The sequence below is a fragment of the Arthrobacter sp. UKPF54-2 genome (assembly GCF_007858535.1).
In the GTDB taxonomy this organism is placed as follows: Bacteria; Actinomycetota; Actinomycetes; order Actinomycetales; family Micrococcaceae; genus Arthrobacter.
Map to the genome: position 1 here is coordinate 909,993 of NZ_CP040174.1, position 56,050 is coordinate 966,042.

Genomic DNA, 56,050 nt, shown 5'->3' on the forward strand with positions numbered 1-56,050 from the left:
GCGGCGTCCGGACATAGCCCGGGTTGATGCAGTTGGACGTGACACCGTGCGCGCCGCCCTCCAGCGCCGTCACCTTGCTCAGCCCTTCCAGGCCGTGCTTGGCAGCGACATAGGCGCTCTTGAACGGCGAAGCCCGCAGCCCGTGGACCGAGGACAGGTTGATGATCCGGCCGAACCCGTTCGCGTACATGTGCGGCAGAGCGGCCCGGACCAGCAGGAACGGCGCCTCCAGCATCAGGGTGATGATGCGGCGGAAGTCGGCCGGATCGAAGTCCTCGATCGGGCTGATGCGCTGGATCCCGGCGTTGTTGACCAGGATGTCGCAATCCAGGCTGAGCGTCTGCAGCGTTTCGACGTCGAGCAGGTTCACCGCCCAGGCGGTTCCCCCGACCTCGTCGGCGAGGGCGGTCGCGGCGGCCTCATCAACATCCGCGACCACCACCTTCGCACCCCTGGCAGCGAGGGCACGGACGCTGGCTGCGCCGATCCCGCCCGCGCCGCCGGTGACCAGTGCCTTGCGGCCATTGAGCGTATTTTCCATTACCCAGCCTTCCAGTTCAGAGATTCACGGTCATCAGAGTCACACAGTTCAGCGGTTGGCCGCCACGGCCAGGCCTTCGCGTTCGGCGTCGGCCCGGTCCACCTCCTCGAGGGCGATGCCCTTGGTTTCCTTCAGGCTAAGCACTGCGACCGTCGTAATGGCGCAGGCCACCACAAGGTAGACGGCGGTGGGCAGCCAGGAGCCGGTGTCCTTGAGCCATGCGGTGGCCAGCAGCGGCGCCAGCGACCCGGCGAAGATCGAGGTGACCTGCGAACCCAGCGAAACGCCCGCGTAGCGCATCCGGGTGGGGAACAGCTCGGACATGAGGGCCGGCTGGCCGGCGTACATAAACGCGTGCAGGCACAGGCCGATCGTCACGGCGAGCACAATGATCACCGGGTTGCGGGTGTCGAACATCGGGAAGGCGAAGAACGGCCAGGTGGCCCCGGTGATCGCGCCGACCAGGTAGACCGGCTTGCGGCCCCAGCTGTCCACGAGCCGGCCGACCTGCGGGATGACCAGGAAGTGGATGACGTGGGCAATCAGCAGGGCGAGCAGCAGCGAGGACGTGTCGTACTTGTGCACGCTCTTGAGGTAGACAATCGCGAAGCTCACCACGAGGTAGTACATGATGTTTTCCGCGAACCGGAGGCCCATGGCCTGCAGGATGCCCTTCGGGTACTTGCGGATCACTTCGCGGACGCCATAGCTGACAGCCTGTTCCTGCTCCAGCTGCGCCTTGGCCTCGAGGAAGATCGGGGCCTCGGAGACGTGGGTGCGGATGTAGTAACCGACGAACACGATCACGGCGGAGAGCCAGAACGCCACACGCCAGCCCCAGCCGAGGAAGTCGGCGGCGCTCAGGACGTTGGACATAATGAACAGGACCAGGGTGGCCAGCAGGTTGCCCACCGGGACAGCGGCCTGGGGCCAGCTGGACCAGAAACCGCGGGACTCGTTGGGGCTGTGCTCGGCCACCAGCAGCACGGCGCCGCCCCATTCGCCGCCGAGGGCGAAGCCCTGGATGAAGCGCAGGAAGACCAGCAGGGCCGGGGCGAGGTAGCCGATGTCGGCGAAGCCCGGGAGGCAGCCCATCAGGAAGGTGGACACGCCGATAATCACGATGGTCAGCTGCAGGGTGGGCTTGCGGCCCAGCTTGTCGCCGATCTGGCCGAAGACGATGCCGCCGAGCGGACGGGCAACGAAGCCGACGGCGTAGGTCAGGAACGCCTGGATGATGCCGTCCAGCTCGTTGCCGGTGGCGGGGAAAAAGTACTTGCCGAACACCAGGGTGGCGGCGGTGGCGTAGAGGAAGAATTCGTACCATTCCACGACGGTTCCGACCATCGATGCGGCAACGATTTTCTTCAGGCCTGCACCCTTGGAGGCTGCGGCAGGGGGTGTAGCGGAGCGTTGTTCTACGCTCATTTGGTTCTCCTTAGTGTCCACGGTGACACGCGCTGTGATTCACGGCACGGAAAATGGGCTTCATCGAGTATTGCCGCACATTACCCGCGGTTCAATGGCCAAACGGGCACGATATGTGTGCAGAATTGCAGATATGAAGGCAAATCCCGACGACCTCCTGGTCCTGCTGGCCGTCTCGCGTTCGGCCAAATTCACGACGGCGGCGCAGGCGCTGGGCCTGAACCACACCACGGTCTCGCGCCGGATCGCCGCCCTGGAAAAGGCCCTCGGCGGCCGGGTGCTCTCCCGGGCCTCGGGAGGCTGGGAACTGACGGACCTCGGCGCCGCGGCGGTGGCCGTCGCGGAGCAGGTGGAAGGCGCCGTGCGCTCGCTCGAGCAGCCGGGCACGACGCCGGACCCGGTCACCGGCGTCGTGCGGATGACGGCCACGGACGGTTTCAGCGCCTACATCGCCGCGCCCGCGGTAGCGCGGCTCCGGCGCCACCACCCCGGCCTCAGCGTGGAGATCGTCACGGTGACCCGCCGGGCGCTGCAGCAGCGCTCCGGGCTGGACATCGAGGTGGTGGTCGGCGAGCCGCAGGTGCACCGGGCGGAGGCGGCCCGGCTGGGCGAGTACATGCTGGGCATGTACGCCTCGCGCAGCTACCTGGCCGAGTACGGGACGCCGGCGTCGGTGGACGAACTGAAGGAACATCCGCTGGTGTATTTCGTCGACTCGATGCTCCAGGTGGACGACCTCGACGCCCCGCGGCGGCTGGTGCCGGCCATGCGGGACGGGCTGAGCTCCACCAACGTTTTTGTCCATGTGGAGGCGACGCGGGCCGGGGCCGGGATCGGCTTCCTGCCCTGCTTCGCCGCCGACCTGCATCCGGACCTGGTCAGGCTGCTGCCGGAGCAGTTCGCGGAACTGCTCCCCTACTGGATGGTCCTGCGGCCGGATTCGATGCGGCGGCCCGCTGTGGCCGCCGTCGTGCAGGCGCTCCGGGAGCAGACCGACGCGCACCGTGAGGCGCTGATGGGCCGCGGCGGCTACGCAGCGGCTGCTCCGTAGGCGCCCTTTTCGGGCCGGATAACGGCGGTTACGGAGCAGTCGACGACGACGATGACGGTTCAGGCGCGGTCAGTTCAGGCGACGACGGTTCAGGCGCCGTCGGGTCGTGGCGGACGGCGGCGCCGGCGGCGAAGGCACGCACCTTGGCGTCGTCCCAGCTGTGGGCAGGTACCGCGCCGCCGAGCAGGCGCCGGGCGAGGCCGGGGTCGTCGTCGAACGGCTCATCGCTGCCGGCGATGATCATGTTGCCGTAGCGCCGGCCCTTGAGCATGGCCGGATCGGCGATGATCATGGTGTGTTTGAAGGCCGCCGCGATGGTGGCGGCGTCCTCGCGCGCGTTGGCCAGGGCGGGGGCGTCGCCGGAATTCACCAGGTAGATTCCGCCGGGCGCCAGCACCCGCTTGGCGTGTTCGGTAAACTCCGCGGTGGTGAGGGGCCGCGGGGTCACGGCGCCGGCGAACACGTCGCGGATGATGAGGTCCCTGGTCTGCGGCGTGAGGCTCTCCGTCACTTCCCGGGCCTCCCCCACTCGCAGTCGCAGCAGCGGGGCCTTGGGCAGGTCGAACCAGCCGCGGACGTACTCGGCCAGCTTGCCGTCCAGTTCCACCACCACCTGGCGGGCGTCCGGATAGGCGGCGTGGAAGTAGCGCGCCAGTGAGCATGCGCCGCCGCCGAGGTGCAGGGCCCGCAGCTTGGGCCGCGCCGCCAGCGGCCAGCGCGATTCCACCAGCGCGGCGATCCAGCGCATATATTCGAAGTCGAGGAACAGCGGGTCCGCCAGGTCGATGTGGGAGCTCATGACGCCGTTGATCCGGAGCAGCCAGCCGGTCGAATTGTCCTGGTCCGGGGTGAGCTCACAGTCGCCGGTGTCGATGTAGTAGACGCCCGCGGCGGGCCCGTCAGGGCGCGCGCCCTTCGGCACCTCCACCACCCCCGGCGTCGTGGTTCCGGCGTTCCGGCCGGCCGCCCGGCCCCGCTTTGCCATCAGCCGTCCGCCGTTTTGCTCATGCTTCAACCCTAGCGGGCGCCCGCACCACCAATGTCCGGCTCCCCCTTGTCATCGAATGCGAAGCGTGCTTACTATCGGATAGTAATCATGCTTACTATTCGAGTTCGGCGCTGCTGGTTTGCTACCCGGCAGCAGATCTACAAGGAAAGAGAGCGACGATGACAGAGAACCAATGGCCCCAGGACGGCGGCTACGGCACCCCGACAGTGACGCAGGGTTCTGAGCCCGAACTCCGGCAGAGCTCGACGTTCCCGCCGGCTGCGGCCGGAACGGCAACGACCGGAGCAGCAGCCCCCGGCACGGCGTCGAAGACTGATACCGCCAAGGACGAGGCCGCCGAAGTGACCCGCCAGGCCGCAGACGCGGCCCAGAACGTGACCGAAACGGCGAAGGCCGAGGCTGCGCACGTCGCCGGCGAAGTGAAGAGCAACGCCAAGGACCTCCTGACCCAGGCCCGGACCGATCTCACCGCCCAGGCCGGCGCGCAGCAACAGAAAGCAGCGCAGGGCCTTCGCTCCATCTCCAGCGAACTCCACACCATGGCGGCAGCGTCGGGCCAGCCCGGCGTCGCCACAGATCTGGTCCGCCAGGCCGCCGAGCGCTCCTCGTCCGTGGCCGCCTGGCTCGACAACCGCGACCCCGGGTCGCTGCTCAACGAGGTGAAGTCCTTCGCCCGCCAGCGCCCCGGCACCTTCCTGCTGGCCGCCGCCGGCGCCGGCATCCTGGCCGGCCGGCTCAGCCGCAGCCTCAGCGCGGGCGCCCCGGAAACGACGCCGACTGCGCACTCCACGGGCACCGCGCCGCAGCCCGGCACCCCGGTTACCCGGGTCCCGGACGCCGGCGTCGCGGTCCCCCCGCCGCCGGTGGGCTACCCGGAGACGACGACGGCCGGCATGGCCGGAACGTACCCGGAGCCGACCGCGGACGGCACCTACCAGGAGCCGGCGGCGTCCGACGCCGACACCTACCCGCCGAGCCCGCTCGAGGGCTCCGGCACCCGGAACGACCCGTGGGCGGACGATCCGCTGGCCGCCGACCCCTACCGCATTGATCCGGCCCTCGACCCCGACCGTAAGGATCCGTTCGACGGAGGCCGCCGATGAGCAGCGAGATGCCCACGGGCACCCCGATGCCTCCCACGGAGGCCCAGCTTAAGGCCGAGACGAGTTCCCTGGGCGACCTGCTTGGTGACGTCACGCGGGACATGTCCACCCTGATGCGCCAGGAAGTGGAGCTCGCCAAGGCAGAGCTGAAGCAGACCGCCGGCCGTGCCGGCAAGGGCGGCGGCATGTTTGCCGGCGCCGGCGTCGCAGGCCACTTTGTCCTGCTGTTCCTTTCGCTCGCCGTGTGGTGGGGGCTGGGAACCCTGATGGGGCTGGGATGGTCCGGCGTCGTCGTCGCGATCATCTGGGGCATCATCGGCGCCGTCCTGGCCTCGATGGGCCGCAAGGAACTCAAGGCGATCAAGGGTATCCCCCAGACCGCGGAGACCCTCCAGGAAATTCCCCCGACCCTCAAGCCCAGCCACTAGAGCGAGGAACACACCATGAGTGAAAACCCGGATGCCATCCGCGCAGACATTGAAGCAACCCGTGCCCGGCTCGGAACCAACGTTGACGCCGTGGCCGACAAGGTCACCCCGTCCCACATCGTCCAGCGCCAGACCGACCGCGTCAAAGACGCAGTGTTCGGAGTGAAGGAGAAAGTCATGGGAGCTGCCGACCACAGCGCCGGCCACGTGCAGTCCGCCGGCGGCAGCGCCGCCTCGCACCTGAACGACGCCGGTTCCGCCGTCGCCGGCGCACCGCACCAGGCCAAGGTCAAGACCCAGGGCAACCCGCTCGCTGCGGGCCTCATCGCGTTCGGCGCCGGTTTGCTGGTGTCCTCGCTGATCCCGGCGAGCACCAAGGAGCGGGAGGCGGCCGATGCCTTGAAGACGGCCGCCGAGCCGCTCACCACCGAGCTGACCGAGGCCGCGAAGCACGTGGCCGAGGGCCTGAAGGAACCTGCCCAGAACGCCATGGAGAACGTCAAAGCCACCGCCGCTGACGCCGCCCAGAACGTCAAGGGCGAGGGCCAGCTGGCCGTCGCCGACGTCAAGGACCGTGCGGTCGACGCCAAGGACAACGTCCAGCAGGCCTAGCCCGACCCGGAAGACGGCCGGTTGCCCTCGCTGACGCGCTGGGCAGCCGGCCGCTGCGCTTAACCACGAAAGAAGTTTCCAATGGCCAAGAACCCCACCCCGGCGCAAACTGACTCCATGGACGACGCCGAGACCGCCGAGAGCAGCACCGCCAAGGCGCGCATTGCGCCCGCCCCGGACGACGCGCGCAAGCCGAGCAGCCCCGCCGAGGTCACCAAGCCCTCCTGGAAGTACATCGTCAAGAAAACCCTGCGGGAATTCACCAAGGACCAGTGCCCCGACCTCGCGGCGTCGCTGACCTACTACTCGGTGCTCTCAATTTTCCCGGCCTTGCTGGCGCTCGTATCACTGCTCGGTCTGTTCGGAGACGCCCAAAAGACCACGTCGGCGCTGCTGGACATCGTCCAGGGCATCGCGCCCGGCCAGACCGTGGACACGATCCGCCCGGTCGTCGAAGAACTGGCCAGCTCCTCGGCCGCGGGCCTGACGTTCATCGTGGGCCTGCTCACCGCCCTCTGGTCCGCCTCCGGCTACGTCGGGGCGTTCGGGCGGGCCATGAACCGGGTGTATGAGACGGACGAGGGCCGGCCGTTCCTCAAGCTGCGCGGCACCATGCTCGCCGTCACGGTCGTGAACCTGCTGATCGTCGTCGTGCTGGCCGCGATGCTGGTGCTCAGCGGACCGGTGGCCGAGTCCGTCGGGAACATCATCGGCCTGGGCGGCGCCTTCCTGGCCGTCTGGAACATTGCCAAGTGGCCGGTGATGCTGGTGCTGGTGATCGTGGCCATTGCCATCCTCTACTACGCCACCCCCAACGTGAAGCAGCCCAAATTCCGCTGGATGAGCATGGGATCGGCCATCGCCCTGGTGGTCTTCCTGCTGGCATCGCTGGCGTTCGGCTTCTACGTGGCCTACTCCAACAGCTACAACAAAACCTACGGCGCCATCGGCGGCGTGATCATCGCGCTGCTCTGGCTGTGGATCCTGAACATGTCGCTGCTTTTCGGCGCCGAGTTCGACGCCGAAACCGAGCGCGGCCGCCAGCTCCAGGCTGGCATCGAGGCGGAGGAGACCATCCAGCTGCCGCCGCGGGACACCAAGCAGAGCGACAAGCTGCAGGCCAGGGAGGAAGAGGACATCCGGCGAGGACGGGAGCTGCGGGAGGAGCACAGCCGCAACGAGCGGGCGGGGGACCAAAGCCCCTAGGCGCTCCGCACCCGCACGGGCTGTACTGGGGGGACGCACCGCTGGGGGGTGCCCCCGCCCGTTGCCACCGTCCGCCTACCGGGAGGATACATGCCGGCACCTGCAGCAGCTTCCCGGCCGGTCGCCGTCGGCTACGACGGTTCCGAAACCTCGCAGCTTGCCGTCCGCTGGGCCGCCGGCCATGCCGTGACCCGCCGCCTGCCCTTGAAGGTGGTGCACGCCTGGGTCTGGCCGATGTTCACCAAGGACCTGGGGCCGGTCAAGGGCGTCGCCGGCAGCGGGCTCCGGCATTCCGCCGAGGCCATCCTCGCCGAGGGCCTCGCGCTGGCCCGCGAGGCCGCCCCGGGGCTCGACGTCGACGGCGTGATGGAAGCCGGCCTGCCCGCGCAGGTGCTGCGGCAGGCGTCCGACGGCGCCGCCCTCCTGGTTGTCGGGAGCCGCGGCATGGGCGGGGTGCTGGGACATCTGGCCGGGTCGGTGTGCCTGGAACTGGCCAGCTCCGCGCCGTGCCCGCTGATGGTGGTCCGCCGCCCGCACCTGCCCGGCCGGCCCGTGGTGGTGGGCGTCGATGCCGCCGCCCGGAGTTCGGCCGTCCTCGCCGACGCCGCCCGGCTCGCGGCCGCGATCGGGGCCGGACTGCAGCTGGTCCACGTCGAGACGGGCCGGGGCGGGACTCGCAAGGATCACGGCCGGCACACCCCGCTGCACGGCTCCGAGCTGCTGGAGCACGCCGTCGCCGAGGCCGGACGGCTGGTCCCCGGGGTTGCCGCCTTCGGCACCCTCAAAGACGGCCACACGGCCGCCAAAGAACTGGTGGAGGCGGCGGCGGACGCGGACGTGCTGGTGCTCGGCACCCACAACCGCGTGGGGGGACTGGGCAACACCGTTTCCGCTGTGCTGCACAAGGCCCCCTGCAATGTCATGATTACGCGCTGAGTTTCAGGGCCCGGGAACTCCGCCTCCGGAGCCCCCGATTCAGGAAGAGGCGTTAGGGAGAGGGAGGCTCTGTGCGAGCCTGGTGGGTTGCGCAGCCGGGCCCGATTGCCGCCGGGCCGCTGGTGTCCGGCGAGCGCCCGGACCCCGTGCCCGGCCGCGGGGAAGTCCTGTTGCGCGTGCGCGTCTGCGGGGTGTGCCGCACTGACCTGCACCTGGCCGAGGGCGAGCTGGCGCCGCGGCGGCCCGGCGTCGTCCCGGGGCACGAAGTGGTGGGCGAGGTGCTCGACGCCGGCCCCGGAGCGGCCCGGTTCCGCCGCGGCGAGCGGGTGGGGGTGGCGTGGCTGGGCGGCACCTGCCGTTCCTGCCGGTTCTGCCTTCGCGGGCAGGAAAACCTGTGCCTGTCCCCCACGTTCACCGGCTGGGACCGCGACGGCGGCTACGCCGAGCTGATCACCGTTGCCGAGGATTTTGCCTACCGGATTCCGGACATTTTCGCCGATGAGCAAGCGGCTCCGCTGCTGTGCGCCGGCATCATCGGCTACCGCGCCCTGCTCCGCGCGGAACTGCCCGTCGGCGGCCGCTTGGGTATCTACGGCTTCGGCGCCTCCGCCCACCTCGCCGCCCAGCTGGCGCTGTACCAGGGGGCCAGGGTCTATGTGATGACGCGGTCGCGGGAGGCCCGCCGCCTCGCACTGGACCTCGGCGCCACCTTCGCCGGCGGAGCCGACGAAGAGCCGCCGGACCCGCTCGATTCCGCGATCCTCTTTGCCCCGGCCGGCGCCCTGGTGCCGCCGGCGCTGCGGGCCCTCGACCGCGGCGGGACCCTCGCCGTCGCCGGCATCCACCTCAGCGACATCCCGTCCCTGCACTACGCCGCCGAGCTGTTCCAGGAGCGGCAGCTGCGCAGCGTCACGGCCAACACCCGGGCCGACGGCGAGGAGTTCTTCCGCCTCGCCGCGGAGATTCCGCTGCGCCCCACCACGGTGGCCTACCCCTTTGACGCCGCGGACCGGGCGCTGCAGGACCTCGCCGCGGACCGCGTCACCGGCGCCGCCGTCATCCGCGTGGCACCCTAGCCTCCTAGCCGTCCCCTAGCCGGCGCGGCGGAACTCGTGCTTCTCGCCGGCCCGGATTAGCACCTGCCGGGCGCCCACCCGCACCAGGACCGGGGCGGCGTCCCCCGGGGCCGCGGAGACGAGCAGCCGGTCTGTCTCCAGGTGCACGGCCAGCAGCTGGTCGCGGTAGCGGACCTGGAAGTCCACCCCGCGGAGTTCGGCAGGCAGCCGGGGCGCGAAGTCGAGGGCGTCCCGGGTGATCCGCAGCCCGGCGAAGCTGCGCTGGACGACGTCGATCGTCCCGGCCATGGCGCCGAGGTGGATGCCGGAGCTGGTGGTGCCGCCCTGGGTGTCGTCCAGGTCCGCGTCCAGGGCCTCGCGGAACGTGGCCCAGGCCTGCTCCGGGTCGCGCTGGGCGAGGACCGAGGCGTGCGCCACCCGGCTGAGCGTGGAGCCGTGCGCCGTCCGTGCCAGGTAGAAGTCCACGGTCGCGGCCAGCTGTGCCGGGGTGACCGTGTAGCCCAGCCGGCCGAGGAAGCCCAGGAGCTGGTCCTCGCCCAGGACGTAGAGCAGCATCAGGACGTCGGCCTGTTTGGCGAGCCGGTAGTGGTTGGTGCTGTCGCCTTCGGCCTCCAGGATGAGGTCCAGCCGCTCGATATTGCGGTAGCTGCGGCGGTAGTGGTTCCAGTCCAGTTCCTGGAGGGCACCGTAGCCCGCGAACTGGCTGATGATGCCGTCCCCGTGGAAGGGGACGAACATGCGCCGGCTCAGCCGCGCCCACGCCGCGATTTCCGCCGCCGTTACACCAAGCCGGGCCCGGAGGTCCTCCATGTCGAAGCCCCGGACGGACCGCATGATCCACTCGGCCTGGTCGAACACCCAAGCCGCCATGATGTTGGTGTAGGCGTTGTCGTCCAGGCCTCCGCCCGGGTCGCCCGGATTTCCGGTGTGGTACTCGTCCGGGCCCATCACTCCGCGGAGGTGGAACCGGTCGTCGATGGGGTCATGCTCGGCCATCGACGCGAACAGGCGGGCGACCTCGACAATGAGTTCCGCGCCGTGCTGCGTCAGCCAGCCCCGGTCCTGGGTGGCCTCGAAGTACTGCCAGGCGTTGTACGCGACGGCCAGCCCCACATGCCGCTGGAGGTGGGAATAGTCCGGGACCCAATGCCCGGAAAGCTTGTTGTAGAGCAGCTTGGGGGTCTGCTCCGTGCCGTCACTGCCGCTTTGCCAGGGGAACAGCGCGCCGCGCAGCCCGGCCGCCCTCGCGGCGTCGCGGGCCGTGCCGAGCCTCCGCCAGCGGTAGTCGATCAGCTCGCGGGCCAGCGAGGGCAGCCGGGAGTTCAGCACCGGAAGGACAAACAGCTCGTCCCAGAAGACGTGCCCGCGGTAGCCCTCCCCGTGCAGCCCCCGGGCGGGCACGCCCGCGTCCAGCTCGGCGGTGTGCGTCGTGAGGGTCTGCAGCAGGTGGAAGACGTGCAGGTTCAGGATCAGCTGCGCCTGGGAGGGTGCATCAGACTCGATGATGAACGGGGCCAGCAGCAGGGCCCAGGCCCGCTCATGCTCCGCCAGCAGCGCCTCGAAACCGCCCGACCGCGCCAGCACCGCCTCCGCACCCGCCAGCGGAGAAGAGACCGCGTGGTCCCGGGAACTGGCGACCCCCACCGTCTTGGTCGCCGTCACCGCACTCCCGTCCGCGACCGGCACCTCGAAGCGGTGCGCGTACAGCCCGCCAAGCTGCTCGAGAACTGAATTGGCCGGGCCGGACAGCTCGGTCCGCAGCGCCAGGGCGATGCCGATCCTGCTCTGGCTGGTCTGCACCTGCACCCTCAGTCCGACGGCGGACTGCCCGCCGGCGGATTCCGCCACCTGCACCTCCGTCAGGTGCCGCGTGGACAGCTGCGCGTCCTCCGGGACGTTCGAGTTGGTCACCCCGGTGTCGCAGCCGCTGCGGATGCTGACGCGCCCGCTCCAGCCGTCCGCCGTAAGCCGGGTCTCCAGCGCGGCGAGGTGCGGCTCCGCCATCGAGACGAAGCGGCGCTGCACCAGCTGCAGCCGCCGCCCGGCGTCGTCCTCCAGCAGCGCTTCCCGGGTGAGCAGGGCCCGCTTGAGGTCCAGCGTCCGGCGCTCCCGGCGCAGCGTCAGGCCTCCCTCGGACCACCAGGCGCCGTCTTCGATCCGCAGGTCAAGGTACAGCCAGTTCGGGATGTTCACCATGTGCTCGTCCACGGTCCGCTGGCCCTGTACCGTGCTGGCCAGCCGGTTGTAGACGCCCGCCAGGTAGCTGCCGGGGTAGTGGATCCCGACGCCGCGGTGTTCGGGGGCCGCGCCGCGGGTGGCCAGGTAGCCGTTGCCCAGGGTGGTCAGGGCCTCCCGGTGCCCCTCATGCGCCGGATCGAAGCCCTCATAGACCAGCAGCCACGGGTGGGTGATGACGAGGCCGATGTCGAGTTCGCTGACGTCTTCGACCACGATGTCCGCGCCGGCCGCTTCCAGTTCGGCCCGTCGGCCGGAGCGGTCGATGGCCACGACCAGCCCGAAGCCGCCCGCGCGTCCCGCTTCCACCCCGGCGACGGCCGCTTCGATGACCATGGCCCGGCCGGGCGGAATGTCCAGCCGGCGGACCGCTTCCAGGGCCAGCGCCGGGGACGGCTTTCCGGCGACGGCGCGCCGCGCGGCCGCCTGCCCGTCGGCAATGTGGTCGAAGGACCCGTCGAGGCCGACGGCGGCGAGGAGCTCTGCCGCATTGGTGGCCGAGGTGGCGAGCAGCACCGGGATCCGGCCCGCCCTGAGCCGTTCCAGCAGGGCCACGGTGCCGGGGAAGGCCCGCGGCGGCTGGCCGCGCAACAGCTGCCCGAACAGCTCGTCCTGACGTTTCCCGAGTCCGAACGCCGTCCAGTCCTCCGGACCGTCCGCGGGCGAGCCCGCCGGCAGCCGGACCCCGCGCGAGGCCAGGAAGGCCGCGGCCCCGTCGGCAGGGGTCCTGCCCTCGATGAACGCGGCGTAGTCGGCGTCCGTGAGGGGCCCGCGCCGGGCTCCCGACGGCAGCCGGGGATCCCCGAAAGCCTCCGCGGCGAGCCGCTGCCAGGCCGCGGCGCGCAGTTCCGCGGTATCCAGGACCACGCCGTCCAGCTCGAAGACCACCGCGTCGACCGGCGCCAGTGCGGCGGCGACTGTGGGCGAGTCCGTCATGCGCTATTCGTACCAGTCATCGGTGGGACGCAACAGTGGCGGCAGGCCCGGTGCCCGGCTTAGCCAAGGAGTGCATCGAGCGTCGTGAAGCCGTAGCCGGCCTGGCGGATCCGGGTGATGAGCTGCGGCAGGGCGTCGGCGTCCAGGGTGCTGGCGTCGTCGGGGTTGGAGCCGATGTGCATCAGGACGATTTCCCCCGGCTGCAGCGCGGCGAGCGCCCGGTCGGCGACGGTTTGGGCTGTGATACCGCCGCTGGTCCCCTTCCAGCCCAGGGTGTCGACGCTCCAGCGGACCGGCAGGTAGCCCAGCGCATTTACCGCCGCGATGGTCCGCGCGTCCCGCTCGCCGAAGGGGAAGCGGAACAGCGGGCGGGCCTCGGCGCCGGCGGCCGCGATCGCAGCCTCCGCTCCGGCCAGTTGCTGGGCAATCTGCGCGTCGCTGAGGGAGGTAAAGCCCGGGTGCGTCATCGAGTGGTTGCCCACCCGGTGCCCGGCGGCCACTATCGAGGCCACGCCGGCCGGGTTGGCACTGGCCCAGTTGCCGGTGAGGAAGAAGGTTGCCCGGACCCCGGTGGTCGCCAGGGTCTGCAGGATACTCGGCAGGCCCGCCGAATTGGCGCCGGCGTCGAAGGTCAGCGCGACCACGGGCCCCGCGTTCGGGATGAGCCCGACGTCGGCGCCCCGGAGCGCCGCCGGGAACGGGTCCGCGGGTGGCGGCGGTGGAGGAGGCTCGGCGGGCGGAGGTTCGGCGGGCGGAGGCGGCGCCTCGGTGGCGGGGGCCTCGGTCACCGTAGGGCTCGACGGCGGGCCGGTTGTCGTGCCCGACGGCGGGGCCGGCGTCGCGCTCGGCGTCCCGCTCGGTGTCGCGGCAGCGGACGGGGAGCCCGAGGCCGGGGGTGCACCACGGGGCCGCCCGGCGAGGAACAGCGCCGTCACCACCGCGGCGGCGAGGAGCAGCACCGCGGCCGCCAGCGCAACCATCCGGCGGCGGTTCCCGGCCAGGATCGACCACATGCTTCACCATGGCACCACCGGCCCCAGCGGGGTAGGGCTGAAAGACCCGCGCCGTGGGGAGGGGGCGGCTGCGCAGTAGGATGCAGGTAGGCGCAGGCGAGGGGTTCTACGCGAAGAACGAGGCGGGTAGACCGTGAAAATTGTGCTCCGGTATCCGCTGGTTGCGGGCACGGTTGCCGTTCTCCTGGCGGTGATATTGCTGCTGGTGTCGGGCCAGGACGGCATCGCGAGGATCGCCGCGAGCATCTATGCCCTCGCCGTGGCGGCCTACCTCGCCGTTGGTATGGTCCGCCGCCTGGTCGGCGGCCAGTGGGGCATCGACATCCTCGCCGTCACGGCCATCGTCAGCACCGTGCTGGTGGGCGAAATCGTCGCCTCCATGATCATCGTGCTCATGATGGCCGGCGGCACCGCCCTCGAAGACTACGCCGCGGGCCGGGCCAAGAAGGAACTGACGTCCCTGCTGGAGCGCGTCCCGCAGACCGCCCACCGGGAACGCGCCGCCGCGCCCGGCACCAACGCCGCGAACACCACCGACACCAACACCGACGGCCAGCATGAGGACGTGGCGGCCACGGACGTCGCGGTCGGCGACATCCTGCTGGTCCGGCCCGGCGAAGTGGTCCCGCTGGACGGCGTGCTGCTCTCCGAGGCCGGGACGTTCGACGAGTCCTCGCTCACCGGGGAAAGCCTGCCGGTGGAACGGGCGGCCGGCGAGCCCCTGATGAGCGGGTCGCTGAACGGCGAGGCCGCCATCCGGATGCGGGTCACGGCGCTGATGGAGGACTCGCAGTACAGCCGGATCGTCGCCCTCGTGAAGGAGGCGGCCGAGAGCAAGGCGCCCATGGTGCGGCTGGCGGACCGCTACGCCGTCCCGTTCACCGCCTTCGCCTACCTGCTGGGTGCCGTCGGCTGGATCATCAGCGGCAGCCCGGCCCGTTTCGCCGAGGTCCTGGTGGTCGCCACGCCGTGCCCGCTCCTGATCGCCGCGCCGGTGGCTTTCCTGGGCGGCATGAGCCGGGCCGCGCGCGGCGGCATCATCGTCAAGTACGCCGGGGTGCTGGAGCTCCTGGGCCGGATCCGCACCGCCGCCTTCGACAAGACCGGAACGCTCACCTACGGCAGGCCGGCCCTGGTGGAGGTCCGGACCACCGGGACCCTGCCGGAGGACGAGGTGCTGCGGCTGGCCGCCTCCGCCGAGCAGTACTCCTCCCACGTGCTCGCGGCCTCGGTGATGGACGCCGCCCGCTCCCGCGTGCTGGCCTTCGAACGCGCTTCCGAGGCCACCGAATACGCCACGCACGGCGTCCGCGCCCGCTTCGACGGCCGGGACGTGGTGGTGGGCAAGCCCAACTTCGTGGCCGAGTCGGCCGCCGGCGTGACCGAGACGGAACTCGCCAGCGGCCAGCTCGCCATCTATGTGGGGGTGGGCCGCGAATTCGCCGGCTGCCTCGTGATGAGCGACCCGATCCGCGCCGAGGCCCGCCGCACCCTGGCCGAACTCCTTGACTTGGGCGTCACCGAGACCGTGATGCTCACCGGCGACGCCCTGGCCACCGCCGAGCACATCGCCGCGGCCGCCGGACTCACCGATGTCCGGGCCGAATGCCTGCCGCCGGACAAGGTGGAAGCTGTGCGGTCGCTGCCGCTGCGCCCGGTCATGATGGTGGGCGACGGCGTCAACGACGCCCCCGTCCTCGCGGTCGCCGACGTCGGGATCGCGATGGGTGCGCGGGGCTCGACGGCGGCCGGCGAGTCCGCCGACGTCGTGATTATCCTCGACGACCTGTCCAAGGTGGCCTCGGCCGTGCGGATCGGCCAGCGGACCGTGAAGGTGGCGCTGCAGAGCATCTGGATCGGAATCGCGCTGAGCGTGGCGCTGATGGTGGCGGCCGCCGCGGGCTATGTCCCCGCCGTCGCCGGGGCGCTGTCCCAGGAAGTGGTGGACCTCGCCACCATCCTGAACGCGCTGCGGGCGCTCAGCTCCGGGCAGCCCGCGGGCAGCGTCGCCGGACGGCCTAGCCCCCGGACACCAGCTTCTCGGCTTCCGCGATCCGCGGGACGGTCCTGAGGTAGCTGTCCGGGTTCAGCGAGATCGAGTCGATGCCCTCGCTGACCAGGAAGGCCGCGAATTCCGGGTGGTTGCTGGGGCCCTGCCCGCAGATCCCGATCTTGATCCCGGCGGCGTGCGCCTTGCGGATCGCCTCGCTGATCATCGCCATCACGGCCTCGTCGCGCTCGTCGAACAGTGCGGCGAGCTGCGCCGAGTCGCGGTCCACGCCCAGGACCAGCTGGGTGAGGTCGTTGGAGCCGATCGAGAACCCGTCGAAGCGGGTGGCGAACCGCTCGGCCAGGACCACGTTGGAGGGGATTTCGCACATCATGTAGACCTGCAGGCCGTGCTCGCCGCGGACCAGGCCGTTCTCCGCCATCACAGCCAGCACCTTGTCCGCTTCCTGCGGCGTCCGGCAGAACGGGACCATCACGATGATGTTGGCGAAGCCGAGCCGCTCCCGGACCCGCTTCAGCGCCCGGCATTCGAGCGCGAAGCCCTCCCGGTACCGCTCGTCGTAGTACCGGGAGGCGCCGCGGAACCCCAGCATCGGGTTCTCCTCGGCCTCCTCGAAGGCGGCTCCGCCGATCAGGTGAGCGTATTCGTTGGTCTTGAAGTCGCTGAGCCGCACAATCACCGGGTTCGGGTGGTAGGGCGCGGCGATCTTCGCGATGCCCAGGGCCAGGGTGTCCACAAAGTAGTCGCTCGGATCGGCGTAGCCGCGCGTCAGGTCCCGGATCTGCGCGGCCTCCTGCGGGTCCGTGACCCGTTCCGGATGGACCAGCGCCATCGGATGGACCCGGATCAGGGCGCTGATGATGAACTCCATCCGGGCCAGCCCGACGCCGTCCGCGGGCAGCCGCCACCACTGGAAGGCGGCCGCGGGGCTGGCGATGTTGACCATCACCTTGGTGCGCGTCGCCGGCAGTTCGCCCAGGTCCACCTCCTCGGTTTCGAACGCGAGCGTGCCGGCGTAGACGCGGCCCTGGTCCCCCTCGGCGCAGGACAGGGTCACCGCCAGACCCTCGGCCAGCACCCCGGTGGCGTTGCCGGTCCCGACGACGGCGGGGACCCCAAGTTCCCGGCTGACGATCGCCGCGTGGCTGGTGGGGCCGCCGTGGTCGGTGACGATCCCGGCGGCGCGTTTCATGATGGGGACCCAGTCCGGGTCGGTCATTTCGGTGACGAGGATGGCGCCGTCGCGGAACTTCTCAATGTCCGCGGCGCTACGGATCACACACGCCGTCCCCTGCGCGATCGAGTCCCCAATCGCGGCCCCGGTTGCGAGGACGGTTCCGGTTTCCAGCATGTGGTGCAGGGTGAAGCGGGAGCCGGTTTTGAGTGACTGCACGGTCTCGGGCCGGGCCTGGACCATAAAGAGTTCGCCCGTTTCGCCGTCGCGGGCCCATTCCATGTCCATCGGCCGGCCGTAGTGCTCCTCGACGGTCACGGCCCAGCGGGCCAGGGTGAGGATCTCGGCGTCGGCGAGGACAAAGGCGCGGCGTTCGGCGTCGGAGGTGTCCACTGTCCGGGTGCGGGCGTGGCCGCCTCGGCTGTAGACCATCTTCTGCGCCTTGGAGCCACGGGTTTTTTCGATGATCGGGCTGATCCCCTCCGCCGCTCCTTCGCCCGCGACGTCTCCGAGCAGCGGCTTGAACACGAGGTACTTGTCCGGGTTGATGCTGCCCTGGACCACGGTTTCCCCGAGGCCCCAGGCGGCGCTGATCACGGCCGCGCGCGGGAAACCCGAGTCCGTGTCGATGGAGAACATCACCCCGGAGGCGCCGACGTCGGAGCGCACCATCCGCTGCACCCCGATCGAGAGCGCGACGTCGAGGTGGTCGAAGCCCTTGACCTCCCGGTAGCTGATGGCACGGTCGGTGAACAGCGAGGCGTAGCAGCGCCGGCAGGCGTCCATGAGTTCCCGGTCCCCGGCGACGTTGAGGAAGGTCTCCTGCTGGCCGGCGAAGCTGGCGTCGGGCAGGTCCTCGGCCGTGGCGCTGCTGCGGACGGCGACGGAGAGCCGCTCGCGGCCGGCGCGCCGGCCCAGGTCCGCGTAATGCGAGCGGATGGATTCGGCGATGTCCGCCGGGAATTCGCTGGCCAGGAACAGTTCGCGGATGGCTTCGCCGGTTTCGCGCAGCGTGGCGTCGCCGGCGCGGTAGGCCAGGATCCGCGAGCGCATCGCCGGTTCGATCCCGTTCGCCGCGAGGAAGGTCCGGTAGGCCGCGGCGGTGGTGGCGAACCCGTCCGGGACGCGCACTCCCCGGGCCTTGAGCGACTGGATGAGTTCGCCCAGCGAGGCGTTCTTCCCGCCCACCTGGGGGACGTTGCCCATGCCGATTTCTTCAAACCACAGCACGTGTTCGGGCATGCCGGCGCTCCTCAGGTGTTGGTCCGCCAATTCTCCGATCCTGCTGCCAGGCGCGGCGCGGGGTCAGAGTCTTTGGACCTTTTAGGCGGGGCGAGGCGGGGCGAGGCGGGGCGAGGCGCCGGCCCTAGGCGGCGGCGCCCGTCCTGCGGTGCCGGGCCGCCTTGTAAAGCGAGTCGGCCAGCAGGACGGCGGGAATCGCGGCGAGCGCCACGGCCAGGCCGCCGGGAGTCGGCGGGGCGTGGCCCAACAGGGCCGCCAGCGGACCCAGGAACAGGAAGACCGCCAGCAGGCCCAGCTCCGCCAGCACGGCCCAGAGCAGCAGCCGGTTGGTGAACCAGCCCAGCCGCCAGGGCGGGGAGGTGGCGCTGCGGCAGGCGAAGGCGTTGGCGAGCTGGCCCAGGACCACGGTGGTGAACGCGGCACCCGAGGCGGCCATCAGCGCGTCCGACGCCGGCAGCTCGGCTCCCGGGCTCCAGCCGGCGCCGAAAAGCACGGCCGTGTAGGCGATCATTTCCAGCAGCGCCTCCACCGGACCGAGCAGCCCGAACACCCGGACGATCAGGGCGCGGTCCATCAGGTGGCGGCGTTCCGGCGGCCGCTTCAGGGCCCCCTTGCTGGGCGCCTCGCTGCCGAGGGCCAGGGCCGGCAGCAGGTCGGTGCCGATGTCCAGAGCGAGGATCTGCAGCACGCTCAGCGCCAGCGGGAACCGCCCGCCGGAGAGGGCCCAGAACACAAACGGCGTCAGCTCGGCGACGTTGTCCGTCAGGTGGTAGGTCAGGAAGCGGCGGATGTTCGCGTAGGTGGCACGGCCCTGCTCCACGGCTGCGATGATCGTGGCGAAGTCGTCGTCCAGCAGCACCAGGTCCGCCGCCTCGCGGGCTACGTCGGTGCCGCTGCGGCCCATGGCGACGCCGATGTCGGCCTGCTGCAGCGCGGGGCCGTCGTTGACGCCGTCGCCGGTCATGGCCACCACGTGGCCGCGGTGCTGCAGCAACCTGGCCACCCGGAGCTTTTGTTCGGGCGAAACCCTGCTGACCACGACGCCGTCGCGGTCCAGCAGCGCCGCCAGGACCTCGTCGTCCTCCGGCAGGGTGTGGCCCTCCAGCACCAGCTCCGGGGACCCGATCAGGCCCGTTTCGCGGGCGATGGCGGCGGCCGTGAAGGCGTGGTCGCCGGTGACCATGCCCACCTTGATGCCGGCCTCGCGGGCCGCCTGCAGCGAGAGCCGGACCTCGGCGCGGGGCGGATCGTGCAGGCCGATCAGGCCCAGCAGCGTCAGCCCGGTCTCCAGCTCGTCGGGTTTGCTGTGGGCGTCCGGAGGGCCCGGCAGGCTCCGCTGCGCGACCGCGAGGACCCTGAGCCCGCGCGAGGCCATCTGGTCTACCATCCCCCGTGCGGGCCCGGTGCCGTCCTCGACGCCGTGGCCGCTGCAGAGGGGGATCACGGACTCCGGGGCTCCCTTGACGAAGAGTGTGGTGCCGACGACGGCGGACTCCCGCAGCCGGCGGGGGTCGAACGCGAAGCGGTGCGACGGCGCCGGCTCCTCCGCGCGGACGCCCGGTCCGGCCAGCCGGGTGGCGAGCGCGTCGATGGCGGCTTCCATCGGGTCGCCCTCGGCGATCCACTGGCCCTCGTGCGGCACGGCCCGGCCCACCGAGGCGGCGCGCGCGGCGGCGCTGAGCCGTTGCCCCGCCTGGAACGCGGAGGCCCCGGGTACCCCACTGCCGTCGCCGGTGACGTCCGCTTCCGGCCCATAGCCCTGGCCGCTGATGCCGAGCAACCCGGCGGGTGTCCAGACTTCGACGGCGTTCATCCGGTTCTGCGTGAGGGTCCCGGTCTTGTCCGTGCAGATGAAGGTGGTGGAGCCGAGCGTCTCAACAGCCTGCAGGTTCCGCACCAGGGCGTTGCGGGCGGCCATCCGCTGGGCGCCGATCGCGAGCGAGAGGGTGACGGTAGGCAGCAGGCCCTCGGGCACCAGCGCCACGGCCACGCCGATCGCGAAGAGGAACGCGTCCCGCCAGGAGATGCCCACCAGCAGCGAAAGGACAAAGAACAGCGCGCCAATGCCCAAGGCCACGGCGGCGACAATCCGGACAATCCGCTGCAGTTCCAGGGCCAGCGGGCTCGGCGGCGCCTCGACCTTGCCGGTGAGCGCGGCAATCTCGGCAAGCCTGGTCTGGCCTCCGGTGCTGGCGACCACGCCCTCGGCCGTGCCGATGACCAGGAAGGTCCCGCCGTACGCGGTGTCGCCCGGACCCTTGGTGACCGGTTCGCTTTCGCCGGTGAGCATCGATTCATCCACCCGGCAGCCGGCGGCGAGGGCCAGGTTGAGGTCCGCCGGCACCCGGTCCCCGGCCACCAGCACGACGGCGTCGCCGGGCACCAGTTCGGTGGTGTGCACCTTGACGACGCGGTTGTCGCGGCGCACCGAGACCATGGCTGGAAGCAGTTCGCGCAGCTTGGCGGCGGCGTGCTGGGCGCGTTCCTGCTGGATGTAGGCGAACACCCCGTTGACGATGATCACCACGATGATGGCGACACCCAGTTGCGGCATCCCGGCGACGAACGCCAACCCGGCCGCCACCCAGAGCATCACGGCGAAGAAGTGGGTCAGCTCCGCGAGCAGCCGCCGCCAGCCGGGGACCCCACGGACCTGGGGCAGCCGGTTGGGCCCGGACCGTTCCAGCCGCCGGGCAGCTTCCGCGGAGCTGAGCCCGGAAATCCCGGGCGCGTAGCTCATGCTTCCGAGGATGCCCCTGGCCGGCAGGGCCGGTTAGGGCCAAAGGTCACCCAGGCCGGGTGCCGGGCTCAGTTGCCGGTGGCGGCGGGCGGCCGCTGCCGCCCCAGCGCGCGCAGGTACGCGCCAAAGCCCTGCGGCGCCCGCGCCTGGGTCCGCCCGGAGGTCAGCACCCGCATGCTGTCCGTGGCGAGGACGGTGAACGCGAGGCTGCGCAGGCCCTGGACGAGGGTGCGGTCCTCGTGAGACTCCTGTTGGGAAAAGCCGCCGGCGGCCAGGTAGGCGGAGGCCCGGACGCCGAAGTTGGCGCCGTAGATGTGCGGGTGGTTTTCCTCGAAGGGGTGGCGCTCCAGCCAGCGGCGCAGCAGCTCCGGATCCATTCCCACGGGGTCCGGTTCCACCGATCCGAGCACAGCGTCGGCTCCGGCCTCCGCGAACTCGAGCTGCCGGACCAGCCAGTTGACCGGGACCTGGGAATCGGCGTCGGTGTTGGCGATCCAGGTCCGGCCTGGCCAGGGCGCCGGCCGGGAGCGCTGGCCCGGTGCCCGCCGGCCGCCCAGCACAGCGTTGCGGATGCCCGCCGCCCGGCTCGCGCCGGCGCTGCGCAGCCGGACCTCAAGGGCGCTGAAGCGCGGGTCGGCGTCGGCGTATCCGGCAGTGATCGCGGCGGAGCTGTCGGTGCAGCTGTCCAGAACCACGGTCACGCTGACGGCGATCCCGGGCCGCTGCCGCTGCAGCTCGTCGGCGGCGCGCTGCACTGCCCGCAGCGCCTGCCCGAGGTGCTGGTCCTCGTTGTGGGCGGGCATGACGACGGCGACGGCGTCGATGCCGGGGCGCCGCTGCGGGGTCCCGGCGGCGCCGGCCGGACCGCTCACGGCAGCGGCTCCGGCGCGCGGAGGATTTCGAGCACGAAGTCGCGCTCCCGGTAGAGGCCGGCGTCGGCCCAGCGAAGCTGCCGGCGGGCGGCGGCGTGGACGGTGTCGCCGTCGAGTTCCCAGCCGTCGATCGGGTGCCGCCAGTGGCAGAGCGCCAGCGTGCCGCCGGGCAGCAGGGCGGTTTCCACGCGGTCGAACAGGGCCGCCAGTTCCTCCGGCGCGAGGTAGTAGCCCACCTCGGAGACCACGATCAGGTCAAACGCCCCCTCCGGCCAGTCCTGCGGGACGGTGAGGTGGCGGGTCCGCGCGGCGGGCAGGTGCGCGAGGCGCCGGGTGGCATGGGCCAGGGCGGCGCTGCTGGCATCGACGGCCAGGAAGCTCCCACAGCGTTCCGCGAGGTCCACGCTCAGGGTGCCGATCGAGCAGCCGATCTCCAACCCGGCCGTGAAGCTCCGGGCGGGGAGGGCCGCGAGCGTCAGCGCGCGCTTGCGGTGCTCGTACCAGCTGGTGGTGTAGTCCCAGGGATCCTCGTCCCGGGCGTGGACGGCGTCGAAGAGGCCCTCGGCGTCCGCCGCGGCGTAGCCGGGTCCGGCGCCTGCGTGCGGAGCGGGCGCCTGCCAGGCGAAGGTTTCCCAGGGCCGGGAGAAATGCTCCAGGAACGCCGGCGGGAGCAGCACTTCGTCCCCCGGCCGGTCCGAGAGTGCCCGGACCTGGGAGGTGTGCGCGGCCATGGCCTGCGCCTTGGCCTGTTCCTCGGCCGGGGTCAGCGGGAGCCGCTGCCACGGCTGCCAGGCCGGATGCCCCGGGCCGGCCCAGAGCCAGTACCAGACCGGGTATTCCAGCAGCCCGTAGCCGGCCGCCGCGGCTGCCTCCGCGGCCGCGGCGCCCAGAGCGTCGTGGTCGGTGTGGCCGTCGTGCCGGTACGGCGCCACCAACACGATCCGCTCGGCCGGCCGTCCGGTGGCTGCCACGGCGTCGCCGATGGCGGCCAGGATTTGCTCCCGGTGCCCGGCCAGCTGTCCGTCCGGGAGCCCGAGGTAGCGCCAGTCGGCGGCCGGGACGAGCTGGCCGAGCGCACCGGCGAACTCGCGCAGCCGCAGGGCGGACAGCTCATCGGGAGTGGTACTGGGCGAACCGGGGTGCGAGGCCTCCCCCGCCGTGCACAGCAGTACCCGCACCTCGGCGCCAAGCCCGTGCAGCCGGGCCATCAGTCCGCCGGCGCCCAGGGATTCGTCGTCGGGGTGGGCGGCCAGGACGATGAACGCCGTGGCGGCGAGTTCCGCGGCGTCCAGCGGCAGTTCCGGCAGGCTTGCGACGCCGCTGCGGGCCCAGTCGGCCTCGGGCGTCCCGGCGTCGTGATGCGTGAAGCTCACCATGGGTGGTCCCCCTTGAAGGTCAAGGCCCCGAGCTGGGCGTCGTCGCGCATGGCGTGGTGCTGGCGGACGTAGAGCGCGAGGTCGGCCATGCGTTTGGCGTAGGGTTCGTCGAAAGCCAGCGGGCCGGGCCCGAGGTTTTGGCCCACCAGCGCCTGGATGCGGTCGACGGCGGCGGCCACGCTGCCGCGGACGCGCAGCGCCTCACTCCAGGCGCCGGGTCCGGAGAGTTCCCCGGCGTCGATCCGGGACGCGGTCCGGGCGAGGTAGTGCAGCAGGCCGGAGAGCGTGCGGTCGATTTCGCCGAGGTGTGCCAGGGCCAGCTGGTCCGGTTCGCGGCCGCCGTCGGCCGCCGTCTTGAGCGCGTCCGCGTAGCTGCGGGCCACGGCGACGGCGCCGCCGAGCCAGCACGCGGCGACCCCCATACCGCCCCAGGCGAAGCCTGGGCGCCGGTAGTACCAGCCGGTGCCGCCGAGCGGCACGGCCGGGACGGCGTCGAAGTGCACGGTCCCGCTGGGGATTTCGCGCAGGCCCCGACTTCTCCAGTGCGGATCGGCGAAGCTGACCCCGGCGTCGTGCAGGTCGACGGCGAAGGCGGCGCGGCCGCCGCCCTCCACGTGCGCGGTGAGAACTGCGTGGTCGAGCTGCGCGGCGATGGAGCACCACGGCTTGGACCCCTGCAGGACGACGGCGCCGCCGGCGTCCTTCGCGTCCAAGGTCAGCCCCGGCGCCTCGGCGGCGAAGACCCCCCACGTCCCGGCAAACGGGACGGTGCCCCCGGCCCCCGCTGCCTGGGCGAGGATGGCGGCGGCGTCGAGGTGCGGCTCCAGAATCCGGCCGGCGGCGACGTCGACGGCGGTGACCGAGGCGAGGATTTCCCAGAGGAAGGCGGTCCGGCCTGAACCGGGTTTGGGGGCGGTCTGCCCCAGATCCTTGGCCAGGGCCAGCAGGGCCGGGACGTCCCCGACGCCGGCAGCGGCGGCTTCCAGCAGCGGCCCGAGCCCGGCAAGTTCATCCGGGGTGGAGCTGATCCGCACAGCGCGGGGAGGACGGGTGTCCTGGGTCGCGTTCATTCGGTGGCCTGTGTCCTTTGCGAAGTACGCCTGGTGCTGTTCGTTTCAATGGCTGTCGGCCGAAGCCGCCGCCGGGTAAATCTAAGCATACTTAGCACTTCGCCGATCGGGGGCGTACCGTCACCGCACGAGGGCAAGCGCGAAGCCGTCCCAGCCCTTGGACCCGACCGTCTGGATCACGGTGGCGTCCAGCCGCGGGTCCTCCCCCATCATCTGCAGCGCCGCGACGATCCCCGGGGCGTTGACGGGGTCCAGGGCGGGCTCCAAAACGGCGCCCTCCCAGACCACGTTGTCCATCACCACCGTGGTGCCGGGCCGGCCCAGCCGGATGGCCCAGTCCAGGTAGTGGGGGTTGTTTTCCTTGTCGGCGTCGATAAAGACGAAATCGAAGAGTCCGGCGTCCTCGGTTTCCAGTTCGCGCAGCGTGTCCAGGGCAGCGCCCACGCGCACGTCAACGAGGTGACCCAGGCCGGCCCGGTCGAGGTTGGCGCGGGCCACCTCGGCGTGCCGGGGCAGGTATTCGCAGGTGACGATCCGGCCGTCGTCGGGCAGGCCCTGGGCCATCCAGATGGTGCTGAACCCGGCCAGGGTGCCGATCTCCAGGACCCGGCGGGCGCCGGCGAGCCGGACCAGCAGCTTCAGCAGCTTCCCGGCATTCGGGGCGACCTCAATGGGCGGCATTCCCGCCGCCAGGGCGGCTTCCACCGCGTGCCGCAGCGATTGATCGGGCCGGACCACCACGCCGGAGAGGTACTCCTCGACGGCGATCCAGCGGGACGTGGGCTGATGCTCGATCATGCGGCCCAGTCTTCCAGTTGGTGCCGCCGGGCGGTAGGGCCGGCGCCCGGCGCCCGCGGGCGAGGCTGCGGCCGCCCGATAGGGAATCTCCGACCGGACACAAGCCGAACCTATGATCGAATCAGAGCTCGGGGTGGTTTTGGATACAGCTCCGCCGTTGACGAGCCCCGCTGGAAGGGCCCGGTAACGGAGCCCCCTGCGGGACACGCTAAGACGGGCTTGAACCCACCGATGGCCGAAACCGCCAAAGCTCCGATTGTCCTCCGACCGTCCCGTCCGTTCGCAACGGTGACGCTTATACTTTCCCTGCAGCCGGCGATCACCTCGGCGCCGCATCAGGGGGGTAGATATGGGTTTCAGGGTCCGCAAGTCATTCAAGGTCGCGCCAGGGATACGGATGACCGTGACGCCACGGAGCGTCGGTCTCAGCGCCGGCGTCAAAGGTGCGCGCATCTCCGCCAACTCGTCGGGTCGAGTCACGCGGACATTAGGCATCCCCGGTTCCGGCATCTCCCACACCAAGACCCTCTCCTCGCCGGCCGGGCGGAAACCGGCACCCCGTCCCACTGTTCCGATTCGGCCGACACCTGTCGCGAAGGCGCCCGTCCCCGGCATGTTTGCCCCCAAATGGGAGAAGGAGTTGCACAAGGCGCTCATCGGACAGCCCGACCCCAAGGCACTGGCACGGATTGGTTCCGAATACGACGCGGCACGGTCCTTGGCGGCGCTCTTTGAAGCAACGCTCGATTCGGTGCCCGCCGGCGACATGCAGCGCGCAATCGCTCTCTTCTCGTGGCTGTTCAGCACTGGGTATGACCCGGCAAGCGATGGATTTATCAAAAAGTACTTACCCTCTGCGGCCTTCGGGCTTTCCATCGCGGATGGCATTGACGTGATGCTCGCTCCAGGCCGCGACTTCATCGGGCTCATGCTCGCGGAGTTGCATCAAGAAGCCGGTGACCTGCCCGCCGCTGTCGAAGTCGTGGAGCAGCTCGAGCCGAGCACCGTCACCGCAGTGTCTCTGGCCGAGCTGTACGCGGAGCAGCGACGCTGGGACGAGGTCGTGGAGCTCACCGAGGGGCTGACAAACGAAGACGATTCGGCGGCGTTCCTAATTATTCAGCGTGGCATTGCCTTCCGGGAACAGGGGTTTTTTGACGCAGCCCGTGAATCATTCAAGGAAGCCCTGCGTGTAAGGTCCCGCCCTGCGGAACTGCGCCAGAGGGCATTGATCGAGCGGGGCCTGACGTACCTGGGTGAAGGCAAGCGTGGCTTGGCCCGCAAGGACTTCGAGAAGGTCTTGTCCGACAACAGCGCCTACCCCGGACTCCGCGAACACCTCGCCAATATTCAAGATTGATCCCAGAGCGAGACCGCTACGACGAAGGATGATGGCGCCCAGCGCACGCCAGTGAAACGCCATGCGTTGCACACGGGCGTCCGCGCCGCGGACACCGCTGACCAGTGCGGCGACGCGGGCGGCGGCCCCGGGCAGACGTCCGGGTCTTCGTCAAGGCAGTCGTGAACTCGGCGACCTGGCTATAGACGCAGCCCGCGAGGCCGGCCGGCGCCCGCCGCCCAGGCGCTACTCGCCCAGGGCCTTCTCCAGCCGGTCCAGTTTGCCGGTCAGTTCGCCGGTGTAGCCGGGGCGGATGTCGGCCTTGATGACCAGGGAGACGCGGCTGCCGAAGCGGCCCACGGCCTCGGTGGCCCGCTTCACGACGTCGAACACCTCATCCCACTCCCCCTCGATCGTGGTGAACATGGAGTCTGTCCTGTTCGGCAGCCCGGATTCCCGGACGATCCGTACGGCCTCGGCGACGGCGTTGTGGACCGAGGCGTCGTCGGCATCTGATCCGGCGGGGGCACCCGCGGGCCGGCCGGAAGGGGCGACAGAAAATGCAAGCAACATGGCTCCAGTCTGTCACGCCCGAGGGAGCCCGCCCGGGGCCGGATCCGCGGTCCGACACGTCACAAAGGGGCGTACCGGCCGGTAACAGGTTTCCTCCACCTCCGCGTTGCTACCCTGAGCAAATGAACCGGGGAGTAGACCGCAGGCCGCTCCGTGCGGACGCCGCGCGCAACGTCAACAAGATCATTGCCGCGGCCCGCCAGTGCTTTCGCGAACACGGCCCCGAGGTCCCCCTGCAGACCATTGCGGTCACCGCCGGGGTGGGCCCCGCCACGCTGTTCCGGAACTTCGCCGACAAAGAGGAACTCGTCCTCGCGGCCCTGCACCAGCAGCTGAAACTGCGGGTCAACCCGGTCATCGAAGAGGCCCTGGCCGGCAAGGACGCCGCGGAAGGCCTGTTCCGTGTGGTGGAGGCCCTGATGGGGGTCGCCAGCGACGAAGCCAACCTCCTCGGCGCGGTGGCCGGCCGCCGCGGTGTGCTGACCGGCATCACCGGGGACCTGATCGAGTCGGTGGCCGTGCTGTTGGGCCGCGGGCAGGGCCAGGGCACGTTGCGCAGCGACATCTCCATGACGGACATGATCCGGCTGCTGGCCATGCTGATCGGTGTGGTGGACACCATGGAGGCCGGCTCGGATGCTTGGCGCCGCCCGGTCGCCCTGCTCGAGGACGCCATCCGCGACGAACGGCCCGATCGGCCGCTGCCACCCCAGTCGCTGGTGCCGGGAACTGCGTACGGCACCGCGTTCGGCCTCGGCTACGGCACAACCTCCAGGACCCCGTACCGTTGATCCCATGACATGGGAAACCGTTGCCGGCGTGATCGGCGGCCTGTTGCTGGTCTACGCTGCGCTGCTGGTATTGCTGCGGGGCTACGCCCGGCGCCACCCCGAGACGGTCACCATGAAAGATGCCCTGCGGCTGCTGCCGGACCTGCTCCGGCTGATCCGGCGGCTGATCGCCGACCGCACCGTCGCGGCGGGGGTGCGCATCCGGCTGGCCCTCCTGCTGGCGTACCTGCTCTCCCCGATCGACCTTGTGCCCGACTTCGTGCCGGTGATCGGCTACGCCGACGACGTCGTCATCGTCGCCCTGGTGCTGCGCTCCGTGGTTGCCAGGGCGGGCGAGTCGGCCGTGGCACGGCACTGGCCCGGCACGCCCGAGGGGCTGGGGCTGATCCTGAAACTGGCGGGCCTCGGCGCCGCCCGGTGAGCTGCCCCACGCGGCTGGCGTTTTGCGGAATAGCCCCTTCCACGGAGCCGTTGAGCATTGCATGAAGGCGATCACTTACAGCGAATACGGCAGCCCCGACGTCCTCGAATTGACGGAGCAACCCCTGCCAAAAGTCGGGCCGGGCATGGTCCTGGTCAAGGTCAAGGCAGCAGCGGTGAACCCGGTGGACTGGAAGATCATGGCCGGCTACCTGGACGCCGCCATGGACCTGCAGTTCCCGGCGATCCCAGGATGGGACGTGGCCGGCGTCGTCGAGTCGGTGGGCATCGACGCGCCGCACTTCAAACCCGGCGATGAAGTCATCTCCTACGGCCGCAAGGATTACGTCCACGGCGGCAGCTTCGCCGAATACATCGCCCTGCCGGAACGGCTCGTGGCCCGCAAGCCAGCGTCCCTGGGCTGGGACGAGGCCGCCGGCCTTCCGCTGGCGGGCCTGACGGCCTACCAGGTCCTCACCCGCCTTGGCCTCGTGGCCGGCGAGACGGTGCTCATCCACGGCGGCGCCGGCGGCGTCGGCTCCCTGGGCATTCAGATTGCGGCCGCCCTCGGCGCCCGGGTGATCGCAACCGCTTCGGAAAAGAACCACGATTTCCTGCGCTCCCTCGGGGCCGAGCCGGTCAGCTACGGGGACGGCCTCGCGGACCGGGTGCGCGCCCTGCGCCCCGAAGGCATCGACGTCGTCGCGGACTTCGTGGGCGGGAACCTGGACGCCACGCTGGCCGTCCTGGCCCCCGGCGGCCGGCACGCCTCCATCGCGGACAGCGAGGTGGAGGAGCACGGCGGCACCTGGATGTGGGTCAATCCGCTGGGCGCCGATCTGCAGCAGCTCGCCAACCTGGTCGACGAGCGCGGTCTTCGGGTGGAAGTGGCGGATACCTTCCCGCTGGCGCGGGCCGCCGATGCCTTCCGGCTCAATATGGGTGGGCACACGCGCGGCAAGATTGTCGTGAAGGTCGACGGGGACGCCTGACGCCTGACTGCGGGCGGCCGGTCTCCCGGCCGCCCGCAACCGTTGGGGCCGCACCAGTCAACTGTCGCCTTGCTCGTCCTGCGGCTTTTCCTTGGCTTCGTGCACGTGCTGGGCCGCCTCCTGCAGGTGTTGCTGCAACTTCTCTTCGGACTCGCGGCGGCGCCGCGCCATTTCGCGCATCTCCCGGGTGGACTCGGCGCCTGGGGAAACGAAGTGTTCGTGCGGTTTGTGGTGCGCCTTGGCGGCGTCCGGAGCCGAGTCCGGGGTCGTGTCCGGATCCGCCGCGTCCGGATCCGCCGGATCGGGCGCAGCGCTGTTCGGAGCATCATTGTGGGTCATCATCCAATGCTCCCACCGGACGCCCCGGCGCGCTAAGGGCTAAAGACCGTTGAACGCCGCACGGCGCATCAGTTCCAGCCGAGCAGCCGCAGACCGGCCGCGGCGCCGGCCCCGGCCAGGACCACCATCAGGAACGGCGCCCGGAACCACAGCGCGACGGCCGCCGCGGCGAGGGCGCCGAGCCGGGCGTCCAGCGTCAGGGACTGCCCGGATGCCACCGTGTTCAGGACCGTCAGCGACGCGAGCAGCCCGATGGTCATGGTCCCGGCGATCCGGGACATCCGGGGATTGCGCAGCAGGCTGGCCGGCAAGAGGTACCCCACCAGTTTCCAGGCGTAAGCCAGCACGCAGGAGAGCAGCAGCCACAGCCAGAGCGTCATGAGGCCTCCCCCGGGCTGCGGCGGCTTTCATGGCCGCGGTGCTGGTCCGCGTAGGGGTCCACATCGGGTTCCAGGCCTTCATCGGTGCGGCCATGGCTGAACCAGCCCACCGCCGCGGCCACGGCCGCGGCCACCAGGATCGGCACCCCGGCCGGCACAACGGGCACGGCCAGGACCGTGGCCACGGCGCAGACGACGGCGATCGCGGCCGGTTCGCGGCCCTTGAGCCGCGGCCACAACAGGCCGAGAAACGCCGCCACTGCCGCGCCGTCGAGCCCCCACTGCTTCGGGTCGCCGAGGGCGGCCCCGGCCAGCGCCCCCACGGCGGTGAAGAGGTTCCACAGCACAAAGATGCCGATCCCGGCCGTCCAGAAGCCCCGGCGCTGCTCCGCCGGGTCGGTCTGGCCGGTGCTGGTGGCCGTCGATTCGTCGATGGTCACGTGCGCCGCGGCGAACCGGCGCCAGCCCCGGGGCTGGAGCAGCGCGTTGAGCTGCATGCCGTAGATGCCGTTGCGCATGCCCAGCAGGGTGGCTGCGCTCATCGCCGCCACGCCCGAGCCGCCGCCGGCCACGACGCCGATGAAGGCGAACTGCGAGCCGCCGCTGAAGAGCAGCAGGCTCAGCGCCATGGTCTGCCAGAAGTCGAGCCCGGAGGTCACCGACAGCGCCCCGAAGGACACGCCGTAGAGGCCGGTGGCGATGCTGATGGAGAGCCCCACCCGGACGGCCGGGGATTGTGCCAGCCTCACCGTAGGCGTTTCAGGGCGCGCCGGGACAGGCTCCACGCCCACGCGATAAGCGGGGCCTGCAGCGGCAGGCGCAGGCTGTGGACGCGCCGCTGCCCGGGTGTGCCGGCGGGCCCGTAGGCGGTGCGGAGCGCGTGCAGGTGCCCGGCGAGGAAGGCGGTGAACAGGACGGTGACGCCGCCGGCGGCCACGCGGCGGGTCTGCGGGATCAGCAGTCCGACGGCGGCGCCGGCCTCCAGCAGCCCGCTGGCCGCGATCCATTCCTCGCGGGACAGCACGGCGAGGGGCCCGTTGGGCCGGCTGCCGGAGTCGTCGCGGCACAGGTAGTCCGGGACCACCGGGGCGAAGAAGCCGGGGTCGCGGAAGTGTTTTGCCGCGCTGGCCAGCAGCAGTCCGCCCAGGGCGGCCGCGGAGAGCGTCTGGGTTGCCCGGGAGGACCAGCGAAAAGGCATGGAACCATGCAACCACAGCGGCGGAGCGGCCGGTAACCGGGTCCGTAATCTGGGGTTCGGCCTGCGAAAACGGGACTTTCCGCAGGGGGTCCGCCGGGGGCCCCCGGGCGTACCTTGGTGACTATGAGCAGTGTCGTGGAGATGACCGGCGTCGTGAAGCGGTTCGGGGCCGTGACCGCCCTCGACGGCCTGGACTTTGAGGTGGCCGCCGGCGAGGTGCACGGCTTCCTGGGCCCCAACGGGTCCGGCAAGTCCACCACGTTGCGGCTGCTGCTGGGCATGCTGCGGGCCAACACTGGATCCATCCGGGTGCTGGGGCTCGACCCCTGGCGCGACGTCGCGTCGCTGCACCGCCGGCTGGCGTACGTTCCCGGCGACGTGTCCTTGTGGCCCAACCTGACCGGCGGCGAGGTGATCGAACTCCTCGGCAGGCTGCAGGGCGGCCAGGACCGGGCACGACGGGACCGGCTGCTGGAGCTGTTCGAGCTGGATCCCACCAAAAAGGCCCGCACCTATTCCAAGGGCAACCGGCAGAAGGTGGCGCTGGTCGCCGCCCTGGCCACCGACGCGGAGTTGTTCCTGCTGGACGAGCCCACCAGCGGACTGGACCCGCTGATGGAGGACGCCTTCCGCGGCTGCGTCCGGGAGCTCCGGGTGCAGGGACGCACGGTGCTGCTCAGCAGCCACATCCTCAGCGAAGCCGAAGCGCTCTCCGACCGGGTCAGCATCATCAGGGCCGGCCGCGTTGTGGAGACCGGCCCGCTCGAGCAGTTGCGGCACCTGACCCGCACGTCCGTCACGGCCGACGTCGGCACCGTGCCGGACGGGCTGGAGTTGCTGCCCGGGGTGCACGATGTGGTGGTCGCCAACCACCGGGTCAGCGCCCAGGTGGATCCCTCGGCGCTGGGCCCCTTCCTGCAGGCCCTGACCTCGGCCGGGCTGCGCTCGCTCACCAGCCAGCCGCCGACGCTGGAGGACCTGTTCCTGCGGCACTATGGTTCCGGCGACAACGCCGGGGGCTCTGTCGCGGCGGGAGCCGGCCGTGCCTGAGACGCTGGCCGGCACCGGAGTCCTCCTCCGGCTGGGGCTGCGGCGGGACCGCTGGCTGCTGCCGGTGTGGGTGCTCGGCTTCGCCGTCGTGGCCTACTCGACGGCGCTGGCCGGCGCGGACCTCTACCCGGACGTGGGAAGCCGCATTGAAGCCGCCAACGCGTTGAATGCCACCGCGTCGATGGTGGCGATGTTCGGGCGCATTTACGATCCGGCCTCCCTCGGGGCCCTGTCGCTGATCAAGTACACCGCGTTTATGACAGCCATCCTCGCGGTCCTGATGGTCATCCTGATCATCAGGCACACCCGGGCCGATGAGGAAAGCGGACGCCTGGAACTCCTCGGCGGCGGCCGGCTGGGACGCGACGCGGCGCTGGCGGCCGCGCTCAGCATCGGCTTCGGCGCAAGCCTGGGCGTGGGGCTGCTCTCCGCCGCCGCGCTGGCCTCCGGCGGACTGCCGGCCGCCGGGTCGCTGGCCTTCGGCCTCGGCTGGGCCGCCACCGGGATGGCGTTCAGCGCCGTGGCCGGCGTCGCGGCGCAGCTGACCGCGAGCGCCCGCGCCGCCACCGGGCTGAGCGTCGGCGTCATTGCGGTCACCTACGGTCTGCGGGCCGTCGGGGACCTGGCCGAACCTGGGCCGTCGGTGCTGTCCTGGCTCTCGCCCATCGGCTGGAACCAACAGATCCGGGCGTTCGCCGGGGACCACTGGTGGGTGCTGGCGCTGCCGCTGGCACTCTGTGCCGTCCTCATCCCGGCCGCGTTCGGCCTCCGGTCAGGCCGGGACCTGGGCGCCGGGCTGCGGGACGAGCGGCCGGGGCCCGCGGTTGGTTCGGTAACCGGAGTGTGGGCCCTGGCGGTGCGCCTGCAGCACCGGGTATGGCTGGCGTGGGCCGTGGCGTTTGTCGTCTTCGGGATCGTGATCGGGTCCCTCGTGGGCAACGTCGAGCAGATGCTCAGTTCTCCCAACGCCCAGGACCTGATCAAGCTGATCGGCGGCGCCTCAGCGCTGCGGGACGCCTTCCTGGCCGCGGAGATCAGCATCATGGGCCTGCTCGCCGCGGCGTACGGCGTGTCGGCGGTGAACCACCTGCGCGGCGAGGAAGCGGCGGGCCACACCGAGGCCTTGCTGGGGACCGCCACCACGCGGTCCCGCTGGGCCAGCAGCCACTTCGCCTTCGCGCTGGCCGGCATGGCGGTGCTGATGGCGCTCGCCGGGGTGTCAATCGGCGTCGGCGCCGCAGCGACGATGCAGGACCCGGGCCTGGTGGGCCGCTCCACCGTCGCCTCCCTCGCGCAGATCCCGGCGGCGTGGGTGCTGGCCGGGGTGGCACTGGCGGTGTTCGGCTGGTTGCCCCGGCTGGCGGGGGCGGTCTGGGGCGTACTCCTTGCCTTCGTGGCGCTGGGCGAGTTCGGCGTGCTCTGGAATGCCCCCGAGTGGCTGATGGACCTCTCCCCGTTCCGGCATTCACCGCTGCTGCCGGTGGGCGCCGACGCGGTGCCGGCACTGGTGGGCCTGACCGCCGCCGCCGTCGGGCTGGCAGCGCTGGGCTACCTCGGCTGGCGGCGCCGGGATCTTGCCGCCTAGCGGCCGTGGGGTTAGCGGGCCCGACGCACTATCTCGCTGATCCAGATGGGCGCGAACGGCGACGTGCAGCCGGGCGGAGTCGGATAGTCCTTGAGCACGCCGAGGCGCTCACCGATGCCGATGGCGCGGGCGCGGTGTTCGGCGTGCTCGATTCCTATCTGGGCCAAGCAGTGGTTCATCGCCCACTGCAGGCGGTCCGGGGCATCTTTCATCTGCGTCTCGATGGTGTCCAAGAGTCCGCCGAGGTCGAGGCCAACCGGATTCTTCGCTACCCGCTCGGTGGTCAGTGCCCAGCCTGCACTCGCGACTACGGGATCCGGATCGGAGAACCACAGCAGGCGCAGCTTTTCGTTGTGGGGGTTCTTCTTCACCACATAGTTCACCAGCCAGTCGTGCACCTTCGGGATGCGGGCCGCACGCAGCATGACGTCCAGCTCGTCCGGGCTGAACGCAGCCGGGCGGCAGATAAGGATGGCCACCAGCCGCGCCGGGGTCTCCCCCGTATCCCACAGCCGGGTGGCCAGCTCCTGCTGCGTCTTCAACCGCTTCGCGATGGCGCGCAGCTCGCTGAGCTTCACACCGTGATCATCACCGTGCTTCTCGTTCACCAGGCGCACCTTCGGGTCCTCGAGCGTGGCCAGCTCAGCCATCACCTCGGCCACCGACTGGGTCGAAGTCGTCTCGTTCATCCCGGGCTCCTGTCCGTCGCTTCGAGAGCCAGCCTACGACTGAACCGGGCGTGGCGGCAGTGCCCCTACAGCGAAGCAAGCAGCTGGGCGCGTACCTCTGCGGGGCGGTTGGTAGTGATCTCCTGGACGCCCAGTTCCCGGCAAAGTTCCACGTCGTCCGCCGAGTCCACCGTCCAGACCCGGAAGCGGCGGCCGGAGGCGAGCCAGCGCCGGACGGTGCGGGCATGCCCGCGGACGTAGGAGATGCCGGGTCCGGCCAGGCCCACCTCGCAGTCGTCCAGGATCCGCTCCCCTTCGGTCTGGGCGGCCTTCAGGACGTTGGCGAGCGCGCCGCCGGTGAGCGCACCGAGGCCCAGTTCCTCCCGGATTTCCCCCACATTTACGTCGTCTACCAGCTGGCAGATGGCTGCGGCCGGCACAGATTTGAGCAGGTGCTTCACCGAGTCGGGGCTGAAGCTCATAAACGAGACCCGGATGTTGTCCAGCATCGAGGTGGCCCGGTCCCAGCCCTCGGCCTCGAGCAGGGCCAGGACCCGGTCTTCGAGCTTGAGCTGGTACGGGCTGGGATGCTTGAGCTCGATCGCCAGCCCGATCTCCCGGCCGGCCCCGCGCAGGATGTCCAGCAGCTCCGGGAGCGTCAGGAACTGTTCGGAGAGGGCGCCGTATTCCTCGGGAATCCGGGCGCCTTTCCACGAGGAAAAGTCCAGCTGCCGCAGCTCCGCCAGCGTCCGGTCCGCGACCGGGCCGGTGCCGTCCGAGGTGCGGTCCAGGTTGGCGTCGTGGAGCAGCACCGCGTGCTGGTCGCGGGTGAGGTGGACGTCGCACTCGACGCCGTCGGCGCCGTCGGCGATCGCCTGCAGGTACGCGGCGCGGGTGTGCTCGGCGAAGGCTCCGCTGGCGCCCCGGTGGGCGTAGACCAGCGGGCGGGCGGCGGAGGGCTCCTCGATTGTCATGCTGACACGTTAGCGGACGCCGGTTACGGATGCGCGGCTAGGCTGGGGACATGCAGGTGAACACTGAACGACCCGCCCGCCCCGCCGTCCCTGCGGCCGGGGCCGGACACCGGCTCTCCGCCGGGGACGCTGGAAAGGCTGCGGCGCTCCGGAAGATGAAGCTGCTGGCGGTGTCGCTGCTGATCGGCATGGCGGTCATTTTTGTGGTGGCCTTCGCCCTGCAGAAGCAGTACCCGTGGCTCGAGTACGTCCGGGCCGCGGCCGAGGGCGGTATGGTGGGCGCCCTCGCGGACTGGTTCGCCGTCACGGCTCTGTTCAAGTACCCGCTGGGCCTGAAGATCCCGCACACCGCGATCATCCCCCGGCGGAAGGACCAGATCGGGGCGTCACTGGGCGAATTCGTGGAAACCAACTTCCTCTCCGAGCAGGTGGTGAAGGAGAAGCTGGCCAGCGTGGACGTCGCGCGGAAGGTCGGCGCCTGGCTCTCCGGCCCTGGCGGCGCGGAGCGGGTGGCCAAGGAGGGCGCCGCCGTGATCCGCGGCGCGTTCACGGTGCTCAACGACGACGACGTCCAGGCCGTCATCGAGGGCATGGTCCGCCGGCACCTGCTGGCTCCGCCGTGGGGACCGCCGGTGGGCCGGCTCGCCGAGCGGGTGTTCGAGGACGGCCACCACCACGCGCTCGTGGACCTGCTGGTGGACCGCACCGTGGACTGGGTCCGGGACAACCACGAGACGGTCAACCGGCTGGTCACAGACCGTTCCCCCGCCTGGGTGCCCACCTTCGTGGACGGCCTGGTGGGCGACAAGGTCTATGTGGAGATCCTGAAGTTCACCCACGCGGTGCAGGCCGATCCGCAGCACCAGGTCCGGCTTTCGATCGACAAGTACCTGAAAGAACTGGCCCAGGACCTGCAGCACGACCCGGTCATGATCGCCCGCGCCGAAGGCGTCAAGGCGCAGGTGCTCGGCGACCCGGAGGTCCGCGAACTCGCCTCCCGCACGTGGGGCACGGTCAAAGCCGCGCTGCTGGCCGCCGTCGACGATCCGCACAGCGAGCTGACCGTCCGCTTCAAGGCCGCCGTGCACGACTTCGGCACCCGGCTGGTGGTCGACCCGGAACTGGCCGGCAAGGTGAACACCTGGATCGGCGACGCCGCGGGGTACCTCGTGAACAACTACCGGGCGGACATCGCCGGTGTGATCACCGATACCGTGGCCCGCTGGGACGCCCAGGAGACCTCGGAGAAGATCGAACTCCAGGTGGGCAAGGACCTGCAGTTCATCCGGATCAACGGCACCGTGGTGGGGGCGCTGGCCGGGCTCGCCATCTTCACCGCCGCGCACCTGGTCTTCGGCTGACCCCTTCCCCTGCAAGAGCGGGCCGGGCGGGTCAGGCGGGCGCGACTTTCGCCCGGGACCGGCCGTGCAGGGCGAACACCGTAAATGCCAGCGCCGCGAGCGCCGTGACCACTAGCAAAAGCAGCCCGATCGAATAGCTGTGCGTCGCGGCGTCGTAGGTGGCGCCCATGACCAGCGGCGGGAAGTAGCCGCCCAGGCCGCCGGCGGCGCTGACCACTCCGCTGATGCTGCCGACCTTGCCCGCCGGGGCGAGCACCCCGACCCAGGCGAAGACGCCGCCGGTGCCCAGGCCCAGGGCCGCCGCCATGGCGACGAACGTCAGGCCGGCAGGCACGTCGCCGTCGGGCTGCAGGTTCACCACCCAGGCCAGGACGGCGACGCCGGCGAGAGAGACCACCACCACGGGCTTGGGGCCGAACCGGTCCGCGAGGACGCCGCCCAGCGGGCGCGCGAGCACCGCGGCCAGCGCAAACCCGGCGGTGCGGGCACCCGCGGCGCTGGGATCGAAACTGTAGACATCGCGCAGGTAGGTGGGCAGGTAGGTGGCGAAGGACACGAATCCGCCGAAGACGACGGCGTAGAGGAAGCACATCTTCCAGGTCACCGGGGTCCTGGCGGCGTCGAGCAGCTTGGGCAGCACCGGGGCGTTGTTCCGGCTCCAGCCGGGCGATTCCTTCATCAGGAACCAGACCAGCGTGGCCATCACGGCCAGGACCGCCGCGATCAGCAGGTGCGTGGGGAAGTACCCGATCCAGGCGACCAGCCGCGGGTTCAGGAACGCCGCCAGGGCGGTGCCGCCCATCCCTGCGCCGAACACCCCGGTGGCGAAGCCGCGCCGTGACGGTTCGTACCAGGCACTGACGAAGGGGATGCCGACGGCGAAGACAGTTCCGGCCACACCGAGAAGCAGCCCGGCGCCGAGCACCAGCGCGAAGGACCGGAGGGTGCCGCCAAGTGCCACCAGCAGGATCGGGACAATGGCCGCCAGCAGGACGAAGCTGAACATGGCGCGGCCGCCGTACTTGTCCGTCAGGGCGCCGACGACGATCCTCCCCAGCGAGCCGACGAACACCGGCATCGCGACGAGGATGCCCGTGGTGGCGGGGTTGAGCTGGAGGTTCTGGGTGTAGAAGGCCCCCAGTGTGGCCACCGAATTCCATGCCCAGAAACCCGCCACGGAGGCGGCGGTGGCGAGCACCAGGTTGAGCGTCCGGCCGCCCGGGGCGGCTGCGGACGGGGTAGCTCCGGCCATCGTGTTGTCCTTTCGATTCAGCGGGGCTGGGTCACCAGCGCCGGCAACTCACCGGTTCCGGGTGTCCCGGTCTCGGGTGCCGACGGCGGACCAGCCACGGCGGGCGGCGGGGGTGGAAGGCCGCGCGGGGGCACCGGCGCTGGCCCCGCCGCGGCCGCGGTCACGGTCACGGTCACGGGAGCGGTACACGATGTAGGGCCGGAAGAGGTAATGGAACGGGGCCGTGAAGGCGTGGACCAGCCGGGTGAACGGCCAGATCACAAACAGCGCCATGCCCACCAGGGTGTGCAGGTGGAAGGAGAACGGCGCCGCCGCCATCGCCGCGATGTCCGGCTGGAGGATGAACAGCGAGCGGAACCACGGGGCCACCGTCTCGCGGTAGTTGTGCCCGTGTTCCCCCTCGAAAACGCTGGCCAGGGTGGTCCACAGGCCAAACACAATCGCCGCTGCGAGTACCACGTACATGGTCTTGTCGTTCTTGGTGGTGGCCATGAAGATCGGCCCGGTGGTGCGGCGCCGGTAGATCAGCAGGAGGATCCCGCCGAGGGTCCCCACCCCGGCGATCCCGCCCACGGCCAGGGCATTGAAATGGTAGAACTCCTGGCTCATGCCCACGGCCTGGGTCCACGCCATCGGGATGACCAAGCCGAAGAAGTGCCCGGCGATCACGGCGAGCAGGCCGAAGTGGAACAGCGGCGAGGCGATCCGCAGCAGACGGGATTCGTAGAGCTGGGAGGACCGTGTGGTCCAGCCGAACTGGTCGTATTTGTACCGCCAGACCAGCCCGCCCACCAGGATAACGACCATGACGTAGGGCAGGACGCCCCAGAGCACGATGTCCAGGGCGGTGAGTCCGGCGGTTGCTCCGGGTTCGGCTCCGAGTGCAAGCATTCTCAGGCCCCCTTCACGGGCAGCAGGCGCGGGTCGTAGGGGTCCAGGCCCACCGCTTCGGTGGGCGGTCCGTAGCCGGCCATCCGCATGACGGCCTGCTCGTCCGCCGGGGATTTCCCGGGCAGGGTGGCGCAAATGGCCTGCAGGATCCGGGCGTGCGGAAGCCCGTCCCGGAGCAGCCCGAAACGGAGCATCTCCAGGCTCGCCCGGAAGCGGATCAGCAGCCCGCGGCCGGCAGCCAGGTCCACCACCGCAGCGTATTCGAGGACCATCGGAAGGTAATCCGGCAGTTCGCCGTGGGTGTCCACCAGGATGTCGCTCTGCCGGTACGTCTTCTTGAAGTTGCCCAGGACCTCGCCGCGGCGCCGGGTGTCCCCGTCCGTCCAGTAGGACAGGTGCAGGGCGTGGCGTTTGCCAAGGTCGAACTCGCGCACGTAGCTGACCTGGTTCTCCATCAGCGGCGTGGTCTCCAGTGCGTCCAGCACCTCTTTGAAGTCGGCGACGGCGTGCGGGAACTCCGCGAGCGCGGCCCGCATCAGGGGGACCTTGCCGAGCAGGTCCTCGTCCGGGTAGGACAGGCACCACGCTGCGGCGAGGTACAGCACCTGGTCGCGGCGGCTCATGGCTGGTCCTCCGCCGCGGCCAGGGTGCCCGGTTCCGGCCCCTTCTCCGGGAAGAGCCCGGCCGGCGCCCCGGTCCCGTCCCAGTTGAGCAGGTTCACGCGGCCGCGCAGGGTGGAGTCGCCGGGCGCGGCACCCGACGTCTGCCGGTCCCGGAGGGCGTTGAAGGTTTCCACCGCCACCGGGACAGGCCGCCCGCTGGCCTCGCCGAAGGGTGAGGAATCCTGCATGCCCGGCCCGCCGTCGAAGTCCAGCGAGCAGCCCATCTCCTCCAGGTCGTGGGCCTGTTCCCCATGGGCCTTGGGGATCACGTAGCGTTCCTCGTACTTTGCGATCGCCATCAGCCGGTACATCTCGTACATGGTCTGGCTGTCCATCCCCACCGCTTCCGGGATGGAGTCGTCCGGGTCGTTGCCGAGGCTGATGCCCCGCATAAAGGAACGCATCGCCGCGAGTTTCTTCAGCACCGCGGTGACCCGGCCGGCGTCGCCCGCGGTGAAGAGTTCGGCGAGGTATTCCACCGGGATCCGCAGCGCGTCGATGGCGCCGAACAGGTTGCCGGCATCCTCGCCGTCGTGCCCCTGGTCCCGCAGCAGGTCCACCACGGGTGAGAGCGGCGGGACGTACCAGACCATCGGCATGGTCCGGTATTCGGGGTGCAGCGGCAGGGCCACCTTGTAGACCTTGGCGAGGGCGTAGACCGGCGATCGCCGGGCGGCGTCGATCCAGTCCTCCGGGATGCCCTGGGCGCGGGCGTCGGCCTGCACGGAAGGGTCGTTCGGGTCCAGCAGGACGTCCATCTGGGCGTCGTAGAGTTCCTGCGGGTCGGTGACGGCGGCCGCAGCGGTGACGGCGTCGGCGTCGTACAGGAACAGTCCCAGGTACCGCAGCCGGCCCACGCATGTTTCCGAGCAGACCGTCGGCAGCCCCACCTCCACCCGCGGGTAGCAGAAGGTGCACTTCTCGGCCTTGCCGGTCTTGTGGTTGAAGTAGATCTTTTTGTACGGGCAGCCCGTGACGCACTGGCGCCAGCCGCGGCACTTGTCCTGGTCCACCAGCACAATGCCGTCCTCCACCCGCTTGTAGATCGCGCCGCTGGGGCAGGAGGCCATGCAGGAGGGGTTCAGGCAGTGCTCGCAGATCCGCGGCAGGTAGAACATAAACGTCTGCTCGTAGGCGAACTTGATCTTGTCCTCGGATTCGCGCCGGACCTTTTCCACGATCGGGTCCAGGTGCCCGTTCTCGGCGGAGCCGCCCAGGTCATCGTCCCAGTTCGCGGACCAGGTGATCTTGGTGTCCTCGCCGGTGATCAGGGACTTCGGCCGGGCCACCGGGAAGTCGTCGCCCAGCGGCGCGTCCACGAGGGTTTTGTAGTCGTAGGTCCAGGGCTCGTAGTAGTCCTTGAGCTCGGGCTGGACCGGGCTGGCGAAGATCCCGAAGAGCTTCCTGACCCGTCCGCCGGCCTTGAGCACGAGCTTGCCGCGTTTGTTCAGCACCCAGCCTCCGTGCCAGCGTTCCTGGTCCTCGTAGCGGCGCGGGTACCCCTGCCCCGGGCGGGTTTCGACGTTGTTGAACCAGACATATTCGGTGCCCGCACGGTTGGTCCAGGCCTGTTTGCAGGTCACCGAACAGGTGTGGCAGCCGATGCATTTGTCCAGGTTCATGACCATGCCCATTTGAGCCATCACACGCATCAGTACTGCACCTCCTGGGAACGACGGCGGACGGTGGCCACCATGTCCCGCTGGTTTCCGGTGGGGCCGAGGTAGTTGAACGCGTACGCCAGCTGCGCGTAGCCGCCGATCAGGTGCGAGGGTTTGACCAGCAGCCGTGTCACGGAGTTGTGGATCCCGCCGCGCCGGCCGGTGGCCTCGGACTTGGGCACGTCGATGGTGCGTTCCTGGGCGTGGTGGACGTAGACGACGCCGGCGGGCATCCGGTGGCTGACGATCGCGCGGGCCACCAGGACGCCGTTGATGTTCAGGCATTCCACCCAGTCGTTGTCCTTGACCTGGATGGCGGCCGCGTCGGCGGGGCTCATCCAGACGGTCGGCCCGCCGCGGGAGAGCGAGAGCATCAGCAGGTTGTCCTGGTATTCGGAGTGGATGGACCATTTGGAGTGCGGGGTGAGGTAGCGGACCACCACCTCCATCGCCCCGTCCCGGCCCAGCTTGGGTTCGCCGAAGAGCCGGTGCATGTCCAGCGGCGGCCGGTAGATCGGCAGCGCCTCACCGATGTCCCGGATCCAGTCGTGGTCCAGGAAGAAGTGCATCCGCCCGGTCAGCGTGTGGAAGGGCTTGAGCCGCTCGATGTTGATGGTGAACGGCGCGTACCGCCGGCCGCCGGTTTCGGAGCCGGACCACTCCGGGGAGGTGATCACCGGGACCGGGCAGGCCTGGGTCTGGGCGAAGGTGATGAACTTTTCCTCGGAGCCCTCGGAGAGGTCTGCGAGTGTCCTCCCGGTGCGGATTTCGAGGTCCTTGAAGCCCTGGACGGACAGGGCGCCGTTGGTGGTGCCGGAGAACGCCAGGATGGCCTCGGCCATCTTCGCGTCGGTGTCGATCGCGGGGCGGCCGTCCGCGGCGCCGCCGAGCATCACTCCGTTGGAGCGGCTCAGCCGGTCCAACGCGCCGGCAAGTTTGTAGGTGACGTTCTTGACCGTGAAGCCCAGCTTGTCGGCCAGCGGCCCGACGGCGGCCAGCTTGTCCGCGATGGCCGTGTAGTCCCGCTCCACGACGGAAAAGACGGGCATGTTCTGGCCCGGAACCGCCGGGATGGACGCGTCCCGCCAGTCCCGGACAACACCGCCGGGCTGGGCGAGCTGGCCGGGGGTGTCGTGCTGCAGCGGCACACTGACGAGATCCTTGCGGACGCCAAGGTGGGTTTTGGCCTGCCGGGAGAACTCCCGGGCCAGCAGGTGGAACATGTCGAAGTCCGTTTTGGTCTCCCACGGCGGGTCGATTGCCGGGGTGAAGGCGTGCACGAAGGGGTGCATGTCGGTGGAGGACAGGTCGTGTTTCTCGTACCAGGTGGCGGCCGGAAAAACGACGTCGGAGAGCAGCGTGGTGGAGGTCATCCGGAAGTCCGCCGAGACCAGCAGGTCCAGTTTCCCTTCCGGCGCCTGCTCGTGCCATTTCACATCCCGGGGTCTGAGCCCTTCGGCGTGGTCTTTGCCGAGGACGTTGTTGTGCGTGCCCAGCAGGTTCCGCAGGAAGTACTCGTTGCCCTTGGCCGAGGAGCCGAACAGGTTGGAGCGCCACAGCACCAGGGTCCGCGGCCAGTTTTCCGGGGCGTCCACGTCCTCGATCGCCGGGTTCAGGGTGCGGTTCTTGAGCGCGGCCGCAATGTAGCCGGGGGTGTCCTTTACGGTGCCGGCGGCGACCGCGGCTTCCGCCTCGTCCGCGATATCCAGCGGGTTGCGGTCGAACTGCGGGTAGAACGGCATCCAGCCCAGCCGGGCTGACTGGGCCAGGGCGTCGGCGGTGTGCATGCCGTCCAGCGCCCCGGTGGACAGCGGGGACTTCAGCGCGTCGGCGGAGTACCCGTCCTGCCGCCACTGGTCCGTGTGCATGTACCAGTAGCCGGTGCCGATCATGGTCCGTGGCGGCCGGGACCAGTCCAGCGCGTTCGCGAGGGACACCCAGCCGGTGGCCGGCCGGGTCTTTTCCTGGCCCACGTAGTGCGCCCAGCCGCCGCCGTTGCGGCCCATGCAGCCGGTCAGCATCACCAGCGCCAGCACGGCACGGTAGGTGGTGTCGCCGTGGAACCACTGGCAGATCCCGGCGCCCATAATGATCATGGACCGGCCCTTGGACTGCTCGGCGTTGCGGGCGAATTCGCGGGCCACCCGGATGCAGGCCTGCGCCGGAACGGAGGTGATTTCCTCCTGCCAGGCCGGGGTGTAGGGCGTCGCGGCGTCCTCGTACCCGGCGGCCCAGTCCCCCGGGAGCCCGTCGCGGCCCACGCCGTACTGGGCCAGCATGAGGTCGAACACGGTGGTGACCAACTGGCCCTCCACCTCCATAACCGGCACCCCGCGCTTCAACACGCTGCCGTCGCCGCCGGCGTCCTCGAAGCACGGCAGCAGGATCTCCGCGCTTTGCCCGGAGACCTCGCGCAGCGACAGCGCCGGGTCGATCCCTTCGAGGTCGAGGTTCCATTTGCCCTCGCCGCTGCCGGAGTAGCGGAACCCCATAGACCCGTTCGGGACAACGGGCAGCCCGGTCTTCTTGTCGAACAGCACGGTGCGGAAAGCCGCGTCCTCGGCGCCGGCCTCCGCGGGGAGGTCCTGGGCGGTGAGGAACTTGGACGGCGTGAGGGTGCCGTCGTCGCGCCGTTCCAGCCGGACCAGGAACGGCAGGTCGGTGTACTGGCTGACGTAGTCGGTGAAGAACGGCACCTCGCGTTCGACGAAGAATTCCTTGAGCATGACGTGCCCCATCGCCATCGCCAGCGCCGCGTCGGTGCCGGCCTGGGCGGGGAGCCATTCGTCGGCGAACTTGGTGTTGTCCGCGTAGTCCGGGCTGACCGTGACCACCTTGGTGCCGCGGTACCGCACCTCGGCCATCCAGTGCGCGTCCGGCGTGCGGGTGACGGGGACGTTGGAGCCCCACATCATGAGGTACCGCGCGTCCCACCAGTCGCCGGATTCCGGGACGTCGGTCTGGTCGCCGAAGACCTGCGGGCTGGCCACGGGCAGGTCGGCATACCAGTCGTAGAAGGACGTCATCACCCCGCCGATCAGCTGGATGAAGCGGGTCCCGACGGCGTGCGAGACCATGGACATCGCGGGGATGGGCGAGAACCCGGCGCAGCGGTCCGGCCCGTAGGTCTTGATGGTGTTCACGTGCGCGGCGGCCGCGATTTCGACCGCTTCCTGCCAGGAGACGCGTACCAGGCCGCCCTTGCCGCGGGCCTGCTGGTAGCGGCGGCGCCGCTCCGGGTCCCCGACGACGTCGGCGAACGCCAGCACCGGGTCGCCGAGCCGGGCCTTGGCCTCGCGGTACATCTCCACCAGGACGCCGCGGGCGTAGGGGAAGCGGACCCGGGTGGGCGAGTAGGTGTACCAGGAGAAGGCCGCGCCGCGCGGGCAGCCCCGCGGTTCGTATTCGGGGCTGTCCGGGCCCACCGAGGGGTAGTCGGTCTGCTGGGATTCCCAGGTGATGATGCCGTCCTTGACGTACACCTTCCAGGAGCAGGAGCCGGTGCAGTTCACCCCGTGCGTGGACCGGACCACCTTGTCGTGGCTCCAGCGGTCCCGGTAAAAGATGTCGCCCTTGCGGCCGCCTTCCCGGAACACCGCCCTGCCGTCGTCGGTCTGGTCCCATTTCGTGAAAAATCGGCCCAGCTTCAACATTGCATCCGAGGCGGGTCCGTCCAACCCCGCGGAGCCTCCGGCAGTCATGCCCCCAAGCTAGGGGCCGGATTCAGCCTCCGATAGGGCCCTCCGGCACTGGGCAGTCGCATAGCGTGTGCGCGTCGCCGGGCGGCCCGGCCCCGGGTCAGAAGTTGATTCCCTTGACGAGGGCGAGGAGCTGCTCCTTGGTCTGTTCGATGGTGGGGCCTGTCGGGGAGACAAGGACCTCTGCGACAAAGATGGCCATGTTCTGGCCGCGGGCCACCATAAGGGACATGATCGTGACCGGTACGTCGCTGGGCGGACGCAGTGCCTTCGGTCCGCCGGGATCCGTCCGGACAATGAGGATTGCCCGGTCTCCGACGCCGTCCACATTCTGGCCGTCCGGCACCGGCCGGGACAGCAATGCTGCCCCGCCCTGATGGAATTCGATGGAGAACCTCAGCGAGTCCGGCCCGGGGGTTCCCAACGCGCCGAAGGTGTACCGGCAGTTGCCCTCGCCGGGAAGGACCTGCGCATCGGTTGTCGCGCCAAACGCCTGTTTGACCGCCTCGGCGCTGACCAGGGCGCACACGGGATTGTCGGTGCTGGCCGGCGGGCCGGCGGCGGGTGCGGACGGGAGACTCAGCGCGCTCCCGTTGCCCCAGCCTCCCTCGACGGCGGCTTGAGCGAGCGCGCGGGCCGTGGCGTTCCCGTCGGGGACGGGGATCCCGGACGCCACCGGCGGGGTGGCCACGACGCGCAGATCCAGCGACTCGTTGCCGCGGACCGCCTTAAGGACGGTGTTGGCCGACGCCCCGCCGGCCTCGCCGCGGAACCACCCCGTCCATTGGAAGCACGCGAAGTCGCCAATGCCCGCGACGGGGGAACAGTCCGACGTCTTCTTCACCTCGGCTATCTCGGTCGCCGACGCGGGCGAGGTCAGCGACACGGTCAGGGCGTTCATGCCCTGGTCAGATTTGCTCGTATAACTGCACAGGTAGGCGGGACTCCCCGGGGGTTTGGCCGCCTGGTTCTGGCCCGCGCCTGCGAAACCCGGGTCGACCTTGGCGGCAATCTGCGGCGTGATCAGCTCGCAGGCCGGATTGCCGGAACCTGACGACGGCGGCCCGGCAGACGGCGTCGAACTCCCCGGTGCACAGGCTCCAAGGAGTAGCACCAGTGCCGCGCAAAGCGCCGGGCGCAGTTGTGAAGCCCGGGTCCGATGAACGCGCATGGTCTCCCCCCAGTCCGCGGAAACCGCCCGCGCCTGTTCGAGGGCCGCTCCGATGGCACCAACGCTAGGGACCAGCGGGTTGCAGCAACAGGGCCAACCGGCCCGCGGGGCGCGAAGTGTACGTTCGCGCGTTAGGCGAAGGGCTCCAGTTCGACGCCGGCCTGCGCCAGGGCGGCGCGGACGGCGGCGGCCACCGACACAGAGCCGGGGGTGTCGCCGTGCAGGCAGAGCGAGTGCGGGGTCAGCCTGATTACGGTGCCGTCCACCGCCAGCACCTCGCCCTTGAGGGCCAGGCGCAGCGCCCGCTCGACGATCTCCTCCGGGTCCTCGATCACCGATTCCTCATCCAGCCGCGGGACCAGGGTGCCGTCCGGGAAGTAGGCGCGGTCTGCGAAGGCCTCATGGAACACCGGGTTGCCGGCGTCCCGGGCGCTCCCCAGCAGCGCGGAATGCTCCAGGCCCAGGATCGGCAGCCCGGGATCGTAGGCCTGGATGGCGGCGACCACGGCGGAGGCCTGTTCGGCGTCGTGGATGGTGCGGTCATAGAGGCCGCCGTGCACCTTGACATAGTCCACCGAGGCGCCCACCGCGTGGGCCACGCCGTCGAGTGCGCCGAGCTGGTATAGGACGGCCCCGAACAGGTCGTCGAAGGTCATGTCCATGGCGCGGAGGCCGAAGCCGGCCAGGTCGGGGTAGCCCAGGTGCGCGCCGACTTTGACGTCGAGCTCGTAGGCCGCGCGGCAGGTGTCCAGCATTGTGACGGGGTCGCCGGCGTGCAGCCCGCAGGCCACACTGGCGCTCGTGACAAGCCGGAACATCGCCGCGTCGTCGCCCATGGTCCAGGAGCCGAAGGACTCCCCCAGGTCAGCGTTCAGGTCCACGGCTCAACCTTCCGCGCCGGGTCCGGCGGCCGGGGCGTCCGGGGCCGCTTCGGCGGGGAGGTCCGGGCCGCCGGGCTGCAGCTCGCCGGGGATGGTGGTGGGCATCGGGCCGAAGGCCTCCTTGGCGTTCTCGATCACGGCGCGTCCCATCATCCGGTTGCCGACGCCGCCCACCACGGCGCCGACGCCGAACGGCAGCGCCCGGCCCAGCAGCGCGGTGCCCTGGCGCTTGAGCAGGTTCCGCAGGAAGGCCTGCTGGATCCGCTGGCGCACGGAGCCGAAGCCGATCAGCGGCGCGCGGCGCGCAAAAAGCGTGCCCCAGGCCTGGGTGGGGCCCTTGCCCTGGCCGGCGGCCTGGCCGCTCAGGGAGCTCAGCAGCGCCGTGCCCTCCTCGCCGAGCATGATCGCCATGACCAGGGTGCTGGCCTTTTCGGGGTCCACCATGCGCACGCCGTGGAGTTCGGCGAGCGAGGTTGCGTACAGGGCGGTGGCCTCGAGGAACCCGACCGTCGCAACCGCGGAGAGCCCCAGGGCGGCCACGGTGCCGACGCCGGGGATAACGGCCGATCCGCCCACCAGGGCCCCGCCGCCGGTGACCGCGGCCAGGTAGTTGCGTTCCAGGATGGCGGCCAGCTGCGCCGCGGAGGCGTGCGGGTGCTTCCGCTGCAGCCGCCGCAGGTTTGCCAGCACCAACGGGCGCTGGATTTCCACCGCGCGCAGAAGCATGTTGTGGACGCCGGCCTTGGGCTTGCCGTCGGCGTCGAACATCGCGCTGTGGGCGGTCTTCTGGGCAATTTTCATTGCCGGGTTGCTGCGCTGGGCCATCGTCGCCTCTCCGGAAACCATAAGGGTGCTGAACTTCTTCCAGCCTTAACACTAGGCCACAGCCCGTCCGACCGCTCCTGCGAACCCGTGCAGGGCCGCCCGACCCGCCGGTTCAGGGCAGCTAGAGGACCCAGGATTCGGCCAGGGCGAGGAAGGCGGAGGAGGACGGCCCCAGCGGGCCGGGGTAGACCGCCGGAGTACCCGGCCATTCCACCCCGAATTCGCTGAGCCCGCCGGTGCTGCAGGGCAGGTAGACGTTGCTCAGGGCAGCGGTGCCGTCGCCCAGCTGGAAATTCGGGGCGGTGAACTGCCGCCGGTCCAGGACCCCGTGGATTGCCAGTTCCGCTTTGTGCCCGGTGGCCCGGAACCCGGTCGCCGGGTCCACCTCCACCGTGAATTCGTCGTGGGTATGCCCGACGCCGGTCAGCGGAAACCTGGCTGCCTCGGGGAAATGGCGGGTGAGCTCGGTAGCCAGGGTTTCGGCGAGGACTTCGTTAGCCCCGTAGCTGCGCCAGCCCTGCAGGGTGGCCACCAGAAGGGCGCTGCCCGCACCCCAGCGGGACCAGTCGGCCTGCCAGAAGGTGGCGAAGCAGCTGGCCGGCTCACCTGGAACCTGGGTGCCGCCGGCGTCCGCGGGGTGCAGAGCCAGGCCCACGTTGATTCCCACAAATGCCAGGCTGCGCCGCACCGGTGCGGTGGCCGTTTTCTCCATGAAAGGAGCCTAGCGGGACGGCAACGGCCCCGGCCGGAAGGTCGTTGCTTCCGGCCGGGGCCGTGTCCTGCCGGGGTTCGCGGACCCGCTTAGCGCGGGGTGCGGATGAGCTTCTTGTTCACGAACTCGTCCATGCCGAACCGGCCCAGCTCGCGCCCGACGCCGGAGCGCTTGACGCCTCCGAAGGGCATGTCGGCCTGGGTCTGGGCGACCGAGTTGATGAACACCATGCCGGTGTCCAACTGGTCGGCAACTTCCTGGGCCTTCGCGGGGTCGGCGCTGAACACCGAGCCGCCCAGGCCGTAGGGCGAGCCGTTGGCCAGGTCGATCGCTTCCTCCACGCTGGCTACCTTGTAGATGACGGCGGCGGGGCCGAACAGCTCCTCGGAGAACGCGCGCATCTCCGGGGTGACGTCGGTGAGGACGGTGGGCTCCACGTAGGCGCCTGGGCCGTCCACCTTGTGGCCGCCGGTGCGCAGGGTGGCTCCCTTGTCCACGGCGTCCTGGATCTGCTCGACAAGGCCGTCCGCGGCGCTCTGGGAGGACAACGGACCGAACCGGGTGTCCTCCTGCTGCGGATCGCCGGGCTTGATCCGGGCCATCCGCTCGGTGAACTTCTCCACGAACGGCTCGTAGAGGTCTTCCAGGACGATGAACCGCTTGGACGCGGTGCAGGCCTGGCCCGCGTTGCCCATCCGGCCCCCGACGGCGGCCTTGACGGTGGCGTCCAGGTCATCGGAGTCGAGCACGATGAAGGGGTCGCTGCCGCCCAGTTCCAGGACGTACTTCTTGAGGTTGCGCCCGGCGACCTCGGCCACGGCCGCACCAGCCCGCTCGCTGCCGGTCAGGGAGACACCCTGGACGCGGGAGTCCGCGATGATCTCCGCCACCTGGTCGTTATCCAGGAAGAGGTTGGTGTAGGCGCCCTTCGGCAGGCCGGCGTCGTGGAAGATCGCCTCGATGGCCAGCGCCGACTGCGGGCAGCTGCCGGCGTGCTTGAGCAGGATGGTGTTGCCCAGGACCAGGTTGGGCGCGGCAAAACGGGCCACCTGGTAGTAGGGGTAGTTCCACGGCATGATGCCCAGCAGCGGGCCGATCGGGGTGGAGCGCACGAGCGCGTCGCCGCCGCCCTTGACCTCCAGCGGCTCGTCCTTGAGGAATTCCGGGCCCTCGGTGGCGTAGTAGTCGTAAATCGAGGCGACCAGCTTGACCTCGCCGCGGGCCTCGACGACGGGCTTGCCCATCTCCTTGGCAATCAGGCGCGCCAGTTCATCCTGCCGCTCACGGTACAGCTTGGCGACCCGGGCGATGACCTTTGTCCGCTCCCCCACGGGCGCCTTGCGCCACTCGAGGAATGCTTGCTGCGCGGCGGCGAGCGCCGTCCCGACCTCTTCCTTGGTAGCCAGCGGAAATTCCTTTTCCGTCTCTCCGGTCGCGGGGTTCACGCTCTTGTAGGCAGTCATTGGTCCACCATCTCCGTTTCTGGCTGGGTTGAGCCGGTTCGGCCGGCCTGATCGCAAGAGCAGGACCGGTCCCTTAGGCGCCAACCGATGGCCAACCCGGACTATTCCAAGCGTCGTGCCGGGTTTCCGGCGCCGCTAAACTGGGCGCATGCCCGCCCCGCGAGCCCTGCGCCCCTTTGTGCACCGCGAGTACCGGGTGCTGATCACCGCGCTGGCGATCTCCATTTTCGGCTCCGGCATGTGGGCTGTCGCGATGGTCTACCAGGTGATCCATCTGGGCGGCGGCCCGCTTGAGCTCTCGCTCGTGGCCGCGGCGGGCAGTGTCGGGCTCGTGGCGTTCGTCCTCGCTGGCGGCATTGCTGCCGACCGGGTTCCGCAGCGCCTCCTGATCATCGGCGTCGAGGGCGCCAACCTGGCCGTCATCGCCGCCATCAGCGGCCTGGCCCTGGCCGGCCGGCTGCAGTTGTGGCACCTGGCGCTGGGAGCGTTTGTGCTGGGGGTCGGGGCGGCGTTCTTCTTTCCCGCCTACTCCGCCATCCTGCCCCGGATCATGCCGCCGGAGGATCTACTGGCGGCCAACGGCATGGAGGGGACAATGCGCCCCATCCTGCAGCAGGCCGCGGGTCCTGCCGTGGCCGGTGTGCTGGTGGCGGCACTGTCGCCCTCGCACGCCGTCACGGGGGTGGCCGCCTGCCATCTGCTGGCCTTCGTCATCCTGAACTTCCTGGCCCGCCCCCGGACGGCCGCCATCGCCGCGGACGGGGACGCACCGGGCAGGACCTCGCTGCTGCAGGATCTGCGCGAAGGCGTGGGCTACACGGTCCGGACCCCATGGCTGCTCTGGACCCTGCTGTGGGCCTGTATCTCCGTGCTGTTCTTCATCGGACCCATCGAGGTGCTGATTCCGTTTGTGGTCCGCGATCAGCTCGGCGGCGATTCCAGCACGTTCGGTTTCCTGCTCGCGGTGATGGGCGTCGGCGGCGCCGGGGCGTCGCTGGCGACCGCCTCGTTCCCGCTCCCGCGCCGGTACCTCAGCGTGATGATGGTGTGCTGGGGCGCCGGCAGCCTGCCGCTGGCCGCCGTGGGGCTAATGGACAGTTTCTGGGCCCTCGCCGCGGCGCTGTTCGTCTTCGGCGCCACCGGCGGGGTCGGGATGGTCATCTGGGGCACCCTGCTGCAGCGCCGCGTCCCGCCGCATCTGCTGGGCCGCGTCTCCAGCCTGGACTTCTTTGTGTCCCTGGCGTTGATGCCGTTGTCCATGGCCCTGGCCGGCCCGGCCGCCGAGGTCCTCCCGGTCTGGCTGATCTTCCTCGTGGCCGGCACCGCGTGCCCGCTGATGACCGTCGTGGCCATGGTCGCGGCCCGGATGCCGGCCGATGAGATCGCCCACCCGCTGGACCCGGGCCAGCCCGGGCCAGCCCGAGCCGGCCGGGCCCGCCTAGCGGACCGGCTTAGCGGCCCGCGCGGACCGGCACTAGCCGGCGGCGCGCACCACCGGGAGCGACGCCGTCGCCGGCCCTGGGAACACCGTGGGCTCCGGGCTCACGACGGCGTGCAACGGCACGGTCACCGGTTCGTTGCCGACCATGAACCGCTCCCCGCGGACGTCGACTTCCAGCGGCGCCCCGTCCGGGACCGTTAGCCGGAGCTGGGTGCCGTCCAGCTCGACGTGCAGCAGCCCGCCTCGGAGTTTCAGGTGGAAGTCCAGGGAGTCCCAGTCGGCGGGAAGCCGCGGATCAAAGTGGGGCACCTCGCCCTGGTCCCGCAACCCTGCGAAACCGCTGACCAGCGAACTCCACACCCCGCCGGTGGAGGCGATGTGCACGCCGTCGATCGTGTTGCCGTGGGTGTCGTCGAGGTCGATATACAGCGCGTGGATAAAGTGCTCCAGCGCGGCCATGCCGTAGCCCACCTCGGCGGCCATGATGCCCTGCACACAGGCGGACAGGGTGGAGTCGCCGGTGGTGATGGGATCGTAGAAGTCGAAGGCGCGGCGCTTCTCCTCCGCCGTGAAGTCTTGCCACTGCAGGAACATCGCCAGCACGGTGTCGGCCTGCTTGAGAACCTGGTGCCGGTAGATCACCAAAGGGTGGAAGTTCAGCAGCAGCGGGTACTTGGACCGCGGCGTGTTCCAGTCCCACGGCTCCAGCGTCATGAAATCGTTGTCCTGCGAGTGGACCTGGAGGTCGCTGTCGAAAGGCAGATGCATCCGGTTCGCGGCCTGCTCCCAGAGCTCCCGTTCGGCGTCGTCGATCCCCGGGTGGTCCAGCGCCGCGGCGGCGCGCAGGTTAAACCGGGCCATGACGTTGGTGTACAGGTTGTCGTTGACGACGGCGGTGTACTCGTCCGGGCCGGTGACCCCGTGGATGTGGAAGAGCCCGTCCTTGCCGAAAAAGCCCAGCGAGGCCCACATCCGCGCCGTCTCGACCAGCAGGTCGGAGCCGAGGGTCGCCTGGAACTCAGTGTCCCCGCTGGCCCAGATGTAGCGGTTGGTGGCGAAGGCGATCGCGGCGGCGATGTGGAACTGCGCGGTGCCGGCGGCGTAGTAGGCGCTGGCCTCCAGACCGTTGATGGTGCGCCACGGGAACAGGGCGCCGTCCACGCTGAGCTCCTTGGCGCGGACCCGGGCCTCAGGCAGCAGCTCGTGGCGGAACTCCAGAACCTGGCGGGCGTTGCCGGGGTTGGTGTAGGTCAGGTAGGGCAGCAAGTACACCTCCTGATCCCAGAAGTAGTGCCCGTCGTAGCCGGAGCCGGAGACGCCCTTGGCCGGGATGCCGGCCACGTCGGCGCAGGCCGTGGCCTGCGCCAGCTGGAAAAGGTTCCAGCGGATGGCCTGCTGCAGCTCGGCCTGGCCGCCCACCACAATGTCGCTGGTGGTCCAGTAGTCGCGGTAGTGCGCCTCGCTCTGGGCGAAGATCTCGGCCACGGACAGCAGGGCGGACTCGGCCGTCTCGGCCGGGTCCTCGTCCGCGGCCCGTCCCACCGCGTAGCTGACGCTTTTCTCCAGCACGAACGGCGCGTCCGGGCTGACCGCAAGTACGTAGCGGACACTGCTGTCGTCCTGGTCCACCTGGGTGTCGAAGGGCTGGACGCCGGCGGAGGTCCAGTGGTCCACGGCCATGCCGAGCCGCTGCTTGGACTCGGCGGCCTCCCAGGAGAGCCGGAGCGAGCCGTCGCCGCCGTCGAGCCGGAGCGGGAGCAGCACACGCCCCGCGTGGCGGCCGGCGCGGCGCGGGTCGTGGGCCGAGTGGTCCTCCACCGGCTGGTCCTGCCGGTTCACCACGGCCGAGGTCACGTCGGCGGAGATGTCCCGGTCGGCCGCGACTTCCAGCGAGATGCCGAGGGCGCCCCGGGCCTGGTACCCCACCGCGCGGCGTTCCGTGGTGGTCACGGTGGCGCCGGAGCGGCACTGCCAGACGATCCGGCATTCGTAGACGCCGGTGGCGAAGTCCACGCTGCGCCGGTAGTCCAGCACCGTGGATTCCTCGAGGCTGAGCATTTCGCCGTCGATGATGACAACGAAGTTGTTGGCGTCCGGGACGTAGAGGATGCGCTGGCCGGTGCGGGCGAAGCCATAGGCGTTTTCCGCGTGCTTGATGTCCCAGATCTCATGGAAGCCGTTGATGAAGCTGCCCGGGAGTTCGGCGTCGACGGCCGCCCAGTGGGCGCCGCGGATGCCGAGGTGGCCGTTGCCGAGGCTGAAGAGGGTCTCCAGCGTGCCGGCGTTGCCGGGCAGGTGGACGGTTTCCACGAGCTGCCAGGGGTCGTTGGGGAACCTGGCGCGGTCCGAGGTGATGAGAGCCATGGTGGGTCCTTTTGGCGGTGGCGGTTGTGCGGGTGGGTGGTGGCGGCCGGTTAGAGCAGTTCGGCCAGGTCGCCGACGACGATTGTGGCGCCCGCGTCGAGCAGGGTCTTCCGGCCAGCCCCGCGGTCGACGCCGATGACCGAGTGGAAGCTCCCCGCGCTTCCAGCCTGGACACCGGAGACGGCGTCTTCGACGACGATGCACGCTTCGCTGGGCAGGCCCAGCAGCTGCGCGGCGTATTCGTAGGTGGCCGGGCTGGGCTTGCCCGGCAGGCCCTCGGAGACCGCGACGACGCCGTCCACCACCACCGGGAAGTAGTCCGAGAGCCCGGCGGCCTTCAGCACCGGAACGGCGTTGCGGGAGGAGGAGACGACGGCAAGCTTCAGTCCCCGCCCCAGTGCGGCCTCGATGAAACGGACCGAACCCTCGTAGGGCGTGACGCCGCCGGCCGCCACGATGTCGTTGAAGACCTTGTTCTTGCGGTTGCCGAGGCCGTGCACGGTGTCGTTGGCCGGATCGTCGTCGGCCGGGCCCTCCGGCAGCACAATGTTGCGGGAGGCCAGGAAGTCGCGGACGCCGTCGAAGCGGGGCTTGCCGTCGATGTGGTCGAAGTAGTCGCTTTCGCGGTAGCCCGGCGCGTCCGGCACGCTCTGGAGAAACCCGTCGAAGAGTTCCTGCCAGGCGCGTTCGTGCACCACCGCGGTGGGCGTCAGGACGCCGTCGAGGTCAAAGAGGATGGCGGAGGCGCCCGCGAGGACACCTGGGGTGCCGGTGCCGTGGGAAGTTTCGGTGCCGTTGGAAATCTCAGTCATGGAGCGAATGTCCTTTCAGACGGTGGCGGGAAAGTCTGCGGAAATCTTGGGAAAAACGGGGCCGCCGCGGGACCGCGCCGGGCGGCGGTCCCGGGGCCCTCGGTGGCGGGCATCAGCGCCGGCGGCGGGTGCTCCGGCGCTCCACCAGCTTGGTCTCCAGCAGGTGGGCGGCGGGGGGATTCTGGTTCCCCGGGTGGTGGAGCCTCTCGATCAGCAGGTTGGCGGCGAACGCGCCCTGGTCGGCGACCGGCTGGGCGATGGTGGTCAGCCCCAGTAACCAGCTCATCTGATGATCGTCGATGCCGATGAGGGAAACGTTCTTGGGAGCTGACAGGCCGAGATCCCGCAAGGCCATCAGTGCACCGAAGGCGGTTTCGTCGCAGCCGGCGAACACGGCGGTCGGCATCCTGCGGTTCTCGATCAGCTCCGTCATGGCCCGGCGTCCGCCCTCGATGCTGGATCCGGCGTCGAGCACCAGGTCGGGATCGACGGTCAGCTCGTGCTCGGCGAGGGCCAGTTCGAACCCGCGCCTCCGGGCGTCCGCGGTGACCACCGAACGTCCCTCCTGCTCCCGCCCGGCCAGCATCGCCAGGTCCCAGTGGCCCAGTCCGAGCAGGTGGCCGGTGGCCTGACGCGCGGCCTCCTGATCGTCGATCCCCACGTTGTCCCACGGCACCGCGTGCATTCCCACACTCGCGACGGCCAGGCCGGAGGCTTCCAGCGCCGCAATCTCACCGCCGTCGAGGGCGACATTCAGCAGCAGGACACCGTCCACGCGCTGGGCCAGCCCGGCGAGGTCGCCGAAGAGTTTGCGCTGCACGCTGGGCCGGTTCCGCAGGCTGACCAGCACGGTGTCGTAGCCGCTGTCGGCGAGAACTTCCTCCGCAGCCTCGACCGCCCGCGCGAAGTACCAGGCGGTCGCGGTGGGGACAACAATGGCCACGGCCCCGGTGGTCCCGCCGGCCAGCCGGGCCGCGGCCGAGGACGCCTTGTAGCCGAGCTTGGCGGCCGCGTCGGTGACTTTGGCCTGGGCCTTTTCGGAAACGTTGGGGAGGTGCCGGAGCGCCCGCGAGACGGTGCAAATGGAGAGCCCGGAAAGGGCGGCCACGTCCTGGATTGTCACGCGCGGAGCCTTAGTCATGCGACACGGGCCTGGACCTTTCTTCCCCCTGCAGTAGTGGGCCGGTTTAAAATGGCCAAAGTAAACTGTAAACGCTTATAAATTCGGCGCGCAAGTGGCTGCAGAATTCCATCCGGTGGAGTTTCCGTCGGCGCCGCGTCCGGGCGCGGCGCAGGCCCGGCTCGGGTGCGTCTCAGCCGGCGCAGGCCCGGCTCAGCGCAGCACGTAGTGGCGCAGGAAGGCGCCGACGTCCACCAGTTCCGCCGCCGAGACCGAGTGGCCCATCCCGGGGTAGCTGCGCGCCGTGAGCTGGGTGTGCCGGTGCAGCCATTCCTCGGTGTGCGCCGTGGCGTCCTCGTTGATCACCGGATCCGCCTTGTCCCGACCCCAGAAGAACGGCGGCCGCGCGGTAAAGGACTCGCTCATGGCCAGCAGCTCGTTGTCCAGCACAAAACCGGACAGCCCGACGACGGCGCGGAACGCCTCCGGCCGCAACCGCAGCAGCATGCTCGCCATGGCCATGCCCTGGGAATAGCCGAGCAGGCTGACGCTGCTGTGCTGGCCCTTGAC

Annotated in this window: 47 protein-coding genes and 2 pseudogenes (2 of these 49 only partly in view); 17 read left to right on the forward strand and 32 right to left on the reverse strand. The window is 70.3% G+C overall.

What is annotated here, in order from left to right; genetic code table 11:
- Both E7Y32_RS04070 and E7Y32_RS04075 read right to left on the reverse strand, forming a co-directional pair.
- Positions 1 to 541: the 5' portion of a 3-hydroxybutyrate dehydrogenase gene (locus E7Y32_RS04070; RefSeq protein ID WP_146335995.1), read on the reverse strand. The gene continues 209 nt to the left of window position 1, outside the view; 541 of the gene's 750 nt are visible here — the first part of the coding sequence; its start codon is at positions 539 to 541; the stop codon falls past the left edge of the window.
- Between the two features lie 48 nt (positions 542 to 589).
- Positions 590 to 1,969, reverse strand: a complete 1,380-nt coding sequence (locus E7Y32_RS04075) for an MFS transporter (protein WP_146335996.1) — start codon at positions 1,967 to 1,969, stop codon at positions 590 to 592.
- Positions 1,970 to 2,102: 133 nt separating this feature from the next.
- Between E7Y32_RS04075 and E7Y32_RS04080 the strand changes: the two genes are divergently transcribed.
- Positions 2,103 to 3,020 (forward strand): LysR family transcriptional regulator, encoded by a 918-nt coding sequence (locus tag E7Y32_RS04080; protein WP_146335997.1) that lies wholly within the window; start codon positions 2,103 to 2,105, stop codon positions 3,018 to 3,020.
- A gap of 28 nt (positions 3,021 to 3,048) precedes the next feature.
- On the opposite strand, the gene E7Y32_RS04085 is transcribed toward E7Y32_RS04080, so the two are convergent.
- Positions 3,049 to 4,005, reverse strand: a complete 957-nt coding sequence (locus E7Y32_RS04085) for a spermidine synthase (protein WP_146335998.1) — start codon at positions 4,003 to 4,005, stop codon at positions 3,049 to 3,051.
- A 182-nt stretch (positions 4,006 to 4,187) separates the two neighbouring features.
- Between E7Y32_RS04085 and E7Y32_RS04090 the strand changes: the two genes are divergently transcribed.
- From E7Y32_RS04090 to E7Y32_RS04115, 6 genes are all read left to right on the forward strand, one after another.
- Positions 4,188 to 5,132 (forward strand): hypothetical protein, encoded by a 945-nt coding sequence (locus E7Y32_RS04090; protein WP_146335999.1) that lies wholly within the window; start codon positions 4,188 to 4,190, stop codon positions 5,130 to 5,132.
- Positions 5,129 to 5,560 (forward strand): phage holin family protein, encoded by a 432-nt coding sequence (locus E7Y32_RS04095; RefSeq protein ID WP_186467039.1) that lies wholly within the window; start codon positions 5,129 to 5,131, stop codon positions 5,558 to 5,560. The genes E7Y32_RS04090 and E7Y32_RS04095 overlap by 4 nt, the downstream gene beginning before the upstream one ends.
- 15 nt (positions 5,561 to 5,575) lie before the next feature.
- Positions 5,576 to 6,172: a DUF3618 domain-containing protein gene (locus E7Y32_RS04100; RefSeq protein ID WP_146336000.1), complete on the forward strand. Its 597-nt coding sequence runs from the start codon at positions 5,576 to 5,578 to the stop codon at positions 6,170 to 6,172.
- Between the two features lie 81 nt (positions 6,173 to 6,253).
- Positions 6,254 to 7,378 (forward strand): YihY/virulence factor BrkB family protein, encoded by a 1,125-nt coding sequence (locus E7Y32_RS04105; protein WP_261382531.1) that lies wholly within the window; start codon positions 6,254 to 6,256, stop codon positions 7,376 to 7,378.
- 90 nt (positions 7,379 to 7,468) lie between these two features.
- On the forward strand, positions 7,469 to 8,314 hold the full coding sequence (locus tag E7Y32_RS04110; protein WP_146336001.1) for a universal stress protein: 846 nt from the start codon (positions 7,469 to 7,471) through the stop codon (positions 8,312 to 8,314).
- Between the two features lie 71 nt (positions 8,315 to 8,385).
- Entirely contained in the window at positions 8,386 to 9,390 is a 1,005-nt protein-coding gene (locus E7Y32_RS04115; RefSeq protein ID WP_146336002.1) for a zinc-dependent alcohol dehydrogenase family protein, read from the forward strand.
- A gap of 15 nt (positions 9,391 to 9,405) precedes the next feature.
- On the opposite strand, the gene E7Y32_RS04120 is transcribed toward E7Y32_RS04115, so the two are convergent.
- Together E7Y32_RS04120 and E7Y32_RS04125 are read right to left on the reverse strand one after the other, a co-directional pair.
- A complete protein-coding gene (locus tag E7Y32_RS04120; RefSeq protein WP_146336003.1) occupies positions 9,406 to 12,561 on the reverse strand; it encodes an HAD family hydrolase in 3,156 nt (1,051 codons plus the stop codon).
- Between the two features lie 59 nt (positions 12,562 to 12,620).
- Positions 12,621 to 13,574: a polysaccharide deacetylase family protein gene (locus tag E7Y32_RS04125; protein WP_146336004.1), complete on the reverse strand. Its 954-nt coding sequence runs from the start codon at positions 13,572 to 13,574 to the stop codon at positions 12,621 to 12,623.
- A 133-nt stretch (positions 13,575 to 13,707) separates the two neighbouring features.
- On the opposite strand from E7Y32_RS04125, the gene E7Y32_RS04130 reads away from it, so the two are divergent.
- A complete protein-coding gene (locus E7Y32_RS04130) occupies positions 13,708 to 15,645 on the forward strand; it encodes a heavy metal translocating P-type ATPase (protein WP_146336005.1) in 1,938 nt (645 codons plus the stop codon).
- On the opposite strand, the gene ppsA is transcribed toward E7Y32_RS04130, so the two are convergent.
- The 6 genes from ppsA to E7Y32_RS04160 all read right to left on the reverse strand — a co-directional run bounded on the left by ppsA (position 15,593) and on the right by E7Y32_RS04160 (position 24,857).
- Positions 15,593 to 18,001, reverse strand: coding sequence for a phosphoenolpyruvate synthase (gene ppsA, locus E7Y32_RS04135; protein WP_146336006.1), 2,409 nt, complete (start codon positions 17,999 to 18,001; stop codon positions 15,593 to 15,595). The two genes, E7Y32_RS04130 and ppsA, sit on opposite strands and share 53 nt — an antisense overlap.
- A gap of 124 nt (positions 18,002 to 18,125) precedes the next feature.
- On the reverse strand, positions 18,126 to 20,741 hold the full coding sequence (locus tag E7Y32_RS04140; RefSeq protein WP_146336007.1) for a cation-transporting P-type ATPase: 2,616 nt from the start codon (positions 20,739 to 20,741) through the stop codon (positions 18,126 to 18,128).
- 68 nt (positions 20,742 to 20,809) lie between these two features.
- Positions 20,810 to 21,544, reverse strand: a complete 735-nt coding sequence (locus E7Y32_RS04145; protein ID WP_146338223.1) for a glycosyltransferase family 2 protein — start codon at positions 21,542 to 21,544, stop codon at positions 20,810 to 20,812.
- Positions 21,545 to 21,609: 65 nt separating this feature from the next.
- Positions 21,610 to 22,989 (reverse strand): bifunctional PIG-L family deacetylase/class I SAM-dependent methyltransferase, encoded by a 1,380-nt coding sequence (locus E7Y32_RS04150; protein ID WP_146336008.1) that lies wholly within the window; start codon positions 22,987 to 22,989, stop codon positions 21,610 to 21,612.
- On the reverse strand, positions 22,983 to 24,059 hold the full coding sequence (locus tag E7Y32_RS04155; protein ID WP_146336009.1) for an acyl-CoA dehydrogenase family protein: 1,077 nt from the start codon (positions 24,057 to 24,059) through the stop codon (positions 22,983 to 22,985). The genes E7Y32_RS04150 and E7Y32_RS04155 overlap by 7 nt, the downstream gene beginning before the upstream one ends.
- 120 nt (positions 24,060 to 24,179) lie before the next feature.
- Positions 24,180 to 24,857, reverse strand: a complete 678-nt coding sequence (locus tag E7Y32_RS04160) for an O-methyltransferase (RefSeq protein WP_146336010.1) — start codon at positions 24,855 to 24,857, stop codon at positions 24,180 to 24,182.
- Between the two features lie 397 nt (positions 24,858 to 25,254).
- Between E7Y32_RS04160 and E7Y32_RS16540 the strand changes: the two are divergent.
- Both E7Y32_RS16540 and E7Y32_RS04165 read left to right on the forward strand, forming a co-directional pair.
- Positions 25,255 to 25,314 (forward strand): annotated as a pseudogene (locus E7Y32_RS16540) (hypothetical protein); the annotation flags it as partial.
- 156 nt (positions 25,315 to 25,470) lie between these two features.
- On the forward strand, positions 25,471 to 26,217 hold the full coding sequence (locus E7Y32_RS04165) for a lipopolysaccharide assembly protein LapB (protein WP_261382532.1): 747 nt from the start codon (positions 25,471 to 25,473) through the stop codon (positions 26,215 to 26,217).
- Positions 26,218 to 26,442: 225 nt separating this feature from the next.
- Here the strand turns inward: E7Y32_RS04165 and E7Y32_RS04170 are convergent, their stop codons facing one another.
- Complete coding sequence (locus E7Y32_RS04170; protein WP_146336012.1) at positions 26,443 to 26,769, reverse strand: thiamine-binding protein; 327 nt, start codon at positions 26,767 to 26,769, stop codon at positions 26,443 to 26,445.
- A gap of 122 nt (positions 26,770 to 26,891) precedes the next feature.
- On the opposite strand from E7Y32_RS04170, the gene E7Y32_RS04175 reads away from it, so the two are divergent.
- The 3 genes from E7Y32_RS04175 (at position 26,892) to E7Y32_RS04185 (ending at position 28,972) form a co-directional block, all read left to right on the forward strand.
- Positions 26,892 to 27,560 carry a TetR/AcrR family transcriptional regulator gene (locus E7Y32_RS04175; RefSeq protein WP_146336013.1) on the forward strand — a complete coding sequence of 223 codons (669 nt, stop codon included), beginning with the start codon at positions 26,892 to 26,894 and terminating at the stop codon, positions 27,558 to 27,560.
- 4 nt (positions 27,561 to 27,564) lie between these two features.
- Positions 27,565 to 27,981, forward strand: coding sequence for a YkvA family protein (locus E7Y32_RS04180; protein WP_146336014.1), 417 nt, complete (start codon positions 27,565 to 27,567; stop codon positions 27,979 to 27,981).
- 61 nt (positions 27,982 to 28,042) lie between these two features.
- Entirely contained in the window at positions 28,043 to 28,972 is a 930-nt protein-coding gene (locus E7Y32_RS04185) for an NADP-dependent oxidoreductase (RefSeq protein WP_146336015.1), read from the forward strand.
- Between the two features lie 57 nt (positions 28,973 to 29,029).
- On the opposite strand, the gene E7Y32_RS04190 is transcribed toward E7Y32_RS04185, so the two are convergent.
- From E7Y32_RS04190 to E7Y32_RS04205, 4 genes are all read right to left on the reverse strand, one after another.
- A complete protein-coding gene (locus E7Y32_RS04190) occupies positions 29,030 to 29,314 on the reverse strand; it encodes a hypothetical protein (protein ID WP_146336016.1) in 285 nt (94 codons plus the stop codon).
- A 65-nt stretch (positions 29,315 to 29,379) separates the two neighbouring features.
- On the reverse strand, positions 29,380 to 29,691 hold the full coding sequence (locus tag E7Y32_RS04195) for an AzlD domain-containing protein (RefSeq protein ID WP_146336017.1): 312 nt from the start codon (positions 29,689 to 29,691) through the stop codon (positions 29,380 to 29,382).
- Entirely contained in the window at positions 29,688 to 30,440 is a 753-nt protein-coding gene (locus tag E7Y32_RS04200) for an AzlC family ABC transporter permease (protein WP_146336018.1), read from the reverse strand. Before E7Y32_RS04200 ends, E7Y32_RS04195 begins: the two co-directional genes overlap by 4 nt.
- A complete protein-coding gene (locus tag E7Y32_RS04205) occupies positions 30,437 to 30,889 on the reverse strand; it encodes a hypothetical protein (protein WP_146336019.1) in 453 nt (150 codons plus the stop codon). Before E7Y32_RS04205 ends, E7Y32_RS04200 begins: the two co-directional genes overlap by 4 nt.
- 123 nt (positions 30,890 to 31,012) lie before the next feature.
- On the opposite strand from E7Y32_RS04205, the gene E7Y32_RS04210 reads away from it, so the two are divergent.
- Positions 31,013 to 31,939: an ABC transporter ATP-binding protein gene (locus E7Y32_RS04210; protein WP_146336020.1), complete on the forward strand. Its 927-nt coding sequence runs from the start codon at positions 31,013 to 31,015 to the stop codon at positions 31,937 to 31,939.
- Positions 31,932 to 33,524, forward strand: coding sequence for an ABC transporter permease (locus tag E7Y32_RS04215; protein WP_146336021.1), 1,593 nt, complete (start codon positions 31,932 to 31,934; stop codon positions 33,522 to 33,524). Before E7Y32_RS04210 ends, E7Y32_RS04215 begins: the two co-directional genes overlap by 8 nt.
- A gap of 11 nt (positions 33,525 to 33,535) precedes the next feature.
- On the opposite strand, the gene E7Y32_RS04220 is transcribed toward E7Y32_RS04215, so the two are convergent.
- Together E7Y32_RS04220 and E7Y32_RS04225 are read right to left on the reverse strand one after the other, a co-directional pair.
- The gene (locus E7Y32_RS04220; RefSeq protein WP_146336022.1) at positions 33,536 to 34,213 is read right to left on the reverse strand and encodes a DNA alkylation repair protein; all 678 of its coding nucleotides are present in this window, start codon (positions 34,211 to 34,213) and stop codon (positions 33,536 to 33,538) included.
- Positions 34,214 to 34,278: 65 nt separating this feature from the next.
- The gene (locus tag E7Y32_RS04225) at positions 34,279 to 35,166 is read right to left on the reverse strand and encodes a glycerophosphodiester phosphodiesterase family protein (protein WP_146336023.1); all 888 of its coding nucleotides are present in this window, start codon (positions 35,164 to 35,166) and stop codon (positions 34,279 to 34,281) included.
- A 50-nt stretch (positions 35,167 to 35,216) separates the two neighbouring features.
- On the opposite strand from E7Y32_RS04225, the gene E7Y32_RS04230 reads away from it, so the two are divergent.
- Positions 35,217 to 36,527: a DUF445 domain-containing protein gene (locus tag E7Y32_RS04230; protein WP_146336024.1), complete on the forward strand. Its 1,311-nt coding sequence runs from the start codon at positions 35,217 to 35,219 to the stop codon at positions 36,525 to 36,527.
- Between the two features lie 31 nt (positions 36,528 to 36,558).
- Here E7Y32_RS04230 and E7Y32_RS04235 read toward each other — a convergent pair whose 3' ends face one another.
- The 10 genes from E7Y32_RS04235 to E7Y32_RS04280 all read right to left on the reverse strand — a co-directional run bounded on the left by E7Y32_RS04235 (position 36,559) and on the right by E7Y32_RS04280 (position 49,743).
- Complete coding sequence (locus E7Y32_RS04235; RefSeq protein ID WP_146336025.1) at positions 36,559 to 37,779, reverse strand: nitrate/nitrite transporter; 1,221 nt, start codon at positions 37,777 to 37,779, stop codon at positions 36,559 to 36,561.
- A 48-nt stretch (positions 37,780 to 37,827) separates the two neighbouring features.
- Positions 37,828 to 38,670 carry a respiratory nitrate reductase subunit gamma gene (gene narI, locus E7Y32_RS04240; protein ID WP_146336026.1) on the reverse strand — a complete coding sequence of 281 codons (843 nt, stop codon included), beginning with the start codon at positions 38,668 to 38,670 and terminating at the stop codon, positions 37,828 to 37,830.
- Positions 38,671 to 38,672: 2 nt separating this feature from the next.
- The gene (narJ, locus tag E7Y32_RS04245; RefSeq protein ID WP_146336027.1) at positions 38,673 to 39,293 is read right to left on the reverse strand and encodes a nitrate reductase molybdenum cofactor assembly chaperone; all 621 of its coding nucleotides are present in this window, start codon (positions 39,291 to 39,293) and stop codon (positions 38,673 to 38,675) included.
- On the reverse strand, positions 39,290 to 40,984 hold the full coding sequence (gene narH, locus E7Y32_RS04250) for a nitrate reductase subunit beta (protein ID WP_146336028.1): 1,695 nt from the start codon (positions 40,982 to 40,984) through the stop codon (positions 39,290 to 39,292). The genes narJ and narH overlap by 4 nt, the downstream gene beginning before the upstream one ends.
- Entirely contained in the window at positions 40,984 to 44,694 is a 3,711-nt protein-coding gene (locus E7Y32_RS04255; RefSeq protein ID WP_146336029.1) for a nitrate reductase subunit alpha, read from the reverse strand. The genes narH and E7Y32_RS04255 overlap by 1 nt, the downstream gene beginning before the upstream one ends.
- A gap of 97 nt (positions 44,695 to 44,791) precedes the next feature.
- A complete protein-coding gene (locus E7Y32_RS04260; protein ID WP_261382533.1) occupies positions 44,792 to 45,592 on the reverse strand; it encodes a hypothetical protein in 801 nt (266 codons plus the stop codon).
- A 401-nt stretch (positions 45,593 to 45,993) separates the two neighbouring features.
- Positions 45,994 to 46,743, reverse strand: a complete 750-nt coding sequence (locus E7Y32_RS04265; protein WP_146336030.1) for a 5-oxoprolinase subunit PxpA — start codon at positions 46,741 to 46,743, stop codon at positions 45,994 to 45,996.
- Between the two features lie 3 nt (positions 46,744 to 46,746).
- Positions 46,747 to 47,568 (reverse strand): hypothetical protein, encoded by an 822-nt coding sequence (locus E7Y32_RS04270; protein ID WP_146338227.1) that lies wholly within the window; start codon positions 47,566 to 47,568, stop codon positions 46,747 to 46,749.
- Positions 47,569 to 47,689: 121 nt separating this feature from the next.
- Positions 47,690 to 48,280 (reverse strand): hypothetical protein, encoded by a 591-nt coding sequence (locus E7Y32_RS04275; RefSeq protein WP_146336031.1) that lies wholly within the window; start codon positions 48,278 to 48,280, stop codon positions 47,690 to 47,692.
- 89 nt (positions 48,281 to 48,369) lie between these two features.
- Complete coding sequence (locus E7Y32_RS04280; protein ID WP_146336032.1) at positions 48,370 to 49,743, reverse strand: NAD-dependent succinate-semialdehyde dehydrogenase; 1,374 nt, start codon at positions 49,741 to 49,743, stop codon at positions 48,370 to 48,372.
- Positions 49,744 to 49,891: 148 nt separating this feature from the next.
- On the opposite strand from E7Y32_RS04280, the pseudogene E7Y32_RS04285 reads away from it, so the two are divergent.
- A pseudogene (locus E7Y32_RS04285) lies at positions 49,892 to 51,139 on the forward strand (MFS transporter); the annotation flags it as partial.
- Positions 51,140 to 51,217: 78 nt separating this feature from the next.
- Here the strand turns inward: E7Y32_RS04285 and E7Y32_RS04290 are convergent.
- From E7Y32_RS04290 to E7Y32_RS04305, 4 genes are all read right to left on the reverse strand, one after another.
- Positions 51,218 to 53,548, reverse strand: coding sequence for a glycoside hydrolase family 65 protein (locus tag E7Y32_RS04290; RefSeq protein WP_146336033.1), 2,331 nt, complete (start codon positions 53,546 to 53,548; stop codon positions 51,218 to 51,220).
- Between the two features lie 50 nt (positions 53,549 to 53,598).
- The gene (locus tag E7Y32_RS04295) at positions 53,599 to 54,360 is read right to left on the reverse strand and encodes an HAD family phosphatase (protein ID WP_146336034.1); all 762 of its coding nucleotides are present in this window, start codon (positions 54,358 to 54,360) and stop codon (positions 53,599 to 53,601) included.
- 112 nt (positions 54,361 to 54,472) lie between these two features.
- Entirely contained in the window at positions 54,473 to 55,483 is a 1,011-nt protein-coding gene (locus E7Y32_RS04300; RefSeq protein ID WP_261382534.1) for a LacI family DNA-binding transcriptional regulator, read from the reverse strand.
- 210 nt (positions 55,484 to 55,693) lie between these two features.
- On the reverse strand, positions 55,694 to 56,050 hold the 3' portion of the coding sequence (locus E7Y32_RS04305; protein ID WP_146336036.1) for an alpha/beta hydrolase. 261 nt of this gene lie beyond the right edge of the window; only the last 357 of its 618 coding nucleotides appear in the window; its start codon lies beyond the right edge, outside the window — the gene reads right to left on this strand; it ends in the stop codon at positions 55,694 to 55,696.

Bases quoted from the DNA above. Each gene is read 5' to 3' on its own strand.
- E7Y32_RS04075 (WP_146335996.1), bottom strand. From the start codon at position 1,969: ATGAGCGTAGAACAACGCTCCGCTACACCCCCTGCCGCAGCCTCCAAG.
- E7Y32_RS04080 (WP_146335997.1), top strand. From the start codon at position 2,103: ATGAAGGCAAATCCCGACGACCTCCTGGTCCTGCTGGCCGTCTCGCGT.
- E7Y32_RS04085 (WP_146335998.1), bottom strand. From the start codon at position 4,005: ATGGCAAAGCGGGGCCGGGCGGCCGGCCGGAACGCCGGAACCACGACG.
- E7Y32_RS04090 (WP_146335999.1), top strand. From the start codon at position 4,188: ATGACAGAGAACCAATGGCCCCAGGACGGCGGCTACGGCACCCCGACA.
- E7Y32_RS04095 (WP_186467039.1), top strand. From the start codon at position 5,129: ATGAGCAGCGAGATGCCCACGGGCACCCCGATGCCTCCCACGGAGGCC.
- E7Y32_RS04100 (WP_146336000.1), top strand. From the start codon at position 5,576: ATGAGTGAAAACCCGGATGCCATCCGCGCAGACATTGAAGCAACCCGT.
- E7Y32_RS04105 (WP_261382531.1), top strand. From the start codon at position 6,254: ATGGCCAAGAACCCCACCCCGGCGCAAACTGACTCCATGGACGACGCC.
- E7Y32_RS04110 (WP_146336001.1), top strand. From the start codon at position 7,469: ATGCCGGCACCTGCAGCAGCTTCCCGGCCGGTCGCCGTCGGCTACGAC.
- E7Y32_RS04120 (WP_146336003.1), bottom strand. From the start codon at position 12,561: ATGACGGACTCGCCCACAGTCGCCGCCGCACTGGCGCCGGTCGACGCG.
- E7Y32_RS04125 (WP_146336004.1), bottom strand. From the start codon at position 13,574: ATGTGGTCGATCCTGGCCGGGAACCGCCGCCGGATGGTTGCGCTGGCG.
- ppsA (WP_146336006.1), bottom strand. From the start codon at position 18,001: ATGCCCGAACACGTGCTGTGGTTTGAAGAAATCGGCATGGGCAACGTC.
- E7Y32_RS04140 (WP_146336007.1), bottom strand. From the start codon at position 20,741: ATGAGCTACGCGCCCGGGATTTCCGGGCTCAGCTCCGCGGAAGCTGCC.
- E7Y32_RS04145 (WP_146338223.1), bottom strand. From the start codon at position 21,544: ATGCCCGCCCACAACGAGGACCAGCACCTCGGGCAGGCGCTGCGGGCA.
- E7Y32_RS04150 (WP_146336008.1), bottom strand. From the start codon at position 22,989: ATGGTGAGCTTCACGCATCACGACGCCGGGACGCCCGAGGCCGACTGG.
- E7Y32_RS04155 (WP_146336009.1), bottom strand. From the start codon at position 24,059: ATGAACGCGACCCAGGACACCCGTCCTCCCCGCGCTGTGCGGATCAGC.
- E7Y32_RS04160 (WP_146336010.1), bottom strand. From the start codon at position 24,857: ATGATCGAGCATCAGCCCACGTCCCGCTGGATCGCCGTCGAGGAGTAC.
- E7Y32_RS04165 (WP_261382532.1), top strand. From the start codon at position 25,471: ATGTTTGCCCCCAAATGGGAGAAGGAGTTGCACAAGGCGCTCATCGGA.
- E7Y32_RS04170 (WP_146336012.1), bottom strand. From the start codon at position 26,769: ATGTTGCTTGCATTTTCTGTCGCCCCTTCCGGCCGGCCCGCGGGTGCC.
- E7Y32_RS04175 (WP_146336013.1), top strand. From the start codon at position 26,892: ATGAACCGGGGAGTAGACCGCAGGCCGCTCCGTGCGGACGCCGCGCGC.
- E7Y32_RS04180 (WP_146336014.1), top strand. From the start codon at position 27,565: ATGACATGGGAAACCGTTGCCGGCGTGATCGGCGGCCTGTTGCTGGTC.
- E7Y32_RS04185 (WP_146336015.1), top strand. From the start codon at position 28,043: ATGAAGGCGATCACTTACAGCGAATACGGCAGCCCCGACGTCCTCGAA.
- E7Y32_RS04190 (WP_146336016.1), bottom strand. From the start codon at position 29,314: ATGATGACCCACAATGATGCTCCGAACAGCGCTGCGCCCGATCCGGCG.
- E7Y32_RS04195 (WP_146336017.1), bottom strand. From the start codon at position 29,691: ATGACGCTCTGGCTGTGGCTGCTGCTCTCCTGCGTGCTGGCTTACGCC.
- E7Y32_RS04205 (WP_146336019.1), bottom strand. From the start codon at position 30,889: ATGCCTTTTCGCTGGTCCTCCCGGGCAACCCAGACGCTCTCCGCGGCC.
- E7Y32_RS04210 (WP_146336020.1), top strand. From the start codon at position 31,013: ATGAGCAGTGTCGTGGAGATGACCGGCGTCGTGAAGCGGTTCGGGGCC.
- E7Y32_RS04220 (WP_146336022.1), bottom strand. From the start codon at position 34,213: ATGAACGAGACGACTTCGACCCAGTCGGTGGCCGAGGTGATGGCTGAG.
- E7Y32_RS04225 (WP_146336023.1), bottom strand. From the start codon at position 35,166: ATGACAATCGAGGAGCCCTCCGCCGCCCGCCCGCTGGTCTACGCCCAC.
- E7Y32_RS04230 (WP_146336024.1), top strand. From the start codon at position 35,217: ATGCAGGTGAACACTGAACGACCCGCCCGCCCCGCCGTCCCTGCGGCC.
- E7Y32_RS04235 (WP_146336025.1), bottom strand. From the start codon at position 37,779: ATGGCCGGAGCTACCCCGTCCGCAGCCGCCCCGGGCGGCCGGACGCTC.
- narI (WP_146336026.1), bottom strand. From the start codon at position 38,670: ATGCTTGCACTCGGAGCCGAACCCGGAGCAACCGCCGGACTCACCGCC.
- narJ (WP_146336027.1), bottom strand. From the start codon at position 39,293: ATGAGCCGCCGCGACCAGGTGCTGTACCTCGCCGCAGCGTGGTGCCTG.
- narH (WP_146336028.1), bottom strand. From the start codon at position 40,984: ATGCGTGTGATGGCTCAAATGGGCATGGTCATGAACCTGGACAAATGC.
- E7Y32_RS04255 (WP_146336029.1), bottom strand. From the start codon at position 44,694: ATGACTGCCGGAGGCTCCGCGGGGTTGGACGGACCCGCCTCGGATGCA.
- E7Y32_RS04260 (WP_261382533.1), bottom strand. From the start codon at position 45,592: ATGAACGCCCTGACCGTGTCGCTGACCTCGCCCGCGTCGGCGACCGAG.
- E7Y32_RS04270 (WP_146338227.1), bottom strand. From the start codon at position 47,568: ATGGCCCAGCGCAGCAACCCGGCAATGAAAATTGCCCAGAAGACCGCC.
- E7Y32_RS04275 (WP_146336031.1), bottom strand. From the start codon at position 48,280: ATGGAGAAAACGGCCACCGCACCGGTGCGGCGCAGCCTGGCATTTGTG.
- E7Y32_RS04280 (WP_146336032.1), bottom strand. From the start codon at position 49,743: ATGACTGCCTACAAGAGCGTGAACCCCGCGACCGGAGAGACGGAAAAG.
- E7Y32_RS04290 (WP_146336033.1), bottom strand. From the start codon at position 53,548: ATGGCTCTCATCACCTCGGACCGCGCCAGGTTCCCCAACGACCCCTGG.
- E7Y32_RS04295 (WP_146336034.1), bottom strand. From the start codon at position 54,360: ATGACTGAGATTTCCAACGGCACCGAAACTTCCCACGGCACCGGCACC.